Origin of the sequence: Streptomyces sp. NPDC015139 (assembly GCF_043079785.1) — a bacterium.
Lineage (GTDB): Bacteria > Actinomycetota > Actinomycetes > Streptomycetales > Streptomycetaceae > Streptomyces > Streptomyces albidocamelliae.
The window spans coordinates 672,646-730,316 of record NZ_JBIBUW010000002.1 but is presented as its reverse complement, the minus strand read 5'-3'; the positions used below and the strand labels follow the sequence as shown (position 1 = coordinate 730,316).

Annotated in this window: 44 protein-coding genes and 2 tRNA genes (1 of these 46 running past the window's edge); 28 read left to right on the top strand and 18 right to left on the bottom strand. The window is 70.2% G+C overall.

The window, feature by feature from the left end; all coding sequences use genetic code 11:
- Together femX and ACF08B_RS07810 are read left to right on the top strand one after the other, a co-directional pair.
- A protein-coding gene (gene femX, locus ACF08B_RS07815; protein WP_073887307.1) for a peptidoglycan bridge formation glycyltransferase FemX crosses the window boundary here: on the top strand, window positions 1-202 show its 3' end. 920 nt of this gene lie to the left of the window's left edge; the window shows 202 of its 1,122 coding nt (coding positions 921-1,122); its start codon lies off the left edge, out of view; it ends in the stop codon at window positions 200-202.
- Window positions 203-285: 83 nt separating this feature from the next.
- Window positions 286-1,317, top strand: a complete 1,032-nt coding sequence (locus ACF08B_RS07810) for an alanine racemase (RefSeq protein ID WP_392316550.1) — start codon at window positions 286-288, stop codon at window positions 1,315-1,317.
- Between the two features lie 102 nt (window positions 1,318-1,419).
- Here ACF08B_RS07810 and ACF08B_RS07805 read toward each other — a convergent pair whose 3' ends face one another.
- Complete coding sequence (locus ACF08B_RS07805; protein ID WP_392316549.1) at window positions 1,420-2,952, bottom strand: glycosyltransferase family 87 protein; 1,533 nt, start codon at window positions 2,950-2,952, stop codon at window positions 1,420-1,422.
- Window positions 2,953-3,081: 129 nt separating this feature from the next.
- Window positions 3,082-5,778 (bottom strand): transglycosylase domain-containing protein, encoded by a 2,697-nt coding sequence (locus tag ACF08B_RS07800; RefSeq protein WP_392316548.1) that lies wholly within the window; start codon window positions 5,776-5,778, stop codon window positions 3,082-3,084.
- Window positions 5,779-6,172: 394 nt separating this feature from the next.
- Here ACF08B_RS07800 and ACF08B_RS07795 point away from each other — a divergent pair, with 394 nt between their 5' ends.
- The 3 genes from ACF08B_RS07795 to ACF08B_RS07785 all read left to right on the top strand — a co-directional run bounded on the left by ACF08B_RS07795 (window position 6,173) and on the right by ACF08B_RS07785 (window position 9,350).
- A complete protein-coding gene (locus ACF08B_RS07795) occupies window positions 6,173-6,856 on the top strand; it encodes a PadR family transcriptional regulator (RefSeq protein WP_093696896.1) in 684 nt (227 codons plus the stop codon).
- Between the two features lie 43 nt (window positions 6,857-6,899).
- The gene (locus ACF08B_RS07790; RefSeq protein WP_093476288.1) at window positions 6,900-7,982 is read left to right on the top strand and encodes an inositol-3-phosphate synthase; all 1,083 of its coding nucleotides are present in this window, start codon (window positions 6,900-6,902) and stop codon (window positions 7,980-7,982) included.
- 93 nt (window positions 7,983-8,075) lie between these two features.
- Window positions 8,076-9,350: an MFS transporter gene (locus ACF08B_RS07785; protein ID WP_392316547.1), complete on the top strand. Its 1,275-nt coding sequence runs from the start codon at window positions 8,076-8,078 to the stop codon at window positions 9,348-9,350.
- 96 nt (window positions 9,351-9,446) lie between these two features.
- Here the strand turns inward: ACF08B_RS07785 and ACF08B_RS07780 are convergent, their stop codons facing one another.
- Window positions 9,447-10,889: a CCA tRNA nucleotidyltransferase gene (locus tag ACF08B_RS07780; RefSeq protein WP_392316546.1), complete on the bottom strand. Its 1,443-nt coding sequence runs from the start codon at window positions 10,887-10,889 to the stop codon at window positions 9,447-9,449.
- 257 nt (window positions 10,890-11,146) lie between these two features.
- Between ACF08B_RS07780 and ACF08B_RS07775 the strand changes: the two genes are divergently transcribed.
- From ACF08B_RS07775 to trxA, 7 genes are all read left to right on the top strand, one after another.
- Window positions 11,147-13,519: a DUF6049 family protein gene (locus ACF08B_RS07775; RefSeq protein WP_392316545.1), complete on the top strand. Its 2,373-nt coding sequence runs from the start codon at window positions 11,147-11,149 to the stop codon at window positions 13,517-13,519.
- A gap of 45 nt (window positions 13,520-13,564) precedes the next feature.
- Window positions 13,565-15,928 (top strand): murein biosynthesis integral membrane protein MurJ, encoded by a 2,364-nt coding sequence (gene murJ, locus ACF08B_RS07770; RefSeq protein WP_392316544.1) that lies wholly within the window; start codon window positions 13,565-13,567, stop codon window positions 15,926-15,928.
- A 118-nt stretch (window positions 15,929-16,046) separates the two neighbouring features.
- Entirely contained in the window at window positions 16,047-17,750 is a 1,704-nt protein-coding gene (locus ACF08B_RS07765; protein ID WP_392316543.1) for a protein kinase family protein, read from the top strand.
- A 21-nt stretch (window positions 17,751-17,771) separates the two neighbouring features.
- The gene (gene sigM, locus ACF08B_RS07760; RefSeq protein WP_392316542.1) at window positions 17,772-18,497 is read left to right on the top strand and encodes an RNA polymerase sigma factor SigM; all 726 of its coding nucleotides are present in this window, start codon (window positions 17,772-17,774) and stop codon (window positions 18,495-18,497) included.
- A complete protein-coding gene (locus ACF08B_RS07755) occupies window positions 18,494-19,426 on the top strand; it encodes a hypothetical protein (protein WP_392316541.1) in 933 nt (310 codons plus the stop codon). The genes sigM and ACF08B_RS07755 overlap by 4 nt, the downstream gene beginning before the upstream one ends.
- A gap of 151 nt (window positions 19,427-19,577) precedes the next feature.
- Complete coding sequence (gene trxB, locus ACF08B_RS07750) at window positions 19,578-20,549, top strand: thioredoxin-disulfide reductase (RefSeq protein ID WP_392316540.1); 972 nt, start codon at window positions 19,578-19,580, stop codon at window positions 20,547-20,549.
- 48 nt (window positions 20,550-20,597) lie between these two features.
- Entirely contained in the window at window positions 20,598-20,930 is a 333-nt protein-coding gene (gene trxA, locus ACF08B_RS07745) for a thioredoxin (protein WP_073887332.1), read from the top strand.
- A 133-nt stretch (window positions 20,931-21,063) separates the two neighbouring features.
- Here trxA and ACF08B_RS07740 read toward each other — a convergent pair whose 3' ends face one another.
- From ACF08B_RS07740 to rpmH, 9 genes are all read right to left on the bottom strand, one after another.
- The gene (locus ACF08B_RS07740) at window positions 21,064-21,681 is read right to left on the bottom strand and encodes a GNAT family N-acetyltransferase (protein ID WP_392316539.1); all 618 of its coding nucleotides are present in this window, start codon (window positions 21,679-21,681) and stop codon (window positions 21,064-21,066) included.
- Window positions 21,682-22,006: 325 nt separating this feature from the next.
- Window positions 22,007-23,107, bottom strand: a complete 1,101-nt coding sequence (locus tag ACF08B_RS07735; RefSeq protein WP_392316538.1) for a ParB/RepB/Spo0J family partition protein — start codon at window positions 23,105-23,107, stop codon at window positions 22,007-22,009.
- Window positions 23,104-24,177 (bottom strand): ParA family protein, encoded by a 1,074-nt coding sequence (locus ACF08B_RS07730; RefSeq protein ID WP_392316698.1) that lies wholly within the window; start codon window positions 24,175-24,177, stop codon window positions 23,104-23,106. The genes ACF08B_RS07735 and ACF08B_RS07730 overlap by 4 nt, the downstream gene beginning before the upstream one ends.
- Window positions 24,178-24,543: 366 nt before the next feature.
- A complete protein-coding gene (gene rsmG / locus ACF08B_RS07725; RefSeq protein ID WP_093476271.1) occupies window positions 24,544-25,260 on the bottom strand; it encodes a 16S rRNA (guanine(527)-N(7))-methyltransferase RsmG in 717 nt (238 codons plus the stop codon).
- A 118-nt stretch (window positions 25,261-25,378) separates the two neighbouring features.
- Window positions 25,379-25,891 (bottom strand): protein jag, encoded by a 513-nt coding sequence (locus ACF08B_RS07720; protein WP_392316537.1) that lies wholly within the window; start codon window positions 25,889-25,891, stop codon window positions 25,379-25,381.
- A 15-nt stretch (window positions 25,892-25,906) separates the two neighbouring features.
- Entirely contained in the window at window positions 25,907-27,175 is a 1,269-nt protein-coding gene (yidC, locus tag ACF08B_RS07715) for a membrane protein insertase YidC (protein ID WP_392316536.1), read from the bottom strand.
- Window positions 27,176-27,178: 3 nt separating this feature from the next.
- A complete protein-coding gene (gene yidD / locus ACF08B_RS07710; protein ID WP_392316535.1) occupies window positions 27,179-27,544 on the bottom strand; it encodes a membrane protein insertion efficiency factor YidD in 366 nt (121 codons plus the stop codon).
- Window positions 27,541-27,912 (bottom strand): ribonuclease P protein component, encoded by a 372-nt coding sequence (rnpA, locus tag ACF08B_RS07705; protein ID WP_073887343.1) that lies wholly within the window; start codon window positions 27,910-27,912, stop codon window positions 27,541-27,543. The genes yidD and rnpA overlap by 4 nt, the downstream gene beginning before the upstream one ends.
- A 21-nt stretch (window positions 27,913-27,933) precedes the next feature.
- Entirely contained in the window at window positions 27,934-28,071 is a 138-nt protein-coding gene (rpmH, locus tag ACF08B_RS07700) for a 50S ribosomal protein L34 (protein WP_003956500.1), read from the bottom strand.
- A 397-nt stretch (window positions 28,072-28,468) separates the two neighbouring features.
- On the opposite strand from rpmH, the gene dnaA reads away from it, so the two are divergent.
- From dnaA to ACF08B_RS07645, 11 genes are all read left to right on the top strand, one after another.
- Window positions 28,469-30,493, top strand: a complete 2,025-nt coding sequence (gene dnaA, locus ACF08B_RS07695) for a chromosomal replication initiator protein DnaA (RefSeq protein ID WP_392316534.1) — start codon at window positions 28,469-28,471, stop codon at window positions 30,491-30,493.
- A 1,187-nt stretch (window positions 30,494-31,680) separates the two neighbouring features.
- Window positions 31,681-32,811, top strand: coding sequence for a DNA polymerase III subunit beta (dnaN, locus tag ACF08B_RS07690; protein ID WP_073887369.1), 1,131 nt, complete (start codon window positions 31,681-31,683; stop codon window positions 32,809-32,811).
- Between the two features lie 219 nt (window positions 32,812-33,030).
- The gene (gnd, locus tag ACF08B_RS07685; RefSeq protein WP_392316533.1) at window positions 33,031-33,906 is read left to right on the top strand and encodes a phosphogluconate dehydrogenase (NAD(+)-dependent, decarboxylating); all 876 of its coding nucleotides are present in this window, start codon (window positions 33,031-33,033) and stop codon (window positions 33,904-33,906) included.
- Window positions 33,907-33,998: 92 nt separating this feature from the next.
- Entirely contained in the window at window positions 33,999-35,120 is a 1,122-nt protein-coding gene (gene recF / locus ACF08B_RS07680) for a DNA replication/repair protein RecF (RefSeq protein WP_392316532.1), read from the top strand.
- Window positions 35,117-35,686: a DUF721 domain-containing protein gene (locus ACF08B_RS07675; protein WP_392316531.1), complete on the top strand. Its 570-nt coding sequence runs from the start codon at window positions 35,117-35,119 to the stop codon at window positions 35,684-35,686. The genes recF and ACF08B_RS07675 overlap by 4 nt, the downstream gene beginning before the upstream one ends.
- Window positions 35,687-36,059: 373 nt before the next feature.
- Window positions 36,060-38,129: a DNA topoisomerase (ATP-hydrolyzing) subunit B gene (gene gyrB / locus ACF08B_RS07670; protein WP_392316530.1), complete on the top strand. Its 2,070-nt coding sequence runs from the start codon at window positions 36,060-36,062 to the stop codon at window positions 38,127-38,129.
- Between the two features lie 42 nt (window positions 38,130-38,171).
- Window positions 38,172-40,760 carry a DNA gyrase subunit A gene (gyrA, locus tag ACF08B_RS07665; RefSeq protein WP_392316529.1) on the top strand — a complete coding sequence of 863 codons (2,589 nt, stop codon included), beginning with the start codon at window positions 38,172-38,174 and terminating at the stop codon, window positions 40,758-40,760.
- Between the two features lie 19 nt (window positions 40,761-40,779).
- The gene (locus tag ACF08B_RS07660; protein WP_392166042.1) at window positions 40,780-41,511 is read left to right on the top strand and encodes a DUF3566 domain-containing protein; all 732 of its coding nucleotides are present in this window, start codon (window positions 40,780-40,782) and stop codon (window positions 41,509-41,511) included.
- 112 nt (window positions 41,512-41,623) lie between these two features.
- Window positions 41,624-41,697: transfer RNA gene (locus ACF08B_RS07655), tRNA-Ile, on the top strand.
- Window positions 41,698-42,024: 327 nt separating this feature from the next.
- Window positions 42,025-43,239, top strand: coding sequence for a cytochrome P450 (locus tag ACF08B_RS07650; protein WP_392316528.1), 1,215 nt, complete (start codon window positions 42,025-42,027; stop codon window positions 43,237-43,239).
- A 322-nt stretch (window positions 43,240-43,561) separates the two neighbouring features.
- Entirely contained in the window at window positions 43,562-45,085 is a 1,524-nt protein-coding gene (locus ACF08B_RS07645; RefSeq protein ID WP_392316527.1) for a serine hydrolase, read from the top strand.
- Window positions 45,086-45,239: 154 nt separating this feature from the next.
- Here the strand turns inward: ACF08B_RS07645 and ACF08B_RS07640 are convergent, their stop codons facing one another.
- Together ACF08B_RS07640 and ACF08B_RS07635 are read right to left on the bottom strand one after the other, a co-directional pair.
- Window positions 45,240-49,349 carry an AAA family ATPase gene (locus tag ACF08B_RS07640; protein ID WP_392316526.1) on the bottom strand — a complete coding sequence of 1,370 codons (4,110 nt, stop codon included), beginning with the start codon at window positions 49,347-49,349 and terminating at the stop codon, window positions 45,240-45,242.
- Between the two features lie 456 nt (window positions 49,350-49,805).
- On the bottom strand, window positions 49,806-50,306 hold the full coding sequence (locus ACF08B_RS07635; protein ID WP_392316525.1) for a hypothetical protein: 501 nt from the start codon (window positions 50,304-50,306) through the stop codon (window positions 49,806-49,808).
- Window positions 50,307-50,501: 195 nt separating this feature from the next.
- On the opposite strand from ACF08B_RS07635, the gene ACF08B_RS07630 reads away from it, so the two are divergent.
- Both ACF08B_RS07630 and ACF08B_RS07625 read left to right on the top strand, forming a co-directional pair.
- The gene (locus ACF08B_RS07630; protein ID WP_392316524.1) at window positions 50,502-50,984 is read left to right on the top strand and encodes a hypothetical protein; all 483 of its coding nucleotides are present in this window, start codon (window positions 50,502-50,504) and stop codon (window positions 50,982-50,984) included.
- Window positions 50,985-51,129: 145 nt separating this feature from the next.
- Entirely contained in the window at window positions 51,130-51,318 is a 189-nt protein-coding gene (locus ACF08B_RS07625) for a ferredoxin (protein WP_392316523.1), read from the top strand.
- 36 nt (window positions 51,319-51,354) lie between these two features.
- On the opposite strand, the gene ACF08B_RS07620 is transcribed toward ACF08B_RS07625, so the two are convergent.
- A complete protein-coding gene (locus ACF08B_RS07620; RefSeq protein WP_392316522.1) occupies window positions 51,355-52,134 on the bottom strand; it encodes a glycosyltransferase family 2 protein in 780 nt (259 codons plus the stop codon).
- Window positions 52,135-52,441: 307 nt separating this feature from the next.
- Window positions 52,442-52,777 carry a DUF6344 domain-containing protein gene (locus tag ACF08B_RS07615; RefSeq protein ID WP_392316521.1) on the bottom strand — a complete coding sequence of 112 codons (336 nt, stop codon included), beginning with the start codon at window positions 52,775-52,777 and terminating at the stop codon, window positions 52,442-52,444.
- Window positions 52,778-53,125: 348 nt separating this feature from the next.
- On the opposite strand from ACF08B_RS07615, the gene ACF08B_RS07610 reads away from it, so the two are divergent.
- Window positions 53,126-53,254 (top strand): DLW-39 family protein, encoded by a 129-nt coding sequence (locus tag ACF08B_RS07610; RefSeq protein WP_003999697.1) that lies wholly within the window; start codon window positions 53,126-53,128, stop codon window positions 53,252-53,254.
- 335 nt (window positions 53,255-53,589) lie between these two features.
- Window positions 53,590-54,951, top strand: coding sequence for a hypothetical protein (locus tag ACF08B_RS07605; RefSeq protein WP_392316520.1), 1,362 nt, complete (start codon window positions 53,590-53,592; stop codon window positions 54,949-54,951).
- Here the strand turns inward: ACF08B_RS07605 and ACF08B_RS07600 are convergent.
- Together ACF08B_RS07600 and ACF08B_RS07595 are read right to left on the bottom strand one after the other, a co-directional pair.
- Window positions 54,915-56,519, bottom strand: a complete 1,605-nt coding sequence (locus ACF08B_RS07600) for a protein kinase (RefSeq protein WP_392316519.1) — start codon at window positions 56,517-56,519, stop codon at window positions 54,915-54,917. The genes ACF08B_RS07605 and ACF08B_RS07600 overlap by 37 nt on opposite strands.
- A gap of 146 nt (window positions 56,520-56,665) precedes the next feature.
- Window positions 56,666-57,214 carry a helix-turn-helix transcriptional regulator gene (locus tag ACF08B_RS07595; protein ID WP_093476239.1) on the bottom strand — a complete coding sequence of 183 codons (549 nt, stop codon included), beginning with the start codon at window positions 57,212-57,214 and terminating at the stop codon, window positions 56,666-56,668.
- 183 nt (window positions 57,215-57,397) lie between these two features.
- On the opposite strand from ACF08B_RS07595, the gene ACF08B_RS07590 reads away from it, so the two are divergent.
- Window positions 57,398-57,470: transfer RNA gene (locus ACF08B_RS07590), tRNA-Ala, on the top strand.
- Window positions 57,471-57,671 lie beyond the last annotated feature (201 nt).

The following is a 57,671-nucleotide window of genomic DNA, read 5'->3' as shown; positions in this document are numbered from 1 at the left end:
GCGCGACGCCTACGCGCTCGGCGGCACCGTCTACGACCTGCGCGGCATCTCCGACTCACTGGACGAGACGGACCACCTGTTCGGCCTGATCCAGTTCAAGGTCGGCACGGGCGGACAGGCCGCCGAATACCTCGGCGAGTGGGACTTCCCGCTGAACAAGCTGCTCCACAAGGCGCTCGACATCTACATGTCGCGCCGCTGAGCCGCGGTCGTTTGGTTCCATAGGCAGCACAGCTTCCACACCTCTGACACACGGCAGCCACGAGAAAGGTTCCGGGTCCGGCCATGGCGCTCACGCTCTACGTCGACACCGCGCGCTGGCGGGCGCACCACAAGCACGTGCAGGAGCAGTTCCCGGGGCTCGTCCCGGTCTGCAAGGGCAACGGCTACGGCTTCGGACACGAGCGCCTGGCGGAGGAGGCCACGCGACTCGGCGCGGACCTGCTCGCCGTCGGCACGACGTACGAGGCCGCGCGCATCAAGGACTTCTTCGGCGGGGACCTGCTGGTGCTGACGCCGTACCGACGCGGCGAGGAGCCCGTGCCGCTGCCCGACCGGGTGGTGCGCTCGGTGTCGTCGATCGACGGCGTGTACGGCCTCGTGGGCGCGCGTGTCGTCATCGAGGTGATGTCCTCGATGAAGCGCCACGGCATCAGCGAGCAGGACCTGCCACAGCTGCACCAGGCCATAGAGAACGTCCGGCTGGAGGGCTTCGCCATCCACCTGCCGCTGGACCGCACCGACGGCTCGGACGCCGTCGAGGAGGTCATCGGCTGGATGGACCGGCTGCGCGCGGCCCGGCTGCCGCTGCACACGATGTTCGTCAGCCACCTCAAGGCCGACGAACTCGCCCGGCTCCAGCAGCAGTTCCCGCAGACGCAGTTCCGCGCCCGCATCGGCACCCGCCTGTGGCTGGGGGACCACGAGGCCACCGAGTACCACGGTGCCGTCCTGGACGTCACGCGTGTGGCCAAGGGTGACCGCTTCGGCTACCGGCAGCAGAAGGCGGCCTCGGACGGCTTCCTGGTGGTCGTGGCGGGCGGTACGTCTCACGGGGTGGGCCTGGAGGCCCCGAAGGCTCTGCACGGTGTCATGCCGCGCGCCAAGGGCGTCGCCCGGGCCGGCCTCGCCACGGTCAACCGGAACCTTTCTCCGTTCGTCTGGGGCGGCAAGCAGCGCTGGTTCGCCGAGCCGCCGCACATGCAGGTCTCCATCCTGTTCGTCCCGTCGGACGCCCCGGAGCCGAAGGTCGGTGACGAACTCGTGGCCCATCTGCGGCACACCACCACGCAGTTCGACCGGATCGTGGACCGCTAGCCCCGGTCCGATCGGGGCGGAGACCTCCTCCCGGATTAGCAGGAAGGCCGTACACGCCTCGCGTGTACGGCCTTCTTCATAAACCCTGCCAGGGGAGTTCGCTCAGAGCGAACGCTCCTCGTGGGGCACGTGCTCGGGCCGCCCCCAGTCCACCGGGGGACCGTCGGAGTGCGCCGCGTGACGAGGCGGGTGGGCCGCCGCACCGAGCACGAAGACATCCTCCGCACCGTCGAGCACCCCGCCCGAGGGGTCGTCGTCGCCCGACCTGCGGACCACATCCCGCTCCGGCATGAGGATGTCCCGTACGACGACGGCGCACAGGTAGAGCGTGCCCAGCAGGTGCAGCACGATCGTCCAGTGGTAGCCGTGCGTCGGCAGGCCCTTGTGGGCGTCTCCGCTGGTCGTGTACGCGAGGTAGAGCCAGATGCCCAGGAAGTAGGCCACCTCGCACGCCTGCCAGATCAGGAAGTCCCGCCACTTCGGCCGGGCGAGGACCGCCAGCGGCACCAGCCACAGCACGTACTGCGGTGAGTAGACCTTGTTGGTGAGCACGAAGGCCGCGATCATCAGAAAGGCCAGCTGGGCGAAGCGCGGCCGCCGCGGCGCGGTGAACGTCAACGCGCTGATCCCGAGGAAACAGAGCACCACCAGCACCGAGGCCACGGTGTTCACGAAGTCGGTGGTGGGCGGGTGGCTGGAGTTCTGCGCCCAGATCAGCCAGAAGGAACCGAAGTCGACGCCTCGGTCGTGGCTGAACCGGTAGAACTTCGACCAGCCGTCGAACGCGAACAGCATCACCGGCAGGTTCACCACAAGCCAGGCGACCAGCGCGCCGCCCACGGCCTGGAAGAACTCCCGCCACTTGCCCGCCCGCCAGCACAGCACCAGCAGCGGGGCGAGCAGGAACAGGGGGTACAGCTTGGCGGCCGTGGCGAGCCCCAGGAGGACGCCGAAGGCGGCGGGCCGGCTCCGGGACCACATGAGCATCGCCGCGGCCGTCAGCGCCACGGCCAGCAGGTCCCAGTTGATGGTCGCGGTGAGAGCGAAGGCGGGTGCCAGAGCCACCAGCAGGCCGTCCCAGGGGCGGCGACGCTGGGTCCGCGCCACGCACACCGCGATGACGGCCGCACACACCATGAGCAGGCCGGCGTTGACGAACCAGTACCACTGCTCCTGGTGCTGAATGCTGCCGCTGTGCGGGGTCAGCCAGGAGGCCACCTCCATGAACACTCCGGTCAGCACCGGGTATTCGAGGTAGTCCATGTCCCCCGAGAGCCTGTCGAAATACGGCACGAGGTGGTCGGCGAACCCGCGGCCCTGGTAGAGGTGCGGGATGTCCGAGTAACAGGCATGGGTGTACTGGCTGCTCGCGCCGAAGAACCAGGCCCCGTCGTAGCAGGGCGCCTTCTGGACCAGGCCGAGGGCGAACATGCCGATCGCCACGAGCGCGACGACCCGTACCGGGGTCCACCAGGAGGTCCCGAGCAGGGCACGCCGCCCGAGGGGACCGCCGATCAGCTCACTGCCGGCCGCGGCGACCTCGTCCTCCCTGGTCGGCTGCACCGGTTCTGCCGTGGTGCGCCGCACGGGCTCGGGCTCGTGCGTGCTCGCGGGCGTCATCTCTGCACTGGGCATGGGGCACATCCTGCCGTACCTGTCCATGAAAACGCCGTGGGCCGCCGCACCTCGTCGGTGCGGCGGCCCATGTTTCACGTGAAACACCCAGGACGGACGGTATGGCCGCCAACCGGGCAGAAAGCGGCGCTAGCCGTCCTGGCCTCCGAAGAAGCCACCGTTGCCATTGCCCCGGGTGCCGCCGCTAGTGGTGGTCTCCGTGATCGTCGGTGTCGGTGTCGAGCCCCCGTCGGTGCCACCGTCCGTACCACCGTTGCCGGCGCCACCGTTGTTGTTGCCACCGTTGTTGCAGCCGAAGAAGCCGCAGGTGTCGCTGGCCGAGGGCGTCGGCGAGGGCGAGCTCTGGGTCGGCGTCGGAGTCGGTGTCGGACTCGTCTCCTCGGTCTGGGTGACCGACGGAGTCGGGGTGGGGCTCGGCTCGGCGTTGATCACCTTGCCGATGGGCACAGGCGTCGGGAACGGCTTCACCGACTCGTTCTTCAGCGCCTGCGCCATGTAGTCGTGCCAGATCTCGGCCGGGAACGAGGCGCCGTGGATCTTCTCCTGGCCACCGGTTCCGTACATCTCCAGGAACGTGCGCTTCTTGTTGTTCGCGTTGTCGTCCAGGCGGAACATGCTGATCGCGGTGGACAGCTGCGGGGTGTACCCCACGAACCAGGCGGACTTGTTGCCGTCCGTGGTACCGGTCTTGCCGGCCACAGGGCGGCCCGGGAGCCTGGCGCTGGTACCGGTGCCCTTGTCGACCACCGTCTTCAGGACGTCGGTGACGTTGTCCGCCACCGCCGAGGTGAAGGCCTCCTTGGTCTCCGCCCGGTGCTTGTAGACCTGCCCGTCCTTGTCCTCGACCTTGGAGACCGAGTACGGGGAGTTCTGCTCGCCGCTCGCGGCGAACGTGGCATAGGCGCCCGCCATGCGGATCGCGCTGGGGTCGGACGTACCGATCGAGAACGACGGATAGTTCGCGCTGGCGAGACTGCCCTCCAGAACGCCCGCGTCCAGTGCCGTCTCCTTGACCTTGTCCAGGCCGACGTCCATGCCGAGCTGGACGTAGGCGGAGTTCACCGAGAGCCGCATCGCCTCACGAAGGTCGATCTTGTACGTCGGAGGGTTGACGGACTCGTTGCCGTCGTTGGTCTGGAGCCACTCCTTGCCGTCCTTGTCCGTCCAGACCGACCCGTCGTAGTTCTTGATCTTCAGCTTGTTCTTGCCGCTGTACAGGCTCTTGGGGGAGGCCTGCGTACGCTCGTCCTGCGCCTGGTCCGCACTGAGGTCCGGGTTCCGGACGCCCCACTTCATCGCCGCCGCCAGCACGAACGGCTTGAACGTCGAGCCGACCTGGGCGCCGGTGGAGTCGGCGTTGTTGGTGAAGTGCTTGGTCGCGTCCTCACCACCGTAGATGGCCTTGATGGCACCCGACGCCGGGTCCACCGAGGCTCCGCCGAACTGGACGTGGGTATCGGTCTCCGGACGCTGCTTCGGCTTGATGTTGTTCTTCTGGACCTTCTTGACCGCGGACTCCAGTTCCTTGACCTTCGTCTTGTCGAAGGTCGTGTAGATCCGGTAGCCGCCCTTCTGCAGCTTTTCCTCGGTGACCTTGGTCTTCTCGCTGTTGTTGATCAGATAGGACTTCGCGAGGTCGACCAGATAGCCGATCTGCCCGCCGAGCCGGCTGTTCGACCGCGGGTTCTGCCACTTCGGGAGAGTCCGGTACTTGGCCCGGTCGGTGGCGCTCAGGTGGCCGTACTCGACCATCTTGTCGAGGGTGTCCTGCATCTGCGACAGGGCACGCTTCTTGTTCGCCTCGGGGGTGGCGCCGGTCGGGTCCAGCGAGGTGGCGCCTGCCGGGTCGTAATAGGTGGCGCCCTTGAGCATCGCCGCCAGGAAGGCGCACTCGCCCGGGTTCAGTGAGTCGGCGTCCTTGTTGAAGTAGGCACGGGAGGCCGCCTCGAGGCCATAGGCGCCACGGCCGAAGTAGGCCGAGTTCAGGTAACCGGCCATGATCTGCGGCTTCGGAACCTCGGCGCCCACCTTGATCGAGACGAAGATCTCCTTGAACTTGCGGGAGAGCGTCTGCGACTGGTCGTCCAGCATGGCGTTCTTCACGTACTGCTGGGTGATCGTCGAGCCACCCTGTGTCTGACCGCCCTTGGCCATGTTGAAGACCGCGCGCGCGATGCCCTTGGGGTCGATGCCGCTGTCGGTCTCGAAGGTCTTGTTCTCCTGCGAGATGACGGCGTAGCGCATCTCCTTGGGGATGTCCGCGTAGTTGATGATCTGGCGGTTGATCTCACCGCCGGTCGCGACCATCACCGAACCGTCGGACCAGTAGTAGACGTTGTTCTGCGCCTTGGCGGTCTTCGCCACGATGGGGATGTCCACCATCGCGTACCCGATGCCCGCCACGGCCACGAGGCTTCCCATGAAGCCGATGAACAGGCCGGTCACAAGCTTCCAGGACGGCATCCAGCGCTGCCAGCCGAACTTGTCGGACCTGGGATAGTCGATGAAGCGCTTCTTACCGGGAGGCGGAGTCGCGCGGCCTCTGCCGCGCCCGGGTCCGGTCGGACCTCCCGGACCGCCACGGCGGCCGCCCGGGCCCGCGTTCTCGGGCGCTCGGCGGCGGCTGCCCTTCTGCGCCGCTCGGCGGGCCTCTGCACGTCCGCCGTAGGAGCGCTCCTCACCTCCCGAGCCATAGGAGTCGGCAGGAGACCCGGTGGCGCCTCGCGGTGCCGCACGGCGGCCGGAGGACGCATCGGGCTGGCCGCGTCGGGCCGCGGCACGTCCGCCTCCCTGCGGCTGCGGCGGTTTGCGACGGTGCTCGCTCATCGAACGATTACTCCTCGGGCAGGCGCACCCCTGCGCGCCTGGAACGGCGGCTGATTTCCGGTCCCCCCGAAATACGGATGTGGTCGGTTCTGCATTCACCCGTACTGCACCGGGAACAAGGACGCTCCCCAAACGTCACTTGGTTCCCGGCGGTGTGCATGCCGCACAGACTACGCACCGCCAAAACCTGCCGAGTCTGGAAGTTCACCCCAAATCAGGCAACTCACCTCCTACGAATCGGTGATGTGATCCCGTTCACCACCCTCCCTCTTGTCGCACAGGCAAGGCCGTTCTATCGTCGAGATGTATCGAGTCGATACATCAGCGCGAGATAAAGACGCTGAGAGGCACTGCGAGACCTGCGGGACCACCTGCGGGGCGAGAGGAGGCGACGATGAGCCGGCGCTCCGGCATCCTCGAGTTCGCCGTGCTCGGCCTGCTCCGCGAGTCCCCCATGCACGGCTACGAGCTGCGCAAGCGACTCAATACTTCACTGGGTGTGTTCCGTGCGTTCAGCTACGGAACCCTGTACCCCTGCCTCAAGACACTGGTCACCAACGGCTGGTTGATCGAGGAACCCGGCAGCACCCACGAGGACGCCCTCACCGCCCCCCTCACCGGACGACGCGCCAAGATCGTCTACCGGTTGACGGCCGAGGGCAAGGAGCACTTCGAGGAACTGCTCTCGCAGACCGGCCCCGACGCCTACGAGGACGAGCACTTCGCGGCACGGTTCGCCTTCTTCGGGCAGACCTCGCGCGATGTGCGCATGCGCGTGCTGGAAGGCCGGCGCAGCCGCCTGGAGGAGCGCCTGGAGAAGATGCGCACCTCCCTGGCGCGCACGCGGGAGCGCCTCGACGACTACACACTCGAGCTCCAGCGCCACGGAATGGAGTCCGTGGAGCGCGAAGTGCGCTGGCTGAACGAGCTCATCGAGAGCGAGCGGGCCGGACGGGACCTGAAGGGTTCCGCGTCCGGGGGGCCCGCTCAGCAGGACACCACCACTGGATCGACGGGCGGCCTGCCCCGCGCCGGGGAAACCCCCCGGACGGATACGCCCGACGACACCGCCACGTGAGACCCACTCAGGGCCTCACTCGTACACACAGGGAGCAACCGGAATGGGTTCGGTTCGCGTAGCCATCGTCGGCGTGGGCAACTGCGCCGCGTCGCTGGTGCAGGGCGTCGAGTACTACAAGGACGCCGACCCGGCGTCGAAGGTCCCCGGCCTGATGCACGTGCAGTTCGGTGACTACCACGTGCGCGACGTCGAGTTCGTCGCCGCCTTCGACGTCGACGCCAAGAAGGTCGGCCTCGACCTCGCGGACGCGATCGGTGCCTCGGAGAACAACACCATCAAGATCTGTGACGTGCCCAACAGCGGTGTCACGGTCCAGCGCGGTCACACCTTCGACGGTCTCGGCAAGTACTACCGGGCCACCATCGAGGAGTCCGACGCCGAGCCGGTCGACGTCGTCCAGATCCTGAAGGACAAGCAGGTCGACGTCCTGGTCTGCTACCTGCCCGTCGGTTCCGAGGACGCGGCGAAGTTCTACGCCCAGTGCGCCATCGACGCCAAGGTCGCCTTCGTCAACGCGCTCCCGGTCTTCATCGCCGGCACCAAGGAGTGGGCGGACAAGTTCACCGAGGCCGGTGTCCCGATCGTCGGTGACGACATCAAGTCGCAGGTCGGCGCCACCATCACGCACCGCGTCATGGCGAAGCTGTTCGAGGACCGCGGTGTCATCCTCGACCGCACGATGCAGCTGAACGTCGGCGGCAACATGGACTTCAAGAACATGCTCGAGCGCGAGCGCCTGGAGTCCAAGAAGATCTCCAAGACGCAGGCCGTGACCTCGCAGATCCCCGACCGGGACCTCGGCGAGAAGAACGTGCACATCGGCCCGTCCGACTACGTGGCCTGGCTGGACGACCGCAAGTGGGCCTACGTCCGCCTCGAGGGCCGCGCCTTCGGTGACGTCCCGCTGAACCTCGAGTACAAGCTCGAGGTCTGGGACTCCCCGAACTCCGCGGGTGTCATCATCGACGCGCTGCGTGCCGCGAAGATCGCCAAGGACCGCGGCATCGGCGGCCCGATCCTCTCCGCGTCCTCGTACTTCATGAAGTCCCCGCCGGTCCAGTACTTCGACGACGAGGCCCGCACGAACGTCGAGAAGTTCATCAGCGGCGAGGTCGAGCGCTAAGACAGCCGCTCGCACGAGAACGCTCCTGCCAGGGCTGCGGAGGGTCCCCGGGTTGTCGACCCGGGGACCCTCCGCATGTGTGAGGTGTGATCCATGCCCGTCGTCCGTGACCTGCGCGTCCTGTTGCGTCTGCGGAACTTCCGGCGCCTGCTGTACGTCCGCCTGCTGTCCCAGGGCGCCGACGGGGTCTACCAGGTCGCGCTCGCCGCCTACGTCGTCTTCTCCCCGGAGAAGCAGACCTCGGCCACCGCGATCGCCTCGGCGATGGCGGTCCTGCTGCTCCCCTATTCACTGGTCGGCCCGTTCGCGGGAGTCCTGCTGGACCGCTGGCGCCGCCGGCAGGTCTTCCTGTACGGCAATGTGCTGCGCGCACTGCTGGCCGGTGTCACCGCCGTCCTGATGATCAGTGACGTCCCGGACTGGCTCTTCTACGTGTCCGCGCTCTGCGTGACGGCCGTCAACCGCTTCGTCCTCGCCGGGCTGTCCGCCGCGCTGCCCCGCGTGGCCGACACCGAGCGTCTGGTGCTGGCCAACTCCCTGTCCCCGACAGCCGGGACCCTCGCGGCGACCGCCGGTGGTGGTCTCGCCTTCGCCGTGCGACTGGGGGCATCGGGCTCCGACGCCGCGGTGGTACTGCTCGGCGCCTTCCTCTACCTCTGCGCGGGCCTCGCGTCCCTGAGCATGGCCCCCACCCTCCTCGGCCCGGACCGGCGGCCGGCACGGTCACGTCTGGGCACCGCGCTCGCCGACGACGCACGCGATCTGATGGCGGCCGTGCGACACCTGGGCGAGCCCCGGCGCAGGGAGGCGGCCTGGTCGCTGGCCGCGATGACATCGATGCGCTTCTGCTACGGCGCGCTCCTGGTCCTGCTCCTCATGCTGTGCCGCTATTCCCTCTCCACCAGCACGGACGACGGCCTTCGTCTGCTGGGACTGATGCTGGCCCTGTCCGGCGCCGGCTTCTTCGCCGCGGCCGCGCTGACCCCGTGGACGGCGGGACGTCTCGGCCCCGGCCGGTGGATCGTGGTGTGCTCCGGTACGGCCGCGGTGCTGGTACCGGCCCTGGGCCTGTCGTTCACCACCGGGCCGCTGCTGGTCGCGGCCTTCCTGCTGGGCCTGACCACCCAGGGCGCCAAGATCGCCACGGACACGATCGTCCAGGCGTCCGTCGATGACGGCTTCCGCGGCCGGGTCTTCTCCGTGTACGACGTCCTGTTCAATGTGGCGTTCGTCGGCGCGGCGGGCGTGGCGGCTCTGATGCTGCCGCCGAGCGGCCGCTCGGCCGTCCTGGTAGTGCTCGTCGCCCTGATCTACGGGGCGGTCGCCCTGGCGCTGGGCCGCTTCGAGCGACGGTGGGACCAAGAGTGAGAAGGAAAACAGGGGCGATGTTTCACGTGAAACATCGCCCCTCGCCTTCGCCGGGGCCGGTGAATGTTTCACGTGAAACACTGCCCGGCCCCCGGCTCAGCTCTGCGCGGCCCACCACTCCTTGAGAGCGGCCACCGCGGCATCGTGCTCCATGGGCCCGTTCTCCAGGCGGAGCTCCAGCATGTGCTTGTACGCCTGGCCAATGACCGGTCCGGGGCCCACGCCCAGGATCTCCATGATCTGGTTGCCGTCGAGGTCCGGACGGATCGAGTCCAGCTCCTCCCGCTCCTGAAGCTGGGCGATCCGCTCCTCCAGGCCGTCATAGGCCCGGGACAGCGTGGCGGCCTTGCGCTTGTTGCGGGTGGTGCAGTCGGATCGGGTCAGCTTGTGCAGGCGGTCCAGCAGCGGGCCCCCGTCGCGGACGTACCGGCGGACCGCCGAGTCCGTCCACTCACCGGTGCCGTAGCCGTGGAAGCGCAGATGCAGTTCGACCAGCCGTGAGACGTCCTTCACCAGCTCGTTGGAGTATTTCAGGGCGGTCATGCGCTTCTTGGTCATCTTGGCGCCGACCACCTCGTGGTGGTGGAACGAGACCCGGCCGTCCTTCTCGAAGCGGCGCGTACGCGGCTTGCCGATGTCGTGCAGCAGGGCGGCCAGCCGGAGCGTGAGGTCGGGGCCGTCGGTCTCCAGCGCCATCGCCTGCTCCAGGACGATGAGCGTGTGGTCGTAGACGTCCTTGTGCCGGTGGTGCTCGTCACTCTCCAGGCGCAGTGCCGGAAGCTCGGGCAGCACATGGTCGGCGAGCCCGGTGTCGACGAGCAGGGACAGGCCCTTGCGCGGGTTGTCGGAGAGGATCAGCTTGTTGAGCTCGTCACGGACCCGCTCCGCGGAGACGATCTCGATCCGTCCGGACATCTCCGTCATGGCGGTGACGACCTCGGGGGCCACCTCGAAGTCCAGCTGGGCGGCGAAGCGGGCCGCCCGCATCATCCGCAGGGGATCGTCCGAGAACGACGCCTCGGGCGTGCCCGGCGTGCGCAGCACCCGTGCCGCCAGGTCCTCCAGGCCGCCGTGAGGATCGACGAACTCCTTCTCGGGCAGCGCCACGGCCATCGCGTTGACCGTGAAGTCACGCCGGACCAGGTCCTCCTCGATGGAGTCGCCGTACGCCACCTCCGGCTTGCGGGAGGTGCGGTCGTAGGCCTCCGAGCGGTAGGTGGTGATCTCGATCTGGTAGCCGCCCTTGTGTGCGCCGACGGTGCCGAAGGCGATTCCCACGTCCCAGACGGCGTCGGCCCAGGGCCGGACGATCTTCAGTACGTCCTCGGGGCGGGCGTCGGTGGTGAAGTCCAGATCGTTCCCCAGCCGGCCCAGCAATGCGTCGCGCACCGATCCGCCCACCAGGGCCAGGGAGAACCCGGCCTCGTGGAATCGGCGGGCGAGATCATCAGCGACAGGGGCCACCCGCAGCAGCTCGGCGACCGCGCGCTGCTGCGCCTGGCTCAGGGCGGAGGGAGTGTCTTCGTTGGCGTTCGGCACAACAGAAGAGGGTACGTGCCTCGCGCCTCCGGAGGCTCCCGCATTAGGCGGCCGTAGCAGGTCCTGCCATACCCCCGCAATCGCAGCTCTTACCGCGTACGGATGTGGTCCCCTCGATACTGGATATAGAGGACGGGGTGCCGTCTGCCATGCGATCTTGTCTGGCAGACCGCGGCACTTCCCCTCAGCGCGCCTCGTTACCATGCGTGGACGCACATTCCGACGACCACTGACGATGACGAGGGACGGACGAGCGCGTGGCCGAGGCGGCTCACTTCCAGGGGACCAGTGCCTCACCTGCCCGTCGGTGGCTGAGGCGCACCGGCGCGCTGCTCGCGGGTGCGCCATTGCTCGCCGGTCTGCTCCAGCTGCCCGCCGCGGCGCCCGCCCAGGCCGCCGCCTCGGACACGGTCGCCGTCTCGCTGGATTCACTCAGCCCCAATACCCCCGGTGACGGGGACACGCTGACCGTCTCCGGCACGGTGACCAACAAGGGCAAGCAGACCGTCACCGGCGCCCACGTGGGTCTGCGGGTGGGCCCGATGCTCAACACCCGCTCGGCCGTCGACGGGGTCGCCCGGCACGCCGACGATCTGCAGGGCGGTACCGGCACCGAGGTCGGCGACAAGTACGAGGAGAAGTTCGCCAAGCTGGCCCCGGGCGTCGCCGAGCACTTCAGCATCTCCGTGCCCGTCGACAAGCTGGACCTCGGCCAGGACGGCGTCTACGAGTTCGGTGTCGCCCTGTCCGGCCAGACCTCCGCCCAGCCCTGGGACCAGACTCTCGGCATCCAGCGGACGTTCCTGCCGTGGCAGCCCTCCGAGGCCGACACCAAGACGAAGACCACGTTCCTGTGGCCACTGCTGTCCACCGTCCACATGACGGCCAAGACGGGCGCGGGCGAGCAGCAGACGCCGGTGTTCCGTGACGACGACCTGGCCGAGGAACTCGCGCCGGGCGGTCGGCTGGCGCAGATGGTGGAGCTGGGCAAGGACCTGGACGTCACCTGGGTGATCGACCCGGACCTGCTGGCCTCCGTGGACGCGATGGCGCTGGGCAACTACCGGATCCAGGGCGACGGTGACAGCACCACGCCCGGTTCCCGCGAGCATCAGGCGCTCGCCAAGCAGTGGCTGGCGAACCTGCAGAAGGCTGTGGCGGGCAAGGAGGTCGTCGCGCTCCCCTTCGGCGACCCCGACCTGGCGTCCCTCGCGCACAACGGCACCAGCGTCACCGGCTCCCTTAGCTACCTCAAGGGCGCCACCGACGTCGCCGCCACCACGGTCAAGACCGTGCTTCACGTCACACCGAGCACCGACTTCGCCTGGCCCGTGAACGGGGCCGTGGACCCGTCGATCATGAAGGTCGCCACGTCCGCCGGAGCCGACCGGGTGATCGCCCGTAGCGACAGCCTCCAGGAGACGGCCGGGTTGCCGTACACCCCCTCCGCCGCCCGCCCGGTCGGCGGAGGCACCACGGCGGTGGTGGCCGACGGCCGACTGTCCACCGCCTTCGAGCGCGATCTGACGGACGCCGGCTCGTCCACGCTCGCCGTGCAGCGGTTCCTCGCCCAGACCCTCGAGCTGAACGCCCAGACCGGCGAGCAGCGCAGCATCGTCGTCGCACCGCAGCGCACACCCACCGCGAGCCAGGCTCAGGCGATGGCGACCGCCCTGAAGGCTCTCCGGGACAGCACCTGGTCCGAGTCCCAGGACCTCACGGCGGCCGCCAAGGACAAGCCCGACGCCGAAGCCACCACGCGCATCCCGTCGACGTCCGCCTACCCCTCCTCGCTGCGCCGGCAGGAGCTGCCGCGGACGGCCTTCCAGCAGATCGCGCTGACCCAGGACAAGCTCGACAACTTCCAGGTGATCCTCGCCGACCGGTCCCGTGTGGTCACCCCGTTCGGGCGGGCCATAAACCGTGAGATGTCCACGTCGTGGCGCGGCCGCGGCGAGGAGGCGGACACCTACCGGGGCGGCGTGGAGGCATGGCTCGACGAGCTCGCCGACCAGGTGAAGCTGATCGACAAGTCGGAGACCAAGCTCTCCGGCCGCAGCGCCACCATCCCGGTCACCGTCCAGAACAACCTGGTCCAGCCCGTCGGACATCTGGTCCTGCGCCTGACCTCGACCATGCCGACCCGTCTGAAGATCCACGGCAAGGCCTACTACGAGCAGCCCGTGGAGGTCTCCGGCGGGCACAGCCAGTCCGTGAAGTTCGCCACGGCGGCAGGCGCCAACGGCCGCGTCACGGTGATCGCCCAGCTGTACACGGAGGACGGCCAGGAGTACGGCGACGCGGTCAGCTTCGACGTGAAGGTCACCGAGGTCACCCCCACGGTGATGCTGGTCATCGGCGGCGGCGTGCTGCTGCTCGTCCTCGCCGGTTTCCGGATGTACACCCAGCGCAAGCGCGCGGCCGCCCGCCAGGCCGAGGAGGACGGCCCCGAAGGGACGGCCGAGGCCACCGACGAGCCCGGGAACCCCGGAGCACCCGGCGACCGTCTCCCCGAGGAGTCCGACTCCGCCACCGGGGCAGGCGACCCGGAGCAGCCGAGTGACCCTGCGCCGGACACCGCACCGGAAAGCACCGACCCGTCCGGGACGGGTGAGAGAGTGGACCGTTGAGCGATGTCGTGGCCGGTGGGCCCGGGACGATGAGGTGGGGTAAGCATGAACGCGCCGTACGACGGTGAACGCGGCCAGGGCGCGGCCGGCTCGGGCTACCCCGAGACGCCGCCAGAGCCCGGCCAGGTACCGCCGCAGCACGCGGGGGACATGTACCTCCAGGACGCCTACGACCAGGACCCCTACCGGGCGCACGACCTGACCGCGCAGGACCCGGTCGCCGAGGCGCTCTACGACCGCGCCGCGCACCCGCCGCCGCCCCCGGGCAGCTACGAGCAGCAGCAGCCGCTCTACGCCCCGCCCGCCCAGACGCCGTACGCCCCCGACCCCCGTGTGTGGGCTCAGACGCCGGCGCCCGAGCCGGAGGGCGCGAACACCATGCCCTTCGGCGACGACCCGCGCACGACGCAGTTCGTGGGCGTGGACGACCTGGTGTCGCACTCCGGCGAGGAGTACCACGAGCCGGACGCCTTCGCGCATCTCTTCAAGGACCAGCAGCAGGGCGGCGGACACCCGCCCATGGACCAGCCGGGCGTCCCGGGACCTGCCCAGGCGCCGGGCTACGGCCAAGGGGGAGCGGGACCGTACCCCTCGCCGTACGGCCAGGGCCAGCAGCCGGGCGGTCCGTACGCCGGGGCCGCGTACCCCGCGGCTCCTTTCGCCGGGAATCCGCCGCAGCCGCCGGTGCCCGCGCCGACCACGGCCCCGGATCCGGCCGGCGCGGTCATGGCCGAGGCGCCGGCGGCTCCCGCGGCCCCGGCCGCTCCCGCCAAGAAGGGCGGCAAGGCCGCCGGGCTGCTGAAGTCCAGTGCCGTGATGGCGGCGGGCACGATGGTCTCCCGCCTCACCGGCTTCGTCCGCTCCGCACTCATCGCCGCGGCCCTGGGCCTCGGCTTTCTCGCCGACTCCTTCCAGGTGGCCTACCAGCTGCCGACGATGATCTACATCCTCACCGTGGGCGGCGGTCTGAACTCCGTCTTCGTGCCGCAGCTCGTGCGGTCCATGAAGGAGGACGAAGACGGCGGCGAGGCATTCGCCAACCGTCTGCTGACCCTCGTCATGGTGGCACTGGCCGCGCTCACCGGCCTCGCGATGTTCGCCGCGCCGCTCCTCGTGCGGGCGCTGTCGCAACCCATCGCCGACAACCCGGCCGCCAACGACGTGGCGGTCACCTTCACCCGCTACTTCCTGCCCTCGATCTTCTTCATGGGCATCCATGTGGTGATGGGTCAGATCCTCAACGCGCGCGGGAAGTTCGGCGCGATGATGTGGACGCCGGTCCTCAACAACATCGTCATCATCATCTCGCTGGGCGCGTTCATCTGGGTCTACGGCAGCGCCGCCAACTCCCACATGGACGTCACCAGCATCCCGCCGGAGGGGCAGCGCCTGCTCGGTGTCGGCGTGCTGCTCGGTCTGGTCGTGCAGGCGCTGGCGATGATCCCCTACCTGCGCGAGACCGGCTTCCGGATCCGGCTGCGGTTCGACTGGAAGGGCCACGGCCTGGGCAAGGCCGCGATGCTCGCCAAGTGGACGATCCTGTTCGTCCTCGCCAACCAGGCGGGCGCCATGGTCGTCACCCAGCTGTCCACGGCCGCCGGCAAGGACTCCGGCGTCAAGGGCACCGGCTTCGCGGCCTACGCCAACGCCCAGCTGATCTGGGGGCTGCCGCAGGCCATCATCACGGTGTCCCTGATGGCCGCCCTGCTGCCGCGCATCTCCCGCTCGGCGGCCGAGGACGACGCCGGTGCGGTGCGCGACGACATCTCCCAGGGTCTGCGCACCACCGCGGTCGCCATCGTGCCCATCGCCTTCGGCTTCCTCGCGCTCGGCATCCCGATGTGCACGCTGATCTTCGGCTCGGCGGGGACGAGCTCGGCCGTCAACATGGGATACATGCTGATGGCCTTCGCCCTCGGCCTGATCCCCTATTCGGTCCAGTACGTCGTCCTGCGCGCCTTCTACGCCTACGAAGACACCCGCACGCCCTTCTACAACACCGTGATCGTGGCGGCGGTCAACGCGGGCGCCTCCGCGCTCTGCTACTTCCTGCTGCCGGCCCGCTGGGCGGTCGCCGGAATGGCCGCCGCGTACGGCCTGGCCTACGCGATCGGTGTGGGCATCGCCTGGCGGCGGCTGCGCAAGCGGCTCGGCGGCGACCTGGACGGGGCCCGGGTGCTGCGCACGTACGCGCGGCTGGCCATCGCCTCGGTGCCCGCGGCCCTGCTCAGCGGCGCGGCCTGCTACGGCATCGGGAACACCCTGGGTCACGGCGTGGTGGGTTCCTTCGCCGCCCTGATCGTGGGCGGCGCCGTGCTGCTCGGCGTCTTCTTCGTCGCCGCCCGGCGTATGCGCATCGAGGAGCTCAACTCGCTCGTGGGTATGGTTCGCGGGCGTCTGGGGCGCTGAGGCGGGGGTAGGCGCACAACCATCGTCCGCCGCTGTGTGTCGTGCATAGCGGCGGACTGTGGGCACAATTGGTTTCGGCGTCGGACAGCGTGCAACGGATGGGGAGGCAGGGACGACGGTGGCGGAACGGAGCACGGCTGCCGTCGACGTGGCAGACAACAGCGGTGAGCAACCGCTGACCGCCAAGGCGGAGCAGTCCACGGCCGACGGGGTGGCCAAGAACCCGGAGCGGGACAAGGACAGCGACGAGGCGCAGGGGAGCGGCGGAATCGAGGGTCCCGGGCAGAAGACGTCCCCGCCCGAACTGCACAGCGGTCACAAGCTCGCCAGACGGTACCGGCTGGAGGAGTGCGTCACCCGACTGGACGGATTCAGCAGTTGGCGTGCGGTCGACGAGAAACTCCGTCGTGCCGTCGGCGTCCACATCCTTCCCGCGGATCATGTGCGGGCCCGTTCGGTCCTCGCCGCGGCCCGTTCCTCGGCGCTGCTGGGTGATCCCCGCTTCGTCCAGGTCCTCGACGCGGTCGAGGAGAATGACCTCGTCTATGTCGTGCACGAGTGGCTGCCCGACGCCACCGAGCTGACCCCGCTCCTGGCGGCCGGCCCGCTGGAGCCGCACGACGCCTACCAGATGGTCAGTCAGATCGCCTCGGCGATGGCTGCCGCCCACCGTGAGGGCCTGGCCCATCTGCGGCTCAACCCGAACGCCGTCCTGCGTACCTCCAGCGGCCAGTGGCGCATCCGCGGCCTCGCGGTGAACGCCGCGCTGCGCGGCATCAGCACCGACACCCCGCAGCGGGCCGACACCGAGGCGATCGGCGCCCTGCTGTACGCGGGGCTGACCCAGCGCTGGCCGTACGAGAACGACGCCTACGGCATGTCCGGCCTCCCCAAGGACATCGGGCTCATCGCACCCGACCAGGTGCGCGCCGGCGTCCACCGCGGCCTGTCCGAGCTGGCCATGCGTGCTCTGGTGAACGACGGTGCCACCGCCTCGCGTCACGAGGCCGCGTGCACCACACCTGAGGAGCTGGTCAAGGCGATCGGCGAGATGCCCCGCATCCGCCCGCCGGAGCCGGCGTTCACGGCACCGCCGGAGTACCAGCGCACGACCTACCAGCAGGGCACCTACGGCCGCCCGGCGCCGCACCCCGGGGCCACCCAGCCCCTCACGACCCCGCCGCCTCCCCTGCAGAGCCGTACCGGCAAGGCGCTGAAGTGGGCGGTCTCCGCCCTCCTCATCGCCGCCCTCGGCCTGGGCAGCTGGCAGTTGGCGGACGCCCTGATGGACCACAGCGACAAGCCGACCGACACGAACAACACCCAGACCGAGGACGGCGGGGACAAGGGCGCGAAGAAGCCGACGTCCGGCAAGCCGATCGCCATCGAGAGCGCTCGGGACTTCGACCCGTTCGGCAAGGACCAGTCCGAGAAGCCGGGTGACATAGGAAAGGTCTACGACGGCAGCACGGCCACCTACTGGCAGACGGACTTCTACCTGAGCCCGGCGTTCGGCAATCTGAAGTCGGGCGTGGGCGTCATCCTCGACCTCGGCAAGGTCCAGCAGGTCGGAAAGGTGACCGTCAGCTTCGTGGGCGACACCTCGGTCGAACTTCGCAGCGCGAGTGCGGACGCCGGCTCCGAGCCGACCTCGTTCAACGACTACTCCAAGGTCGCCGAGGGTTCGGGATCGACCGTGCAACTCAAGCCCGGCAAGTCTCTCAAGTCCCGGTACCTGCTCGTGTGGCTGACCAAGCTGCCCATGCAGGCCGACGACGGCAAATGGCGCGGCAGAGTGGCCGATATCAAGGTCACCAGCTAGGTTCCCCCCAGGGAGGGGCCCATGGCTGTAGGTGCCGGGTACGGCGGCGTGCGGGACGAGGAGTTGCTCGCTCGTCATGTCGAGGGCGATCACGATGCCTTCGGGGAGATTGTGCGGCGGCATCGGGATCGGCTCTGGGCCGTTGCCCTGAGGACGCTGGGGGACCGCGAGGAGGCCGCTGACGCGGTCCAGGACGCCCTCGTGTCCGCCTACCGGGCCGCTCACACCTTCCGGGGGCAGTCGGCCGTCACGACGTGGCTGCACCGGATCACGGTCAACGCCTGCCTGGACCGGGCCCGTAAGGCCGCCACCCGGAAGACCGCTCCCGTCGACGACACCGAGCGGCTGGAGCAGCTGCTGGAGCCGCACGAGTCGGCCTCGGCGCCGGCGGAGCGGAACGACGTACAGCGTCAGCTGGTGGAGGCGCTCGGCACCCTCCCCTATGAGCAGCGGGCCGCCCTGGTGCTCGTGGACATGCAGGGCTACCCCGTGGCGGAGGCCGCCCGGATCCTCGATGTGCCGACGGGCACCGTGAAGAGCCGCTGCGCCCGGGGCAGAGCCAAGCTGCTCCCCCTGCTCACCCATCTACGGCCCGAGGGCGCCGGGGGCGGAAAAGAATCCGGCCCGGGGCGGAACCGGGCGACGGGGGCATCCGTCCCACCGGCAGCGGGGGATCGGAACGGAAGCCCCGGGGATGCGGGAACGAGCGATTCAGCCGTAGTGAAGGGCGGAGGTGGGCGAGCGTGAATTCCTCGACAGACACGGCCGGGCACCCGGACGTCGCGGAGATCTCCGACCTCACCGAAGGTCTTCTTCCACCGGACCGTAGCTCGGACATACGCCGGCACCTGGAGTCGTGCGAGCTGTGTGCGGACGTCCACACCTCGCTGGAGGAGATCAGGGGACTGCTGGGCTCCGTGGCCGGGGCCGAGCGCATGCCGGATGATGTCGCCGGGCGCATCGATGCCGCCCTCGCCGCCGAGGCACTGCTCAGCGCTACCACTCCGGACACGGTCGACGCCCCGCTCTTCGGAGCCACCCAGGCCGGTCACGGGGAGGACGAGGGGCATGTTTCACGTGAAACAACGGCCACGTCGGGTCGCCCGGCAGGGCACCCCCAAGCGGCGACCGGTCCGGGCCGCAGGGGCCGTGAGCGAGGCCGACGGCGCAGGCGCGTAGTCCTGGGTGCCGTCCTCACCGCTGCCGTGCTGGGGGCCGGCTCACTGGTCCTCCAGTCCTTCCAGGACCACCCCTCCGACACCACAGCCCACGGACACCCGACCGCTTCCGCCGGGCCGTTCTCCGGCAACAGCGTTCAGAGCCAGGTCGCCGATCTGCTCGCCGGGAAGAAGACGCGGCAAGGGACCGGCAGCCAGAGCCCCGACGGCGGCATCGGGACCAAGCAGAACACCCCGGGGTCGACCGAGAGTGCCAACACCCTGATCCAGACCGACGCCGCCGTCCCCGACTGTGTCCGGCAGGCGCTCCCGCAGAGTGGCGCCGTTCTGGGCGCCAAAACGGGAACGTACAACGGGAAGGCCGCCTACCTGGTCGTCGCCCGTGACGCCAAGGACAGCGCGCGTGTCATGGCCTATGTCGTCGACGCGGCCTGCGCCGGTCAACAGCCCTCCTCCGTCGGCGAGGTTCTCCTCAAGCAGTCCTTCCCCCGGTCCTGAACTGGCGGAGCGTTTCGTCAGTCTCTCGGTGCGTGCGTGTGCCCGGACACACCGGGAATGCGGGCCCCGTAGGATCCGTTGGGTGGTGTGAGAGTCCCGAAAGGGGCTCCCACCGGTCGACTGACGCAGACCAGAGACGAGGAATCAAGCCGTGAGCGACGTCCGTAACGTGATCATCATCGGCTCCGGGCCCGCCGGCTACACGGCGGCGCTCTACACCGCGCGCGCGTCGCTGAAGCCCCTGGTGTTCGAGGGTGCCGTCACCGCAGGTGGTGCGCTGATGAACACCACCGAGGTCGAGAACTTCCCGGGCTTCCGCGAGGGCATCATGGGCCCCGACCTCATGGACAACATGCGCGCCCAGGCCGAGCGGTTCGGCGCCGAGCTGATTCCGGACGACATCGTCTCCGTCGACCTGACGGGCGAGATCAAGACTGTCACCGACACCGCCGGGACGGTTCACCAGGCGAAGGCCGTCATCGTCACCACCGGCTCGCAGCACCGCAAGCTCGGGCTGCCCAACGAGGACGCCCTCTCCGGTCGCGGTGTCTCCTGGTGTGCCACGTGCGACGGCTTCTTCTTCAAGGACCAGGACATCGCCGTGATCGGCGGTGGCGACACCGCGATGGAGGAGGCCACCTTCCTCTCGCGGTTCGCCAAGTCCGTGACGATCGTCCACCGCCGGGACACGCTGCGCGCCTCCAAGGCCATGCAGGAGCGCGCCTTCGCCGACCCGAAGATCAAGTTCGTGTGGGACAGCGAGATCGCCGAGGTCCAGGGCGACCAGAAGCTCTCCGGTCTGAAGCTGCGCAACGTCAAGACCGGCGAGCTGTCCGACCTGCCGGTGACCGGCCTGTTCATCGCGATCGGCCACGACCCGCGCACGGAGCTCTTCAAGGGGCAGCTGGACCTGGATGAGGAGGGCTACCTGAAGGTCGCCTCCCCCTCCACCCGTACCAACCTGACCGGCGTCTTCGGCGCCGGTGACGTGGTCGACCACACCTATCGCCAGGCGATCACCGCGGCCGGCACCGGCTGCTCCGCCGCTCTGGACGCCGAGCGCTTCCTCGCCGCCCTCGCGGACGAGGACAAGGCGGAGCCCGAGAAGACCGCCGCAGTCTGACTTTCCTCTTCCCCCGCCCCACCGCACGAACAAGCTAAGGAGCCCGCCGTGGCCGGCACCCTGAAGAACGTGACCGACGATTCCTTCGAGCAGGACGTCCTCAAGAACGAGAAGCCCGTCCTGGTGGACTTCTGGGCCGCCTGGTGCGGTCCGTGCCGCCAGATCGCCCCGTCCCTCGAGGCGATCGCGGCCGAGTACGGCGACAAGATCGAGATCGTCAAGCTCAACATCGATGAGAACCCGGGTACGGCCGCCAAGTACGGCGTCATGTCCATCCCGACCCTGAACGTCTACCAGGGTGGCGAGGTCGCCAAGACCATCGTCGGCGCCAAGCCCAAGGCCGCGATCGTTCGCGACCTGGAAGAGTTCATCACCAAGTAGGGCGATGATCGGAGCGCTGCCGTCGCCGGCCGGTGGCAGATGTTTCACGTGAAACACGAATGGGCCAACCCCTGAGGGGTTGGCCCATTCGCATGTACGCGCTGCGCAGCCGTCAGCCGCCCCCGTAGCCCGGCTACAGCGGCCTCAGCGCCGGCTCCTTCTGAACCGCGCCCAAGAGCCGGTCGAGGGCCATCTCCACGTCTTCCTTCCAGGAGAGGGTCGACCGCAGCTCCAGCCTCAACCGAGGATGCGTCGGATGCTGGCGGACGGTCTTGAAGCCCACGGCCAGAAGGTGATCGGCCGGCAGCATGCAGGCCGGCTCCTTCCAGCGCGAGTCCCCGAAAGCCTCGATGGCCTTGAAGCCCCGACGCAGAAGATCTTTGGCGACCGTCTGCACCAGCACACGGCCGAGCCCCTGGCCCTGATAGCCGGGCATGATGAAGGCCGTCATCAGCTGGACGGCGTCCGGCGAGAGCGGGCTCGTGGGGAAGGCCGAGGAGCGCGGGACATAGGCCGGCGGAGCGTAGAGCACAAAACCCACCGGCACGTCATCGACATAGGCCACGCGGCCGCATGATCCCCACTCCAGCAGCACCGCGGAGATCCAGGCCTCCTTCTCCGATGCGGAAGTGCCCGCCTTCAGCGCCGCCTCGCCGCTGACAGGGTCCAGCTCCCAGAAGACGCACGAGCGACAGCGCTGGGGAAGGTCCTGAAGGTTGTCCAGCGTGAGCGGCACGAGCCGACGCCCCATGAAGGCTGTTCCTCACTTTCCTCGCCCGCCGCATCGAGAGCGGCTGTCAGAGCGCTCCGTTCCCGGAGCAGGCTGCCGACGAACCCGCCGACCGCTCCCAGGCTCAGACCCGCGCTCACCAGTCCGGTGCGGTTCATCGATCGCATGGCCCCCGACTCCCCACTCAGAGGTGCAGTTGCTGTCCGGTGGATGCGCCATACCCGTTCGCATCGTATCCACGATGCGATTCGCTCGATACCGCCTCAAAGCAAAGAGCGGGCCGTGTTCCGGTACACACCGGACACGGCCCGCTCCCTTGCTCTGCCAGGCGGCATCGCCTGAGGAATCAGTCCTCTGTCTCCTCGGGCGCGTCCTCTCGGAGGCTCCTCTGGAGGGCCAGCCTCTCGCCGGGGGCGAGCGTGCTCAGGATCCGCTCAAGATCGTCCGGGGAGGCGAACTCCACGGTGATCTTGCCCTTCTTCTGGCCCAGCTCCACCTTTACCCGCGTCTCGAACCGGTCGGAGAGCCGGGTGGCCAGCTCGTTCAGCGCCGGGGAAGGGACGGAGCCGGCCCGCGGGCCCTTGGCACGCGTGGCTCGCTGGGGCCGCGAGCCCATCAGCGTCACGATCTCTTCCACGGACCGCACCGACAGACCCTCGGCCACGATGCGGTTCGCCAGCCGGTCCTGCTCCTCCGAGTCCTCGACCGACAGCAGTGCCCGGGCGTGGCCGGCCGAGAGCACGCCGGCGGCCACCCGCCGCTGGACGGTCGGCGAGAGCTTGAGCAGACGCAGGGTGTTGGAGACCTGAGGACGGGACCGTCCGATCCGATCGGCCAGCTGGTCGTGCGTGCAGTTGAAGTCCTTCAGCAGCTGATCGTAGGCAGCGGCCTCTTCGATCGGGTTCAGCTGCGCGCGGTGCAGGTTCTCCAGCAGCGCGTCCAGGAGGAGCTTCTCGTCGTCCGTGGCCCGGACGATGGCCGGGATGGCCTCCAGGCCGGCCTCACGGCAGGCCCTCCAGCGCCGCTCGCCCATGATCAGCTCATAGCGGGCGGGGCCGAGCTGCCGTACGACGACAGGCTGAAGGAGACCGACCTCCTGGATGGAGGTCACCAGTTCCTGCAGAGCGTCCTCGTCGAAGACCTCACGCGGCTGCCGCGGGTTCGGCGTGATGGCGTCGAGCGGGATCTCGGCGAAGTGGGCACCCACCGGAGGCTCGGGTGTCTCCGCCAGCGGGCTCGCCGGGAACTCCTCGGCCTCCTGGACGACGGGCGGCAGCGTGGCCACCTTCGCCGCGGCCACACCGCGGTCGGTCGTCAGTAGCGGCACGGCAGCGGGAGAGGAGGACGCTCCGCCTCCCATGGCGGCCGGGGGCGGCGTCTTCTCGGTCGGGGCAGCGGGGATCAGCGCGCCGAGTCCACGGCCCAGCCCCCTCCGTCGATCGCTCACTGGATCCCCTCCACCATGCTCGGGTCGTTCTGGGCGCCGATGTGGGCCTGGCTGGCGTCGTAGCTGACGCCCACGCCCCTCAGCGCAATTTCTCGGGCCGCCTCAAGATAGGACAGCGCACCACTCGATCCAGGATCGTAGGTCAGCACCGTCTGCCCGTAGCTCGGTGCCTCGGAGATCCGGACCGAGCGGGGAATGCTCGTCCGCAGCACCTCGTCACCGAAGTGGGTACGCACCTCGTCCGCGACCTGCGAGGCGAGTCGCGTCCGGCCGTCGTACATGGTGAGCAGGATGGTCGACACGTGCAAGGTGGGGTTGAGGTGCCCTCGCACCAGGTCGACATTGCGCAGCAGCTGGCCGAGGCCCTCCAGCGCGTAGTACTCGCACTGGATCGGGATGAGGACTTCCTGCCCCGCGACCAACGCGTTGACCGTCAGCAGCCCCAGTGAGGGCGGGCAGTCGATCAAGATGTAGTCCAACGGCTGCTCGTACGCCTGGATCGCGCGCTCCAGCCGGCTTTCCCGGGCCACCAGCGACACCAACTCGATCTCCGCACCCGCGAGATCGATGGTGGCGGGGGCGCAGAAGAGGCCTTCCACATCCGGGACCGGCTGGACGACCTCGGCGAGCGGCCTGCTGTCCACCAAGACGTCGTAGATCGAGGGAACTTCGGCGTGATGATCGATCCCGAGGGCCGTGGACGCGTTGCCCTGCGGATCGAGGTCGATCACCAGGACACGGCCGCCATGCAGAGCCAGCGAAGCAGCAAGATTGACGGTCGTCGTCGTCTTGCCCACGCCGCCCTTCTGGTTGGCGACCACGATGACTCGGGTCTGCTCCGGTCGCGGCAGGCCTTCGCCTGCGCGGCCAAGAGCCTCTACCGCCAGTTGGGCAGCACGACCGATGGGAGTGTCGTCCATCGGGGGCGGTGTTTCACGTGAAACATCCGCTCCCATCGACTCGGTACGGGGACCGGGGACCGGATCGGTCATCGGTCCCGCGATGTTGGCGTCGGACCGCAAGGATTCACTCTCCTCGACTTCAGGCTCGCAATGAACAGAGCCTCCCATGTCTTCGGGGTCATGAACCAGTGAGGCCTGGTCTTCTGTGGAGAAATCCACCTCTGTGGACAGCTCCGCCCCCCGTGAGGGGGAGGGAGCGCCCGCAGCGGGGGTGTCATCTCCTAGAGAACCGAGAGGCTTGCGGTCACGCGGTTCGGCCGCAGCCCGACCGCGGCTGATGATGCCGTGCAACAGTGAGCGACGTTTCACGTGAAACACGATGCACAGCGGCCGCGACCGGACCCTCGCGACACTCCGTCCTGCGTAGGTTCGGCAGCTTGTGTGGAGTACGTCTCGTTCCCGGGACGCATCAACACGGCTCATTAGTACGCCCGGTACGTGATGGTCGTCACGTTCGAGGCACAACGGCCGTACTCAGCGGCGCCTGCGCGCCCGGCCCGCCCTGGCCGCCTTCGCCCGCTTCGCCGCGAACCGCACACCACCGGGGCTCTCCCCGACCTCGACGCGCACGACGGTGGACAGCGGATCCACCACTCCCTCGCCCACGTGCAGGATGGAGGTCTCCACCGCGCCGAGCTTGCTGAGTGCCGTGGCCGCGGCCTTCAGCTCCTCCTCGGCGGTGTCGCCCTTCAGCGCGAGCATCTCGCCGTACGGGCGCAGCAGCGGGATGCCCCAAGCGGCCAGGCGATCCAGCGGGGCGACGGCCCGGGCGGTCACCACGTGGACCGGTGGCAGCTTGCCGAGGACCTCCTCGGCGCGGCCGCGGACCACGGTGACATGGTCCAGGCCCAGCAGCTCGACGACCTCGGTGAGGAAGTTCGTGCGCCGCAGCAGGGGCTCCAGCAGGGTGATGTTCAGGTCGTCCCGGACCAGGGCCAGCGGAATGCCCGGCAGCCCGGCGCCGGATCCGACGTCGCAGACCGTCACTCCCTCGGGAACCGCCTCGGAGAGCACCGCGCAGTTGAGCAGGTGCCGCTCCCAGAGGCGGGGCACCTCCCGCGGGCCGATCAGGCCGCGCTGCACGCCCGCCTCGGCGAGCAGTTCCGCGTAGCGGACCGCGTCGGCGAAGCGCTCACCAAACACTTCCCGCGCCTCTTCGGGCACGGGGGGAAGCTCCGCTGCCTCCGTCACGGGGACCGTCCTTCCGTACAGCGCCGGCGCTTCACACACCGGCCACCAGAACTACCAGGCTGACAAAGTTCGGCCCCGTCTGCTCAACAGACGGGGCCGGTGGAACGTGAGGTACCGATCAGGCGGGAAGCACGACGACGAAGCGCTGCGGCTCCTCGCCCTCCGACTCGCTGCGCAGCCCAGCGGCCTTGACCGCGTCGTGCACGACCTTGCGCTCGAACGGGGTCATCGGCTGGAGCTTCACCGGCTCGCCGGTGTTCTTCACATCGGCGGCGGCCTTGGCGCCGAGCTCGGACAGCTCGGTGCGCTTCTTGGCCCGGTAGCCCGCGACGTCCAGCATGAGCCGGCTGCGGTCGCCGGTCTCCCGGTGCACGGCCAGGCGCGTCAGCTCCTGCAGGGCCTCCAGCACCTCACCGTCCCGGCCGACCAGCTTCTGCAGATCGCGGCTGCCGCTGTCGCTGATGATCGACACGGAGGCGCGATCGGCCTCGACGTCCATGTCGATGTCGCCGTCGAGGTCGGCGATGTCCAGCAGACCCTCCAGGTAGTCCGCCGCGATCTCACCCTCCTGCTCCAGGCGGGTGAGGGTGTCTGCTCCCTCGGCAGCGGCGGAGGTGGTGCCTTCCGTCACGGGATGGGCTCCTTCTTACTTCTTGGACGGGGACTTGGGCCGCTGCGGGCCACCCTTGCGCTGGCCGGACTGGGCCTTGCTGCGGGTGCCGGAGCCGGACTTCTGCGGCTGCTGGGCAGCGGCGGGCTTGGCGTCCTGAGGCGTGTCGGACTTCTCCAGCGAGAGGGGGTCGTCGGCCTGCTTGGGCGTACCGGACTGGCGCTGGGACTTGGACTGGCGCTTGGGCTGCTGGCGCCGCGCGGCGGTGGCCGTCGTGGTGGCCGTGCCGTCCTCGGTCTCCATCGCGGCCTGGGCCGAGCTCTTCTCCACGCTGCCGTCGGACTGGGCGGCGAGGCCGGCCTTGGTCAGCGAGTTGATGAACTTGCGCTCGGCCTCGTTGCGGTCGCGGCCCTTGGCGACGATCGCCTTGACGATGGTCTTCTCGCTGCGACGGCTGACCTTGCCGTGGTGCGTGACGTGCTTGGTCAGACGCTCCAGGTAGGCGGCCTGAGCCTTGGAACCCGGGGTCGGGTTGTTGTGGATGACGTACATCTGCTGGCCCATGGTCCACACGTTGGTGGTCAGCCAGTAGACGAGGACACCGACCGGGAAGTTGATACCGAAGACGGCGAACATGATGGGGAAGACGTACATCAGCATCTTCTGCTGCTGCATGAACGGCGTCTTCACCGTCGTGTCGACGTTCTTCGTCATCAGCTGGCGCTGCGTGTAGAACTGCGACGCCGACATCATGACGATCATGATCACGGTCACGACGCGCACGTCGGTGACCGAGGCGCCGAGGGCGTGGATCGTCTCGGCGCTGTCCTTGAACTTCGCCGCGAGCGGGGCGCCGAAGATGTGCGCCTTACGGGCGCTCTCCAGCAGCGACTCGTTGATGACGCCGATGGTCTGGCCCGACGCGATGCCGTTGAGCACGTGGTACAGGGCGAAGAAGAACGGCGACTGCGCCAGGATGGGAAGGCACGAGGAGAGCGGGTTGGTACCCGACTCCTTGTACAGCTTCATCATCTCTTCGGACTGACGCTGCTTGTCGTTCTTGTAGCGCTCCTGGATCTTCTTCATCTCGGGCTGGAGCGTCTGCATGGCCCGGGTCGCCTTGATCTGCTTCACGAAGAGCGGGATCAGGCAGATGCGGATCAGGATCACCAGGGACACGATCGACAGGCCCCAGGCCCACCCGGTGTCGGGGCCGAAGATGGCGCCGTACACCGTGTGGAACTGGACGATGACCCATGAGACAGGTGTCGTGATGAAGCTGAACAGGCTGGCAATCGTGTCCACTAATCATGCTCCTTGGGCATGGGACGAGGTCTCTGCGGCCGGGCCCGGAGAAAGCTCGGGGGAGAGCTTCTCTTCGGTGGCCGGTTCGGCGGCGGAGGGCCCGCCCGTGCGTGCGCGCCAAGCGTTGCGCAGCATTTCGTGCCACCGGGGACGCTTGCGCGGGGGGACATGGTCCACACCGCCGAGCGACCACGGATTGCACCGGAGGATGCGCCAGGCGGTGAGTGCCGTTCCCTTGATCGCACCGTGCCGGTCGATGGCCGTAAAGCCGTAGTGGGAGCACGACGGGTAGTACTTGCACACCGGCCCGAGCAGCGGACTGATCGTCCACTGGTACAGCTTGATCAGAGCCAGTAGTGGGTACTTCATCGCGCGCCCCCTCCCAGTAGCCGCTCGACGGCGGCGTCCAGGTCTCGGGCCAGCTGTGCGTGGTCTGCGTCACCCGCTCCGGGCAGCGCTCGTACGACTACCAGGCTACCGGGGGCAAACAGGGCGACTCGGTCACGCATCAGATGGCGCAGTCTGCGCTTCACTTTGTTGCGCACGACCGCTCCACCCACGGCCTTGCTCACGACGAAACCCGCACGCGTCGGGGGAGCGCTCTCCCCAGGCGCGTGCGGGTCCGTGGCACCGCTTCGAAGGTGGACGACGAGGGTCGGGCGACCAGCCCGGCGACCTCGTCGTACCGCGGTCGCGAAATCCTCGCGCCGCCTCAGCCGGTTCTCGGTGGGCAGCACGACGTCATGACCTGATCGGAATCAGGCGGACAGGCGGGCGCGACCCTTGCTACGGCGGGACGCGAGAATCGCGCGGCCGGCACGGGTACGCATACGCAGCCGGAAGCCGTGGGTCTTCGCGCGACGACGGTTGTTCGGCTGGAAGGTGCGCTTGCTCACTCGGGGGCTCCAGAAAAAATCGGTAGTGGCGGGGTGCCGTCCTGGCTGTCACCGTGCGCCCACGAGTAGCTCGCGTCACGCCCGAGTGCACCGCTTCCCGATCACCTTGTAGTGATCTGTGCCCATCGGAGGCAGGCGGCAGCAGCCATCGACAACTCGACCTGGTTACGGTACGCGCGGCTACGCCATCCGGTCAAACCAGGGGTCACCGGGAGACACTGTCCACAGGCTGGGGACAACAACTTGAACCCTACCCGCCGCGCTGACTACCGTGGCTGAACTCCGATTCGTTCCCTTATCCCCGCCCGAGCGGTATTGCCCCCGCCCGTCCACCCGGATTCCATCCCGACCCGTCCGCGAACCACACGTTCGTGGGACCTGTGAGAGAGCGTGCCCTGTGGCTGACGTACCTGCCGATCTTGCCGCAGTGTGGCCACGAGTACTCGAGCAGCTCCTGGGCGAGGGCCGGGGCCAGGGTGTCGAGGTGAAGGACGAGCACTGGATCCGCCGCTGCCAGCCGCTGGCGCTGGTCGCGGACACCGCTCTGCTCGCCGTACCGAACGAATTCGCGAAGAACGTACTGGAGGGCCGTCTCGCACCGATCGTCAGCGAGACCCTGAGCCGTGAGTGCGGGCGTCCCATCCGTATCGCGATCACCGTGGACGACTCCGCGGGCGAGCCGCCGGCTCCCGCGGCGCCCCCCGTGCAGCAGGCGCCGAAGCCGCGCTACGAGGAGCCGGAGCTGCCGTCCGGACCGTACGAGGGCTACGGCCGCCACCGCGCCGGCGACAAGATGCCGGGCGGCGAGCCGCCGTCCCGCGGCGACCGCGACCAGCTTCCGACGGCCCGGCCCGCCTACCCTTCCGAGTACCAGCGCCCCGAACCCGGCGCCTGGCCGCGTCCCGGGCAGGACGAGTACGGCTGGCAGCAGCCGCGGCTCGGTTTCCCCGAGCGCGACCCGTACGCCTCGCCGTCCTCCCAGGACTCCTACGGCTCCGGCCGCGACTCCTACGGCTCCAGGGCCGACTCCTACGGCTCGCCGTCCCAGGACTACCGCCCGAAGGGCACGGACCGCCCGTCGTACGAGCAGCCGCAGTCGCGCGGCGACTACGACAAGCCCCGTGAGTACGACAGTCCTCGCGGCGACTACGACAACCCGCGCGCGGAGTACGAGCCTTCACGTCCGGACTACGACTCGGGGCGCCCCGAGTACGAGCCGCCCCGGGCCGAGTACGACCAGCGCGACCCCGTCCGCCGGGAGCTGCCCGACCAGCAGTCGGGCGGCGGCCCCGCGCACCGCGGGGGCCACGGCCGGACGGACGGGCCCGCGACCGGTGCTCCCGGCCCGCTGGCGGCGCAGCCCGCGCCGGCGAGCGGCCCGGGTGAGCCGACCGCGCGGCTGAACCCGAAGTACCTGTTCGACACTTTCGTCATCGGCGCGTCCAACCGGTTCGCGCACGCGGCGGCGGTCGCGGTGGCCGAGGCGCCCGCGAAGGCCTACAACCCCCTGTTCATCTACGGGGAGTCGGGGCTCGGCAAGACGCACCTGCTGCACGCCATCGGGCACTACGCGCGCAGCCTGTACCCGGGCACACGGGTGCGCTACGTCAGCTCGGAGGAGTTCACCAACGAGTTCATCAACTCCATCCGCGACGGCAAGGGCGACAGCTTCCGCAAGCGCTACCGCGAGATGGACATCCTGCTCGTCGACGACATCCAGTTCCTCGCGGACAAGGAGTCGACGCAGGAGGAGTTCTTCCACACCTTCAACACGCTCCACAACGCCAACAAGCAGATCGTGCTGTCCTCCGACCGGCCGCCCAAGCAACTGGTCACGCTGGAGGACCGGCTGCGGAACCGTTTCGAGTGGGGCCTGATCACCGATGTGCAGCCGCCCGAGCTGGAGACGCGCATCGCGATCCTCCGGAAGAAGGCGGTGCAGGAACAGCTGAACGCCCCGCCGGAGGTGCTGGAGTTCATCGCCTCCCGGATCTCGCGGAACATCCGTGAGCTGGAGGGCGCGCTGATCCGGGTGACGGCGTTCGCGTCGCTCAACCGGCAGCCGGTGGACCTGGGCCTGACCGAGATCGTGCTCAAGGACCTCATCCCCGGCGGCGAGGACAGCGCGCCGGAGATCACGGCCCCGGCCATCATGGCGGCCACCGCCGACTACTTCGGGCTGACGGTGGAGGACCTGTGCGGCACCTCGCGCGGGCGCGCGCTGGTCACCGCCCGGCAGATCGCCATGTACCTGTGCCGTGAGCTGACCGATCTGTCGCTGCCGAAGATCGGCGCGCAGTTCGGCGGCCGCGACCACACGACCGTCATGCACGCAGATCGCAAGATCCGCGCGCTGATGGCCGAGCGGCGCTCGATCTACAACCAGGTCACCGAGCTGACCAACCGCATCAAGAACGGCTGACCCCCGGCCGGGCGCCGGCCCGCACCGGCCGGCGACGACACCGACGACAGCGAAGGGCGCCCCGGGACACACGTCCCGGGGCGCCCTTCGGCATGAGCCGGGCGTCCACCATGGCCGTCCCGAGTCGCCGCGGCCCGGTGGGAGCCCGCGGCCCCGGGCCGTGCGTGCCCGCCTCCCACCCTGCGCCGCACAGCCGCACAGATGCCCAGCCGCAGAGCCGCAGAGCCGGCCGACGCGGCGAGGGCCGGCCCTCCCGCGCCCGGGCGTGCCCCTCAGTGCCCTCCCCTGTCCGCGCGGCGCCGGGCCGCCCGCCAGGAGCTGCGCGACGACCACCCACCGTCACGACTCGGCCGTCCTCGACCAGTGCCCGGCGGCCAGGGAAGGGCGGTCCGCGGGCCGTGGGGCGTCCCTGAACCGCAACCCGGTGTTCGATTAACTGCCTGGTTACGGCCACTCTCCACAGATTCGGTGACTTTCTTCCGTCCACATACTGGGGACTGCGGAGTTGTCCCGAACTGCGTCCACAGGGAGCCGGTCCACCGGGCGTCCGCCCAGCTCAGGTGCCTGTGGATTCGTGGACGAACGATCTCCACAGACTGTGGACGAAGCGGAGATCCACAGGCTGTGTACGAAGTTGTCCACGGACAACCCACAGGCTGGGGGCGGTTGTCCCCAGCGACGGCCGGCTTCTCCACATGGCTGTCCACTGTTCGGCAACCCGACGCCCCCTCTCACCGCGTCGAGTGAAAGGCGTCACACGAAGGTGCCGGGTTGGGGTGTGGGAAACGTGGGTAAACCTGGGGACGCAGCTGGGGAGAACTGCCCTCGATCTGTGGGCGGTGTGTGCAGAACTTCTTGTTCTCCACAGACACCCCGGGTTGTCCACCGGCTCCACCCACAGGGGCAGTGGACAAAATTTGGGCCCTGAGCTGGGAAAACGGGGTTATCCACGGTATCCACAGGCCCTACTACTACTCCCGACTAGAGATAGCTGGGAAACCGTTTCGAAGCGGGGCCTGTGCACAACTCGCCGTCTCGAGCCCGGCTGCCCCCCCGGAGCGACTTGACCCCGACAGGCACCTACTGTCAGTGCGGTGCGTCAGACTGGTCCCCGGTGTCCTTCCCTTCGCAGTGGGCGGTGACACCGAGTCGGAGGACTCAGTAGCAACAGCAGGAGGCGGCTTACGGTGAAGATCCGGGTGGAACGCGACGTACTCGCGGAGGCAGTGGCGTGGGCAGCACGCAGCCTCCCGGCCCGTCCGCCGGCGCCTGTCCTCGCCGGCCTGCTGCTGAAGGCCGAGGACGGCCAGCTGAGCCTGTCGAGCTTCGACTACGAGGTCTCCGCGAAGGTGAGCGTCGAGGCCGAGGTCGAGGAGGACGGCACGGTCCTGGTCTCCGGCCGTCTGCTCGCCGACATCTCCCGCGCCCTCCCCAACCGCCCGGTGGAGATCTCCACAGACGGTGTACGGGCGACCGTGGTCTGCGGCTCCTCGCGCTTCACCCTCCACACCCTGCCTGTGGAGGAGTACCCGGCGCTGCCGCAGATGCCGAACGCGACGGGCACCGTCCCGGGCGAGGTCTTCGCCGCCGCCGTGTCCCAGGTGGCCATCGCGGCCGGCCGTGACGACACCCTCCCGGTGCTGACCGGTGTGCGCATCGAGATCGAGGGCGACACGGTCACCCTGGCCTCCACCGACCGCTACCGCTTCGCGGTCCGCGAGTTCCTGTGGAAGCCGGAGAACCCGGACGTCTCCGCGGTCGCCCTGGTGCCCGCCAAGACGCTCCAGGACACCGCCAAGGCCCTGACCAGCGGCGACAGCGTCATCCTGGCGCTGTCCGGCTCGGGCGCGGGCGAGGGCCTGATCGGTTTCGAGGGCGCGGGCCGCCGTACGACGACGCGGCTGCTCGAGGGCGACCTGCCGAAGTACCGCACGCTGTTCCCGACCGAGTTCAACTCCGTCGCCGTGATCGAGACCGCCCCCTTCGTGGAGGCCGTCAAGCGCGTGGCCCTGGTCGCCGAGCGCAACACCCCGGTGCGGCTGAGCTTCGAGCAGGGCGTGCTGATCCTGGAGGCCGGCTCCAGCGACGACGCACAGGCTGTGGAGAGGGTCGACGCCCAGCTGGAGGGCGACGACATCTCGATCGCCTTCAACCCGACGTTCCTGCTGGACGGTCTGAGCGCGATCGACTCCCCGGTGGCCCAGCTGTCGTTCACGACGTCGACCAAGCCCGCGCTGCTCAGCGGGAAGCCGGCGCTCGACGCCGAGGCCGACGACGCGTACAAGTACCTGATCATGCCGGTGCGGCTCAGCGGCTGATCGTCCGTCCACAGCTGTGCACAGCGCCGGGCGCCCCCTGTGGGTGACCGGCGCTGCGGCCGGGCCGAGGCGGGTTGTTCACCGACTGTGGAAAAGCCCCAGGTCAGGTGGTCCTCGCATGAGCGCGTACGCCCACAACTGTGCGTGACCGTCCGGGTTTAGGCTCGGCTCGGCACGCAGGTGCCTGTACGCCACACAGCGACCTAAGGAACACAACTGATGGAGCTCGGTCTCGTCGGCCTCGGCAAGATGGGCGGCAACATGCGCGAGCGGATCCGCCGCGCGGGCCACACCGTCGTCGGATACGACCACAACGCGGATCTCGCCGATGTCCACAGCCTGGAAGAGCTTGTGGGCAAGCTCAGCGGCCCGCGCGTGGTCTGGGTGATGGTCCCGGCCGGCGAGCCGACCCAGGCGACGGTCGACCGGCTGGCCGAGCTGCTGGAGCCCGGCGACGTGGTCGTGGACGGCGGCAACTCCCGCTGGACGGACGACGAGAAGCACGCCGAGGAGCTGGCCGCCAAGGGCATAGGTTTCGTCGACTGCGGCGTCTCCGGCGGCGTCTGGGGCCTGGAGAACGGGTACGCGCTCATGTACGGCGGCGACGCCGAGCACGTCGCCAAGGTGCAGCCGGTCTTCGACGCGCTCAAGCCCGAGGGGGACTTCGGCGCGGTGCACGCCGGCAAGGTCGGCGCGGGCCACTTCGCGAAGATGGTCCACAACGGCATCGAGTACGCGATGATGCAGGCCTACGCCGAGGGCTGGGAGCTGCTGGAGAAGGTCGACTCCGTGGAGAACGTCCGCGAGGTCTTCCGCTCCTGGCAGGAGGGCACGGTGATCCGCTCCTGGCTGCTCGACCTCGCGGTGAACGCCCTCGACGAGGACGAGCACCTGAACGGCCTGCGCGGTTATGCACAGGACTCGGGTGAGGGACGCTGGACCGTGGAGGCCGCGATCGACAACGCGGTGCCGCTGCCGGCGATCACCGCGTCGCTGTTCGCGCGGTTCGCCTCGCGTCAGGAGGACTCGCCGCAGATGAAGATGATCGCCGCGCTGCGCAACCAGTTCGGCGGCCACGCCGTAGAGAAGAAGTAGTCCACAGGGACACCCGGGGATCCACAGGTCCGCGTCCGCGAGCCCGGGATCCACAGTTCGACAGCGCACCGAGGAAGGCCGGCGGAACGACCATGCACGTCACGCATCTTTCGCTGGCCGACTTCCGCTCGTACGTCCGGGCCGAGGTCCCGCTCGACCCGGGCGTCACCGCGTTCGTCGGGCCCAACGGACAGGGCAAGACCAACCTGGTCGAGGCCGTCGGCTATCTGGCGACCCTGGGCAGCCACCGGGTCGCCTCCGACGCGCCGCTGGTCCGCATGGGCGCCGAGCGGGCGGTCGTCCGGGCGCAGGTCCGGCAGGGTGAGCGGCAGCAGCTGGTCGAGCTGGAACTGAACCCCGGCCGGGCCAATCGCGCCCGGATCAACCGGTCTTCGCAGGTCAGACCGAGGGACGTGCTGGGCATCGTACGGACCGTGCTGTTCGCCCCCGAGGACCTCGCGCTGGTCAAGGGGGACCCCGGGGAGCGGCGGCGGTTCCTCGACGAGCTGATCACCGCGCGCTCCCCCCGGATGGCGGGGGTGCGCTCCGACTACGAGCGGGTGCTCAAGCAGCGCAACACGCTCCTGAAGTCCGCGGCCCTGGCCCGCCGGCACGGCGGTCGCTCCATGGACCTGTCCACCCTCGACGTGTGGGACCAGCACCTCGCGCGCGCGGGTGCCGAGCTGCTCGCCCGGCGTCTGGACCTGATCGCCGCGCTGCAGCCGCTGGCCGACAAGGCGTACGAGCAGCTGGCGCCCGGCGGCGGACCGGTCGCGCTGGAGTACAAGCCGTCCGCGCCCGGTGACGCGCACACGCGCGAGGACCTGTACGCGCAGCTGACGGCCGCGCTCGAGGAGGCGCGGAAGCAGGAGATCGAGCGGGGTGTCACCCTCGTGGGCCCGCATCGCGACGATCTGCTCCTCAAGCTCGGGCAGCTGCCCGCCAAGGGGTACGCCTCGCACGGCGAGTCCTGGTCCTACGCCCTCGCACTGCGCCTCGCCTCGTACGACCTGCTGCGTGCCGAGGGCAACGAGCCGGTGCTGATCCTCGACGACGTCTTCGCCGAGCTGGACGTCCGCCGGCGCGAGCGGCTGGCCGAACTGGTCGCGCCCGGCGAGCAGGTGCTGGTCACCGCCGCGGTGGACGACGACGTTCCGCACGTGCTGGCCGGGGCGCGCTACGCGGTGGCCGACGGGACGGTGGAACGCGTATGAGCACCGGCGAACCCGGGCCCCCCGTGGGCGAGGACCGCTCCGGTGGGAAGCAGCCGGGCGGCACCGAGCCCTCCGGCGTCGACCTCGCGCGCGTGGCGTTGCGCGCCGCGAAGGAGCAGGCACGCGCGCGTGGGGACGCGGCGCGGCAGAAGAAGCAGGCGCGGCGCGGCGGCGGCCTGCGCTCCGGGGCGCGTGCCGACGGCCGGGACCCGATGGCGCTGGGCGCGGCGATCAACCGGCTGCTGACCGAGCGCGGCTGGGAGACGCCCGCGGCGGTCGGCGGGGTGATGGGCCGCTGGCCGCAGATCGTCGGCGCGGACCTGGCGAACCACTGTGTGCCGCAGCGCTACGACGAGGACGAGCGCGTGCTGACGGTGCAGTGCGACTCGACGGCGTGGGCGACCCAGCTGCGGGTGCTCGCCCCCACGCTGGTGGCCCGGCTCAACGAGGATCTCGGGCACGGCACGGTGCGGATGATCAAGGTGCTCAATCCGGGCGGCCCGGCCCGCCGCTACGGCCCGCTGAGGGCTCCGGGAAGCACCGGACCGGGCGATACGTACGGGTGACGTACCTCACGTCCCGCGGTCGCGCGGGCATGTCGTCGTACCTGCGCACACCGGTGTGGATCACCACCCGTTCGCGCCACGACGGCCATCTGACCCGCCAGTAGCCAAGGGTTGACGGCTCGAAGCGCTGAATGCCGCTGTGAGCCCCTTGGAGCCCCCATCCGCATATCGGGACCCGGTGGAGACCGGTTGAGGGCGGCACATGGGGACTCAGGTACCGGCAAACCCCCATCGATGTCAGCGCTACCGGTAGACTGGAAGACAATCCCGCCCCAACGTGGGGACCGCCCGGGAAAAGCTGAGCAACGCTGATCAAGGCTTACCAACGCAACATGCCGCAGCCGCTCCGGCAACCTGCCGACGAGCCCGGCTCGTGCTGTGCCAGAAAGGGCGCTTCGTGGCCGATTCCGGCAACCCCAACGAGAACATCCCGTCCACCGACGCCGGCGTGAACGGCGAGGCCCCGGCCTCCGCCTCCTACGACGCCAGCGCCATCACCGTGCTCGAAGGGCTGGACGCGGTCCGCAAGCGGCCCGGCATGTACATCGGCTCCACGGGCGAGCGCGGCCTGCACCACCTGGTGTACGAGGTCGTCGACAACTCGGTCGACGAGGCGCTGGCCGGTTACGCGGACACCATCGACGTGACGATCCTCGCCGACGGCGGGGTGCGCGTCGTCGACAACGGCCGCGGCATCCCCGTGGGCATCGTGCCCTCGGAGGGCAAGCCGGCCGTCGAGGTCGTGCTGACCGTGCTGCACGCGGGCGGCAAGTTCGGCGGCGGCGGGTACGCGGTCTCCGGCGGTCTGCACGGTGTGGGCGTGTCCGTCGTGAACGCCCTGTCGTCCAAGGTGTCCGTCGAGGTCAGGACGGACGGCCACCGCTGGACCCAGGACTACAAGATGGGCGTCCCCACGGCGCCGCTGGCCAAGCACGAGGCGATCGAGCGGACGGGCACCTCGGTCACCTTCTGGGCCGACGCGGAGATCTTCGAGACCACCGAGTACTCCTTCGAGACGCTGTCACGGCGTTTCCAGGAGATGGCGTTCCTCAACAAGGGTCTGACGATCAAGCTCACCGACGAGCGCGAGTCGGCGAAGGCCACCGCCGGGGCGGACGAGGCGGGTGCGGACGAGAAGGACGAGGTCAAGACCGTCACGTACCACTACGAGGGCGGCATCGTCGACTTCGTGAAGTACCTCAACTCCCGCAAGGGGGAGGCGGTCCACCCCACCGTCATCGACCTGGAGGCGGAGGACAAGGACAAGAGCCTGTCCCTCGAGGTCGCGATGCAGTGGAACAGCGGCTACAGCGAGGGCGTGTACTCCTTCGCGAACATCATCCACACGCACGAGGGCGGTACCCACGAAGAGGGTTTCCGTGCCGCGCTGACGTCGCTGATCAACAAGTACGCGCGCGACAAGAAGCTGCTGCGCGAGAAGGACGACAACCTCACGGGTGACGACATCCGCGAGGGTCTGACCGCGATCATCTCGGTCAAGCTGAGCGAGCCGCAGTTCGAGGGCCAGACGAAGACCAAGCTGGGCAACACGGAGGCCAAGACATTCGTGCAGCGCGCGGTCTACGAGCACCTCAACGACTGGTTGGACCGCAACCCGGTCGAGGCGGCCGACATCATCCGCAAGGGCATCCAGGCGGCCACCGCGCGCGTGGCGGCCCGCAAGGCCCGCGACCTGACCCGTCGCAAGGGCCTGCTGGAGTCGGCGTCCCTGCCCGGCAAGCTGTCCGACTGCCAGTCGAACGACCCCACCAAGTGCGAGATCTTCATCGTCGAGGGTGACTCCGCCGGCGGCTCGGCCAAGTCCGGCCGCAACCCGCAGTACCAGGCGATCCTCCCGATCCGCGGCAAGATCCTCAACGTCGAGAAGGCCCGGATCGACAAGATCCTGCAGAACCAGGAGATCCAGGCGCTGATCTCCGCCTTCGGCACCGGCGTGCACGAGGACTTCGACATCGAGAAGCTCCGCTATCACAAGATCATCCTGATGGCGGACGCCGACGTCGACGGACAGCACATCAGCACCCTGCTGCTGACCTTCCTGTTCCGCTTCATGCGGCCGCTGGTCGAGGCCGGACACGTGTACCTCTCCCGCCCGCCGCTCTACAAGATCAAGTGGGGCCGGGACGACACGGAGTACGCGTACTCGGACCGCGAGCGCGACGCGCTGATCGAGATGGGGCGGCAGCGCGGCAAGCGCGTCCGCGAGGACTCGATCCAGCGCTTCAAGGGTCTCGGCGAGATGAACGCCGAGGAGCTGCGGGTGACCACCATGGACCAGGAGCACCGCGTCCTCGGCCAGGTCACGCTCGACGACGCCGCCCAGGCCGACGACCTGTTCTCGGTCCTGATGGGCGAGGACGTCGAGGCCCGACGCGCGTTCATCCAGCGCAACGCCAAGGACGTCCGCTTCCTCGACATCTGAGTCGGTCTCAGCTGACCGCACCAGGAAGGATCTTCACCAGCAATGGCCGACGAGAACACCCCTGTCACCCCTGAAGAGGGCGGCGAACTCGTGATGCGTGTCGAGCCCGTCGGGCTCGAGACGGAGATGCAGCGCTCGTACCTGGACTACGCGATGTCCGTCATCGTGTCCCGTGCGCTGCCCGACGTCCGCGACGGTCTCAAGCCCGTCCACCGCCGCGTGCTGTACGCGATGTACGACGGCGGCTACCGCCCCGAGCGCGGCTTCTACAAGTGCGCCCGCGTCGTCGGCGACGTCATGGGCAACTACCACCCGCACGGCGACTCCTCGATCTACGACGCCCTGGTGCGCCTCGCCCAGCCGTGGTCGATGCGGATGCCGCTGGTCGACTCCAACGGAAACTTCGGCTCCCCGGGCAACGACCCGGCGGCGGCGATGCGGTACACCGAGTGCAAGCTCGCGCCGCTGTCGATGGAGATGGTCCGCGACATCGACGAGGAGACCGTCGACTTCACGGACAACTACGACGGCCGCTCCCAGGAGCCGACCGTCCTGCCGGCCCGCTTCCCGAACCTGCTGATCAACGGTTCGGCCGGTATCGCGGTCGGTATGGCGACCAACATCCCGCCGCACAACCTGCGCGAGGTCGCGGCCGGTGCCCAGTGGTACCTGGAGAACCCCGAGGCCTCGCACGAGGAGCTGCTGGACGCGCTCATGGAGCGCATCAAGGGCCCGGACTTCCCGACCGGCGCGCTCGTCGTGGGCCGCAAGGGCATCGAGGAGGCCTACCGCACGGGCCGTGGTTCGATCACGATGCGCGCGGTGGTCGAGGTCGAGGAGATCCAGGGCCGCCAGTGCCTGGTCGTCACCGAGCTGCCGTACCAGGTGAACCCCGACAACCTGGCGCAGAAGATCGCCGACCTGGTGAAGGACGGCAAGATCGGCGGCATCGCCGACGTCCGCGACGAGACGTCGTCCCGCACCGGTCAGCGCCTGGTGATCGTCCTCAAGCGGGACGCGGTCGCCAAGGTCGTCCTGAACAACCTGTACAAGCACACCGACCTGCAGACCAACTTCGGCGCCAACATGCTGGCGCTGGTCGACGGCGTGCCGCGCACCCTGTCGCTGGACGCGTTCATCCGGCACTGGGTGACGCACCAGATCGAGGTCATCGTGCGCCGGACCCGGTTCCGGCTGCGCAAGGCCGAGGAGCGCGCGCACATCCTGCGTGGTCTGCTGAAGGCCCTGGACGCCATCGACGAGGTCATCGCGCTGATCCGGCGCAGCGAGACCGTCGAGGTCGCGCGCAACGGCCTGATGGGCCTGCTGGAGATCGACGAGATCCAGGCGAACGCGATCCTCGAGATGCAGCTGCGCCGCCTGGCCGCCCTGGAGCGGCAGAAGATCGTCCAGGAGCACGACGAGCTCCAGGCGAAGATCAGCGAGTACAACCAGATCCTGGCCTCCCCGGTGCGCCAGCGCGGGATCGTCAGCGAGGAGCTGGCCGCGATCGTCGAGAAGTACGGCGACGACCGCAAGACCAAGCTCATCCCGTACGAGGGCGACATGTCCATCGAGGACCTGATCGCCGAGGAGGACATCGTCGTCACCGTCTCGCGCGGCGGTTACGTCAAGCGGACGAAGACGGACGACTACCGGGCACAGAAGCGCGGTGGCAAGGGCGTGCGCGGCACGAAGCTGAAGGAAGACGACATCGTCGACCACTTCTTCGTCTCCACCACGCACCACTGGCTGCTGTTCTTCACGAACAAGGGCCGGGTGTACCGGGCGAAGGCGTACGAGCTGCCCGAGGCCGGCCGCGAGGCGCGCGGCCAGCACGTGGCCAACCTGCTCGCCTTCCAGCCCGACGAGGCGATCGCCGAGATCCTCGCGATCCGCGACTACGAGGCGGCGCCCTACCTGGTCCTGGCCACCAAGTCCGGCCTGGTCAAGAAGACGCCTCTGAAGGATTACGATTCGCCCCGTTCCGGCGGTGTCATCGCGATCAATCTGCGGGAGCGCGAGGACGGAACCGATGACGAACTGATCGGTGCCGAACTCGTCTCGGCCGACGACGATCTGCTTCTGATCAGCAGGAAGGCCCAGTCGATCAGGTTCACCGCCTCGGACGACACCCTGCGTCCGATGGGCCGTGCCACCTCGGGCGTCAAGGGGATGAGTTTCCGCGAGGGCGACGAGCTTCTCTCGATGAATGTCGTTCGACCCGGTACGTTCGTGTTCACTGCCACGGACGGCGGGTACGCGAAGCGGACCGCCGTCGACGAGTACCGCGTCCAGGGTCGCGGCGGCCTCGGTATCAAGGCCGCCAAGATCGTGGAGGACCGCGGCTCGCTCGTCGGCGCGCTGGTGGTCGAGGAGCTTGATGAAATCCTCGCCATCACCCTGTCCGGCGGTGTGATTCGTACGCGAGTCAACGAGGTCAGGGAGACGGGCCGTGACACCATGGGCGTCCAACTGATCAACCTGGGCAAGCGCGATGCCGTGGTCGGTATCGCACGTAACGCCGAGGCGGGGCGCGAGGCGGAGGAGGTCGACGGCGACGTCGACGAGACCGCCGAGGATGCCGCGACCACCGGCACGGACGAGGGTGAGGCGCCCTCGGCCGAGTAGGCACGAGGAGTGAGTCATCGTGAGCGGAGCCACGGGCGCCGGATCGGCCGGTACCTCCACGGGTACGGAGACGGACGGCGACGGCCGTGGCTCCGCCGCGCGCGCGGCGGATCCGCACACGACCCAGCTGCGCAAGATCGACGCGGGCACGGCCGACTCGACCTCACCCGACACGCATGGATCCCAGGGGGGAACTGTGACGGACACGCGCGGCCCGCAGACCCAGCCCGGCCCGGCCGAGGGCCAGCAGGCGTCCCCGCTGCCCGGAGAGCGGCGTCCCGAGCAGCCCGCCGGGCCGTACCACCCGCCCCAGGCCTACCCGGCGCAGGCCCCGGCCGGCGCCGTGCGCCGGCCGCGCACCGGCGCCAAGACGGCGCCGCGCACCCGCAAGGCCCGGCTGCGCGTCGCCAAGGCCGATCCGTGGTCGGTGATGAAGGTCAGCTTCCTGCTCTCCATCGCGCTCGGCATCTGCACGATCGTCGCCTCGGCGGTGCTGTGGATGGTCATGGACGCGATGGGCGTCTTCTCGACGGTCGGCGGCACGATCTCGGAGGCGACCGGATCCAACGAGGCGAACGGCTTCGACCTCCAGGCGTTCCTGTCGCTCCCCCACGTCCTGATGTTCGCGACGATCATCTCGGTCATCGACGTGGTGCTGGCCACGGCGCTCGCGACGCTCGGCGCGTTCATCTACAACCTGTCCGCGGGCTTCGTGGGCGGCATCGAGCTGACCCTGGCCGAGGACGAGTGACCGCCTGCGGAATCCCGGCCTGACGGTCCCCCGACAACCGATTTTGGGACTGACGTGGTCGTGCGCTAATCTTCAGGAGTCAGCGCGCGGGACACACACCGCAGAGCGCGGCGGGGCTATAGCTCAGTTGGTTAGAGCGCATCCCTGATAAGGATGAGGCCACAGGTTCAAATCCTGTTAGCCCCACATGCGAAAAGACCCCCAGTCGGTAGCGGCTGGGGGTCTTTGACATCCACGGCCGACATCAGCCGATGAGCGGATCGTCCAGAAGCTCGGCCGGCATGCCCACTGCTTCCCGCTCACCCTGCCCCATACGTGCCCGACGGGGCCGGGGTTTCCGCCTTGCAGGGCCCTCCCGCGGAGTTGATCCTGGAAGCGAGGCGTCCCACCAGTTCGGCGTCGACATCGACTCGGTGGGTGTGCCCACGTTGGGCGATCGGTTGATCATCGCCCGGGGGACGCTCACCGATGAGCGAATCCGGATCCCCGGAACGTCGGCTCCCGGGAGTCACCATGAACCTCGGCACCATCTCCGCCCAGATCATCGACCCGGCGAATCGCGCCGATCCGTACCCGCTTTACGCCGCATTGCGCGAGTCGCCGGTCACGCGGCAGGACGACGGCTCCTACCTGGTCAGCACGTACCGCGAGGTACACAGCCTGGCCACGAACCCGCTGCTCAGCAACGACCTGCGCAACCGCGCTCCAGGCGCCGGCGGCCCCGCCGCGACCGATGAGGACCCGAATCTGCCGCTCAGCTTCCTCCACCTCGACCCGCCCGAACACGACCGGATGCGCAATCTGGCGATGCGGCCGTTCGGTCCCCCGCACAGCCCCAGGTTCATCTACGGCATGCACGAAGGCCTGGCCAGGGTGGTCGCCGAGCTGCTCGACGCATTCGAGGGCAAGAACGAGGTCGACATCGTCGACGACTTCGCCTACCCCCTCCCGGTCACCGCCATCTGCAAGATCCTCGGCGTACCCCGCGAGGACGAGTCACGCTTCCACGGCTGGGCCGACACCATCGCGTCCGGCCTCGATCCCAGCATCGGGCCGGAGAAGATAGGCGAGGCACGCCAGGAGCTGGGCGCCTACCTGTCCGACCTGATCGAAACCGAGCGCAGCCGTCCCGGCAGTGGGATCCTCGGTCCCCTCGCTCGCGAATCCGGACCGGACGGCGGCATGTCGCACCCGGAAGTGGTGACCACCGCGATATTGCTCCTGATCGCCGGACACGAGACCACCGTCAACCTGATCAGCAACGCGACCCTCACGCTGCTGCGTCACCCCGACGTCCTCAAGCGGTTCCGGGACGAGCCGGCCCTGGCCGTTCCGCTCGTCGAAGAGGTGCTGCGCTACGAGCCACCGGTCCAGTTCGTGCCCTTCACCACCGTCCTGGCCGACATCGACATCGCCGACACCACCATTCCCAAGGGCGCGCCGGTCTGGCTGATGCTGGCCTCGGCAAACCGGGACCCGCGGCGTTTCCATGACCCCGACCGCTTCGATCCCGACCGCGAGGACAACCAGCACCTCGGGTTCTACATCGGTATCCACTACTGCTTCGGAGCCCCACTGGCCCGGCTGGAGGCGCAGATCGCCCTGACCCAGCTCTTCCGCCGGATCAAGAACCCCCGGCTGCTGGCGGACCCCCCGCCCTACCGACTCAACCCCGTCCTGCGAGGCCCCCGCCACCTCCCCGTGGCGATCGACGGCCTCACTCCGTAGAGGGGACGTGGCACAGGGCCTCCGTCAGATGGCGAAGAGACCCCCGGTCCTCCTGGACCGGGGGTCTCTTGCGTCTGCACGCGCCCGTCCGCCCGGCGTCCCTCACCCGCGCGCCGCCGCCCGAGTGCCGCGGCCCGCCGCCGCGGCGAGTATGGAACGGACGGCTGGCGTGCCCCCGAGGCCCCTCTACGGGCCTCGAGTACGAGGGGAGCGGAGCATGGCCATTCACAGTCGGGGGAGACGGCCCCGCCGACGGGCCCGTACGGGTGCGGCCATGGGATGCCTGGGGATGCTCGGGGCGGTCCTGTCGGGGTGTGCCGGCATGAGCGCCGCCACCGGCAGTGCGCCTGCCACGTCGCTCGCGCCCACGCCGCCGAAGCAGCCGCCGCCGCAGCTGACGCAGGCACAGGTGGACGCGGCCGTCGGCCGGATCGACGGGCTGGTGGAGGACGCGATGCGCCGGACCGGGGTGCCGGGGATCGCCGTGGGCGTCGTCTACCGGGGCGAGGTCGTGTACGCCAAGGGCTTCGGCGTCCGTGAGGTCGGCAGGAGCGCCAAGGTCGGCACCGGGACCGTCTTCCAGCTGGCGTCGGTGTCCAAGCCGCTGTCGTCCACCGTCGTCGCCGGCGTCGTGGGACACAAGACCGTCGGCTGGGACGACCCCGTGGTCCGCCATGATCCGGGCTTCGCGCTGAAGGACCCGTACGTGAGCGCGCACGTGACGGTCGCGGATCTGTTCTCGCACCGCAGCGGACTGCCCGACCACGCCGGTGACCTGCTGGAGGACCTGGGCTACCAGCGCGACTACATCCTCGGGCACCTGCGGCTGGAGCCGCTGTCCCCGTTCCGGGCGAGTTACGCCTACACCAACTACGGCTTCACCGAGGCGGGGGAGGCGGTCGCCGACGCGGCGAAGACGGACTGGCCGCGGCTGGCGGCCGACACGCTGTTCGAGCCGCTCGGGATGAACCACTCCAGCTACCGGCGCGCCGACTACGACAAGGCCGCCGACAAGGCCTCGGCCCACGTCCAGGTCGACGGCCGCTGGAAACCCTCCACCACCGAGAACGCCGACAGCCAGGCACCCGCGGGCGGCGCGAGTTCGACCGTCGACGACCTCACCAAGTGGATGCGCCTGCAGCTGGACAACGGCAAGCTCGGCGGGAGGCAACTGATCGACCCCGCGGCCCTGGACCAGACCCGCGTCCCCCACGCCGTCTCCATGGCCCCGCTCGCACCGGCGGGCGAACCGGGCCTGTACGGGCTCGGCTGGAACGTCGGCTACGACGACGGCGGAGCGCTGCGCCTGAACCATTCCGGCGCCTTCGACCTGGGGGCCGCCACCGAGGTGACCCTGCTGCCCGGCGAACGGCTCGGCATCGTGGTGCTGACCAACGGACAGCCCATCGGCGTGCCCGAGTCGGTGTCCGCCGCGTTCCTCGACATCGCCCGCCACGGCAGGCAGACGGTCGACTGGGCGGCCTTCTACAAGAAACTGGTCGAAGCCGCCGCCTACACGGGCGCCTCCCCCACGAACTACGCCGAGCCGCCCGCCGACGCGGCACCGGCCAAGGCCGCCACCACCTACACGGGCACCTACGGCAACCCGTACTTCGGGCCGGTCACCGTCACCGGCGACGGCGGCGGCCGGCTGAGCATGACACTGGGCCCGCAGAAGATGTCGTTCCCCCTGACGCACTACTCGGGCGACACCTTCAGCTACCGGACCCGGGGCGAGAACGCCGCCGGGCTGTCCGGCGTCACCTTCCACACGGACTCCGGCCACGCCACGAGCGTCACCATCGAGCACCTGAACGCGAACGGTCTTGGCACCTTCCGCCGCTGAGAGACCCGCACGGGCGGTCTTCGCGCCTCAGGACATGAAAAAAGACCCGACCGCTGGCGACGGGGGATGCACCAGCGATCGGGCCATGGCCAAGGGTAACAAGGTTGGGCCGTCCGTGGGGGCAAGTCGGCGGGGAATCAGCGAGGTTGGCCGATCATCGTCCGCACGGGGGGTCGTAGGAGAGACGGGGAAGGTACTCGTGCCACTTCTCCGGGGTCAGAACGCCCCTGGTGACCGCGCAGATGTGCCGGATCGCCGCGTCCGCGTCCAGGCTCCACAGGCGGACCGTGTCGGCACCGCTGGAGACGCCGAGGACATGGCTGTTCGGGCTGAAGGACAGGAAGTTGCCCGTCTTGGCGTTGGGGCTCATCGACTGGCCGATGGGGGTCGCCGCGAACGGGCGGGAGACGTTCCACAGCCGGACGGTGTTGTCGTTGCCGCCGCTGGCCAGGGTGCGGCCGCGCGAGCCGAACGTCAGGGACGTCACCGCCTCGGTGTGGCCGGTCAGCGGTGCGCCCAGCGCGCTCGCGGCGGCCGGGTCGGTGACGTTCCACAGCCGGACCGTGTCGTCGTCGCTGCCGCTGGCCAGGGTGTGCCCGTCCGGGCTGAAGGCGAGGGCGTTGACGGGCCCGGTGTGCTTGTCGAGCGGAACGCCGGTCCGGGCCGGCCGGGACGGGTCGGTGACGTCCCACAGCCGGATCGTGCTGTCCGCGCTGCCGCCGGCCAGGGTGTGCCCGTCCGGGCTGAAGGCGAGGGCGTTGACGTAGCCGCGGTGGCCGGTGAGCGGTTCGCCCAGCGGGACGGGGTGCGCGGGGTCGCCGACGTTCCACAGCCGGATGGTGCGGTCGTCGTAGGCGGTGGCCAGCGTGCGCCCGTCGGGGCTGTACGCCAGCGCGTGCGGGCCCATGAAGCGGGTGCGCAGCCTCAGGGGCGGCCCGGCGGGGACCGGGCGCGAGGGGTCGGAGACGTTCCACAGGTGGACGGTCTTCTTGTCCGTGAGCACGGCGAGGGTGCGGCCGTCGGGGGAGAACACCAGGGACCGCTGGTCGCCGTCGGCCCGCATGAACGGCTTGCCCAGCGGCACCGGCCGGCCCGGACGGGACACGTTCCACAGGCGCAGCCTGCCGTCCCGCGCGGCCGTGGCCAGTACCCGGCCGTCCGGCCGGAACGCGCCGCTCCGGCCGACCATGTCGGTGGCCGTCACCGACCACAGACGCACCTTGCCGTCCCCGCTGCCGGTGGCGAGGGTGCGGCCGTCGGGGCTGAACCCCAGGGCGTACATCTCCCCGCTGCTCCCCGCGAGCGACTCCCCGACCTGCGACGGGGACGCCGGATCGGCGACGTTCCACAGGCTCGCGGTGGAGTCCGCGCTCGCGGCGGCCAGCCTGCCGCCGTCCGGGCTGAACGCCACCGACCAGACGGGACCGGTGTGGCCGGTCAGGGGTGAGCCGAGCGCGGCCGGACGGCGGGGGTCGGTCATGTCCCACAGCCGGACCGTGTCGTCCGCGCTGCCGCTGGCCAGCGTGCGCCCGTCGGGGCTGAACGCGACCGAGTGGACGATGTCCTGATGGCCTTCGAGCGCCGCGCGGATCCGCTCCGGCCGGTGCGGGTCGGCGGTGTTCCACAGCAGGATCCGGGCGTCGTCGCCGCCCGCCGCGAGCGTCCGCCCGTCCGGGCTGAATGCCACGGAGCGCACCGCCGCGGTGTGCCCGCGCAGCACGCCGAGGGCCTTCGGCCGGTGCGGGTCGGCCACGTCCCACAGACGCACGGTGTGGTCCTCGCCGGCCGAGGCCAGGGTGCGTCCGTCGGGGCTGAAGGCGGCCAGGTAGATCGTGCCGGTGTGACCGGTCAGGGGCCTGCCGAGCGCCACCGGGTGGGCGGGGTCGGCCACGTCCCACAGCCGGACGGTGCCGTCGTCGCCGGCACTGGCGAGGGTGTGCCCGTCCGGGCTGAAGACGGCGCTGCTCACCCAGCTGGTGTGGCCGGTGAGCGGGGCGCCGAGGGGTTTCGGCCGGTGCGGGTCGGCCACGTTCCACAGCCGGACCGTGCGGTCGTAGCTGGCCGTGGCCAGCGTCCTGCCGTCGGGGCTGAAGGAGGTGAGGTACACGGCGCCCGTGTGACCGGACAGCGGGGTGGCCAGGGGCGCGTTCACGATCGATATCAGCCGGCTGTAGGTGCCCTCGTCGTCCCGGCGCAGCTCATGGGCGACGAGATCGAGCTGCGCGGCCAGGGACGGATCCGAGCGCTGCACCCGGTCGGCCTCGGCGAGGACCTGCGCGAACACGGCGTCGTCGCGCTGCTGCCAGGCGATCACCGCCGAACCGCCGGCGAGCAGTGCCAGGACGACCAGAGTCGCCACCGCCGCCCGGCGCAGCCACACCGAGCGCCTGCGCAGCCTGACCGAGGCGGCGAGGAACTCCATCGCGCCGCGGGTCAGATAGGTGTCCCCGGCCGACCGCGCCCAACTGCCGGCCTGCTCCAGCCGGGAGCCCCGGTAGAGCAGCGCGCTGTCCCGGGCGGACTCCTCCCAGGCCCGGCCGTCCTCCTCCAGCCGCTGCCGCAGCAGGTGGTCGTTGCGGTCGTCGTCTATCCAGTGCCGCAGCCGCGGCCAGGCGTGCAGGAGCGCCTCGTGGGTGATCTCCACGGTCTCCGCGTCCAGCGTCACCAGCCGGGCGCGGACCAGCGCCTCCAGGGACTCCTCCGTCTTGCCGGGGTCCGTCGACTCCTCCGCGAGCTGCCGCCGGGTGCCCCGCCGCCGGGTGGCCTGGGTGTCCTCGCCCAGCCGGACCAGCCGCAGCAGCAGCCCCCGGGCGGCCGTCCGGGCGGCGGGGTCGAGGCCGGTCCAGGCGCGCTCGGCGGTCGCGGCCACCGCTCCCTGGATGCCTCCGGCGGCGCGGTAGCCGGCGAGGGTCAGCCGGCCTGCCTTCCGGCGCTGCCAGGTGGCGAGCAGGGCGTGGGACAGCAGCGGGAGCACGCCCGCGTCGTGCGTCCCGCGCGGGCCGTCGGCGCTCACCTCGCGCACGATCAGCTCGGCGAGTCCCGGTTCCAGTTCCAGACCGACCGCCTTGGCCGGGCCGTTCACGGCCTCCCGCAGCTCGCCGCTGGTCAGCGGCCCGAGCACCATGTGGCGGTGCTGGAGCGCGTCGGCGAGTTCGCGGTAGGCGAGGCACTGCTCGTAGAAGTCGGCGCGGATACCGAGGACGACCAGTGCGGGGGCGGGGCCGGGGGAGCCGGCGGGCGGGGTGCAGGCGGCGGCCAGGAGCTGGATGAAGGTGCGCCGGTCCGTCTCGTCCGCGCAGAGGGTGAACGCCTCCTCGAACTGGTCCACGATGACGACCGGCCGGGTGTCCGGCGCGGCCTCGCGGCGCGCCCACGCCGAGACGGCCTCGCGTGCCGCGCGGGCGAGGCGCGGGGCGTCGGAGCCGGGTGCCGCGGGGTTCTCCGTGGCCTCCTGTTCGGCCTTGCGCGCGTCGGCGGCCACGGGGGCGAGGTCCGGGATGCGCCGGACCAGTTCGCCCAGGGGGTGGGGGCCGGGGACGAGCTGCAGCACGGGCCCGCAGGGGGCGGCGGCCGCGTCGGCGGAGTGGTCCTCGGGCAGGGCACCGGCCGGCGCGGACACGAGGTCGCCGGCCGCGTCGGCCGAGGGGGTGTCGAGGGCGCCGTCATGCAGGGCGGGGACCAGGCCGGCGTTCAGCAGGGACGACTTCCCGGCCCCCGAGGCGCCCACCAGCATCACCAGCCCGCCCGTCCGCCGCGCGGCGCGCAACTGGGCCACCAGGGAGTTCGTGCTGCGCTCGCGGCCGAAGAACCACCGTGCGTCCTCCCGCCGGTACGGGGCCAGCCCCCGGTAGGGGCAGACGCCACCGGCGACGGGCGGGGCCTCGGGCGCCGGCCGCGGGTTCTCCTCGGCGGGCGGCGCGGGCCGGTCGCCCACCGGGTCGGCCAGTGCGCGCTCCCACAGGCGCTGCCACTGCGCGAGGTCGTACAGGCCGCCGGACACGGGGGCGGGCCGCTGCCGGCGCGCCTCCGGGATCAGGATGTGCAGGACGGCGGCGAGGGCGGGGAACTGGGCCGGCACGTTCCGGGCCCGCCGCCAGTCACTGATCCGTTGCGCGGACACCCGCACCGGACGGCCGCGCTCGTCGACCCGCTGGAGCCGTACGACCGCCTCGGCGACGCTCTTGAGGGGAGGGTTCCCAGCCTCCTTGTACAGCAGCGCGAGGCGCTCCGCGAAGGCCGTTCGTGCCCCTGAGTCGGAACTCAAGGTCCCACCCCTCTGCTCTCCCCCCAGGTTCGGACGTCCGGACCGGAAAACTCACCTTATACGGCTGACCTGCGGAGAAGACCGGGGCCGGACACCGGAACCTCCTCGCGGGGCGCGACAGATGGCAGGATCCGAACCCGGTGACGGACCCGTCACGAACCGTCCGGACAGGCCACCGGCTCGGTGCTCGGAGGGACAGCCCATGGCAGCGAACGTTCTCGGTCAACTTCCCCCGCGTCGACACCGGTGTGTTGCGCCGGACGCGGCGATCGGCGACGACGCTCTCGGCTGAACCCACGAGCACCGCGGGGAACGGCTGCCTTCTTCGGCCCGCGCCACCATGCCGACATGGCACGGGCCGGCACTCCCTGCACCGTTCGGCACCGGTCCCCACGAGGGGAGGGACCGGTGCCGGGCGGGCAGGGTCCTGTTCCCGTCGCGGTGCCCCGGGAACGCTCAGACGGTCACCGCGTCCGCCTCGGACCATCCCGCCCCACGGGCCGCCGCGACCGCGCGCCGTTCCGCCTCCTCGGCGGCGGCGTTCAGGGACGCGTTCCGTCCCGGTGCGGTGCCGCCGGCCGCCGCCGCTGCCGCCCCGGACGCCGCGAGGGCCGCGCGCAGGGCCGCGTCGGCGGCCTCGGAGGACTCCCGGGCCGCGGCCACCTGGGCGGCCAGGGCCGCGGTGGCGGCGGTGTTGCGGGCGCAGCGGGCGTCCGCCGCCGGGTCCGGAGCACTCGCGTCGAGTGCGGCGAGCGACCGGGCGGACAGCCGCAGCGCGTTGGCGGCCCTGCCGACGGGGTCCTTCGGCACGATCTCGGCCGCGTCGGGAGCGACCCCGGCGTACCGGCAGGCGGCCACCGCACGCTCGTAGGCGCTGTGCGCGCGGGCGCCGTGCACGGTGCGCAGGGACTCCTCCGGTGCTCCGGATCCGGTCGACGTCTCGTTCCGTCCGCTCATCCTCGGCCTCCTTCGTCCGGCTGCGGGCCGGGCGCGGGCAGGGTGCCACGGCGGCCGCGAAGAGACCAGAAGCACGCGGGCACGGGGTGGTCGCGGGGTGCCGGATCAGGCCGCACGCGGGTGGGGTCCACCTGGAAATCTGACGGTACGTCAGCTACGGTCGCCCTCTCGGCCGTTCTCGAAGGGGTGAGTGCCATGGAGAAGCGTCCCCGGTGCCCGCGACCGCCCGGCGTTCCGCGCTGGGTCGCGATGTTCCACCAGCCCTCCCGCAACTCCTGGACGGTGGCCGCCGAGTCCCCCCACCGGGAACCCGTGCTGTACGCCGTCGGGGACATGACGCAGACCGTGCGAGCCCGCGGGGAGGAGGCGACGATCGCCCTGTGGGGCCCGAAGGACGACGCCTGGCATCTCCACGACGCGCCGGCCGCCGCCCAGTCACCCGTCCCCGCCGCCGCCTCGCCCGTGGCAGCCGCGGACGGACTCGCCGGACCGGCCGTGCTGACCGAGCGCATGACGGACCGGCGGCACCAGGTGCTGATGGCCGCTCTGGGCAAGGCGGGCCTGTACGACCTGGGTCCCGAGGACGGTGAGGCGGTCCGCGTGCTGGCCGACCGGCTCGACGAGCCCACGGTCCGCCGGGTGGCGCACTGGCTGTCGGTGGCGGGCGGCCGGCAGTAGCGCGCGGCCGCGCACCACGCCGGTCCGCACAACCGCCCGCCGGGCCGGTTCGGCGCACGTTCCGCCGGGCAGTGACGTCCTTGAAGCCACCGAGCCGCCCCCGGACGGCCCGCAGCGGCCGGGGGCGCCGACGTCTGGAGGACGCATGAAGGTCTCCGTCGACCGCAGCCTGTGCTACGGCTCCGCCGAGTGCGCGCACCGGGCGCCGGAGGTGTTCGCCTTCGAGGACGGCTACGGCGTCGTACGTGCCGGCCGTGCGGAGATCGCCGAGGATCCGCGGGTCAGGGAGGCGGCCGAGAAGTGTCCCTCGCAGGCGATCGGGCTCACGCAGTGACGGGGCGGCGGCGGTGAGGGACGGTGCCGGTACGGCTCAGCGGCCCGCCGGACGGTCCGGTCGGGCCCATCCGTACTCCGCCAGCACGCGGGCCCTGGCCTCCGCGACGGCCATGCGGGCCGCGCGCTCGGCCGGGTCGACATGGGCCGCCTGGCCCGTGGCCTGACCCTCCCACTTGCGGTACAGCAGGCCCACCCGGTCCGAGAACCAGCCCCGGCTGACCGCGTTCAGCGCCAGCAGCAGCCCCGTGTCCTCCGAGGCCGGCAGGGCCATCCAGCCGCCGAGCGCCAGGAGCAGGTCCCGCCGGACGCAGAGCGTCGCCGGGTGGACCGGTGCCCGGAAGTCGTTGCGCTTCCAGTGGTCGAGCACGGCACCGCGTTCGACCGGGCCCTCGTCGGGGTCGCCGGGGAAGCCGGCCGTGGTGCCGTCGGGCAGCAGGTCGAGCACGCGGGAGGTCGTCCAGCCGACGGTGCCGTGCGCCTCCAGCACGGCCAGGTCGCGGGCCAGCGCGCCCGGGGTGAGCCGGTCGTCCGCGTCGAGGACCTTCACGTACGGGCCCTCCGCGTGTGCCAGGGCGATCGTGCGGGCGACACCGGGACCGCCGGGACGGCCCTGGCGGAAGGTCACCCGCTCGTCGTCCGGGACGTAGGGGCGCACCTCGTCCGTCCTGCCGTCCTCCTGGATCACCCACGTCCACTCCCAGCCGTCGGGGAGCCACTGGTCGCGCAGTGAGGCGTAGGCCTCCGGCAGGAACCGGGCGGACGGACCGTGGACAGCGGTGACAACGGTGACGCGCCGGCTCACGGCAGCACTCACCACCTCTCGTTGGGGCGTGGGGCGTTGCCGTACGAGGATGACGCACGGGGAAACAGCGCAAGACCCCCGGCCTAGCCCGGCCGGGGGTCGATCCGTATCGACTGCTGCGTACGCAAGTCGCCTTCATGTCGAGACGTTGCGGTTCTGTGTGCCGTTCCTGCCGTGTTTCTCAGGGCTCGCCGCGGCTACGCGCCGTGCTTCCCGCGCTTCGCGTGCCTCGCGTGCGCCGCGGGGTGCGGGTGCTGCGTGTGCTTCGCCTGCTGGGCGTTCTTCCGAGCTGTCCGGTGGAGCGGCGGATTTGGGGGGATCAGCAGTCGAGTGCTGCCGGGTCCTGCTCGGCCGGGTTCTCCGTCTGCATCTCGTCGGTGCCGGGCCGGTGCCGGCAGCTCGGGGACTTTCCGTGGGCCTCGGCCCCGATCCGCTGCTTCATCGTGGGGGGCAGGGCGCTGGCATGGGACCAGACCCATTGGTACGTGGCCGGAATCGTGGGGGCCGTGCGGTGCGTCGCGCCGGTGCGGGGGCTCTCCGTCTTGGGGCCGGTCGTCGCGGCGGCGGCCGGGGCGACGATTCCGAGCGCCGTGAACAGCGCGACGAAGGCGGTGACGATGACGGTCCACAGCTTCATGACCTTGTTCTGGGTCATGGCCCCTCACTTTCGGGTCGGGCGATTTGCGTACTTTCCTCATGATGTGTATGTGGACCGCGAAGTGGTGGACCTCCGCCCGTGGCGCGGCGATGTTCCGATGAACACCACTCGGATGGACGTAAGAGGGCTCAAAGAGTCAGAAATGGCATCGATAGCGACCGAAGAGGGACCAAAGTCACGGAGTGTGCGGGTCTGATCACCCTCAGATCCGATCGGCCCGGGGCCCGGCTACAGCGCTGCCGGAAGCGGGAGTTGAGGCCCGGCGCAGGTCACCGATCGATATCGGTCGGTGTGTATAGTCGGGCGCCAGAGGTCCCCTACGTCAAGGAAAGACGAGGTCGCGCGGTGAAGAAGCTGCTCCTGGTCGCACTGGCCGCCATCGGCGGGCTCCTCGTGTACCGCCAGATCCAGGCGGATCGCGCCGAGCAGGACCTGTGGACGGAGGCGACTGACTCCGTGCCCACGGGTTCGTGAGTCCCGACACCCACATCTGAACCAGACCCCGGCCGCCTTCGCGGTCGGGGTTTTGCGTTGCCCCCGACGTCTCGTGTTGCGGTCCCGCGAGGGGTGGGGTACGCGTTGCGGGCGGCCGTCCCGGGGCCCCGGCGGACGTCGCCGTGCGGGCCGGGTTTTTCGGACGGCCGAACGCATTGCCCGGATGGCGCAGGGGTGCCGGGGGCAGGATGGGCTTCGGCCGGTCGTCCGGGCCGGTCCGACGCGTTCCCTTCCGGTCCAACCCGGTCCCATCCGATCCGGTCCGATCAAGTCAGGTTCGGCCCGGCCGTGTGGAGCGGTCCGGGAACGCGGTGGTGAGCGACAGGGGGCGGCACGTGCGACGGCGGCGAGGACGTACGGCGTGGTGGCGGCGCGGCAGGCCGGCGATTCCGCGCACGGTCGTCGTCGTGCTGGGGGTGTACGGCCTGGTCATCGTGCCGGGCGTGCCCGCCGCCACGGCAGCGGGGCCGGACGGGTACGCCTTCTCCCCCGGTGCCCGAACCGTCGCGGGCGCCAAGGGCACCGCCGATGCCGAGGCGCTGGAACCCGGCCGTACCTACCGGAGCTCCCTCCCGAGGAACGGCAAGTTCTACTACCGCCTCCGTCTCACCGCCACCGGCACGGCGTACGTCCCCGTCACCGCCGTACCGCCCGCACACACCACCGTCGCCGCCACCGACGGCATCCGAGTGTCCATGCGCGACGCCGGCGGCGTGCCCTGCTCCTACGCCTCCGCGCACTTCGGTGCCGGCCTCAGCCCACGCCCGGTCACCGCGTTGGTGCAGCGGGAGACCGGCAAGGCGCTGTGCCGGGGCGCGGGGACGTACTACCTGCTCGTCGAACGCGTCGACGCCGACGGGCCCGGCGCGACGGCCTCGGCCCAGCGCTGGGACCTGGAGATCGCGCCCGTCACGGAGCCCGGACCGAAGCGGGCGGGTTCCACCACCGCGCCGCGGACCTGGGACTCCGCCACCCCCGAACCGCTCGGCGGCGAGGCCGGGGACCGGGCGGGTGGCGCCGGATTCGCGACCGCCGTGCCGGTGGGGCAGGGGGTCTGGCACACCACGCTCGTGCCCGGCGAGACCCTGTTCTACAAGGTGCCGCTCGACTGGGGCCGCCGGCTGCACGCCTCCGCCGAACTGAGCGACTCACCCGGGCACGGCTATGTCGGCGGCGCGCTGGACCTCTCCCTGTACAACCCGGTGCGCGGCTCCGTCGACGACGCCTCCCTCGGCTACACCGGCACCCGGAAATCCGTCGCCCTGGCCCCCGTCCCGCCGGTCGAGTACGCCAACCGTTACGCCGTCCCCGCCGGGGTCACCTCCGTCCGCTTCGCCGGTGACTACTACCTGGCCCTGAACCTCAGCGAGCAGATGACCGGGCTCTACGGGGACGGGCCGTTCGACGTGACGCTGCGGGTGCGGGTGGACGGCCGGGCGCACGCCGGGCCGGACTACGCGGGCGAGCCCGTGCCGGAGGACGTCTTCACCGTCACGGCACAGGACCGGGAGCAGGCCGTGGCCGGGAGCCCCGGGGGCGGGGGCGATCCGGCGATGAGACTGGTCGCGGCCGGCGGTATCGGTCTGGGCACCGTGCTGCTGCTGGTGCTCGGCGGATGGACGCTGGCGGGCCGGCGGGCTCAGACGCGGGTCAGCGCCCAGAAGCCGACCGCGTAGCAGGCCAGCGCCAGCAGCAGCATCGGGATCGCGACACCGGCCGGGGGACCGGTTCGGCGGCCGTGCGCCCCGCGTGCGCGACGGCCCCGCACGGGCGGAGCGGGATGCGGCGGCCCGGAGACCGGCGCCTCGGGGGTGGGAACCTGCGGGCTTCGAGCGGTGTACGAGGCGGTGGAGGTGTCGACACGCTGTTCCGGCGCAGCGGACCCGTGCGATGCGGCGTGCCATGCGGAGGGCTGGTCGTAGGGCTGGGCGTACCACTGCGGGGAGGGGGTGAGGGGATGCGTCGGGGGCGTCGGATCATGGGCGGGTCGCCGGGGGACCCGGAGCGAGTGCCGCGGGACCGGGGGCGAGTGCTGCGGGATCCGCGGCTGGTGCTCCGGACCGGGCTCGCCAGGGTTGTCAGCCGTCTCGGGTGCGGGGCGGGGCAAGAGGCCGGGGTGCGACGGGTCCTGCGGCGGGGGGAGCCGGAAGCTGCCCGTCTCCGACATGGAGCCGGTGTGCGTGCCGGGAGAGGAGTCGTGGTCCGCCGTCATGGAGCCGGCGGCAGACCCGCTTCCGTCTTCGCGCGCGCCCTCGCCGGGGCCCCCGAGACCGGAGTGCGGGTCCTCGGCGTTCGCCCGACTCCCCGCGTCCTCGGTCGTTCCGGCACCCGGAGCCGGTCCGGTCCGCACACCCGAGGCCCGCTTGAAGGGACCGTCGGGTCCGAATCCCGGCGGCAGCGGGCCGAGTTGGTCGAAGATCTCGATCAGCTCGTCGTCGGGCCCGGGGTCCGGCAGGAGTTCCGCGGCGGAGGCGAGCGCCTTGCGGGCACCCGTGGCCGTGCGGAACCGGGCTTCCGGGTCGGGCTGGAGCAGCGTGGCGACCACCTGCCACAAGGGCTCGGGCATGCCCTTGGGCGCACCGGGCGTGCCGTGCTCCACGAAGTACTGGATGAGCGCCTTCGCGTCGGGCTTCGCGCCTTCGAGGAGATACAGCGCGACCAGGCCCACCGCGAACAGGTCGGCGGGGAAGTCGGGTTCGGAGCCGAGAAGCTGCTCGGGAGCGAGATAGCCGGGCGTGCCGACGACGAGGTTGGTCTCGGTCAGCCGGGGCTCGCCGAGCCGCATGGCGATGCCGAAGTCGGACAGCCGCAGCCGCGGCCGGCCCGTGCCGGTGGCTTCCAGCAGCAGGTTGGCGGGCTTGATGTCCCGGTGGACGACGCCTTCCGCGTGGACGGCGGCGAGACCGGACAGGAGCTGGTCGGTCAGGGTGCACACGAACGCGGGAGGGAGGGGGCCGTAGTCGCCGACGAGGTGGACCAGGGAGCCGCCGGCCACCAGGTCCATGGTGAACAGGACCTGGTCGTCGTCCGCGGCCCAGCTGGCCGGAGCGAGGACATGGGGATGGTCGATCCGCAGGGCCTGCTCCCGGACGAAGCGCAGCAGGGAGTGCGCGTCGCGCTGTTGGAGCACCTTGGCGGCCACGTAGCGCCGTCGGCGGTGGTCCCAGGCACGCCATACGGCGCCCACGCCACCGCGTCCGATCGGATCGGCCAGCTCGTACCGGCCGGCGAAGACCTCACCCATGACAGTCCGCCGCTCCTCCCCCTGGCCCGTCGTTCCCCTGCGATGCGCCTCGCGCCGGGATGAGTGACCCGCCCCGCGCCCGTTCCCCCGTCGAACCTCGCCCTCGGCCCGGCCCCGGACCCCCTCCGGGAGGCCGGGCCCCGGGGTCAGTTCTGGTGGGACTGGTAGTGCGCGACCGCGTCGGAGGTGCGGCCGGCACCGTAGACCCGGAGGAACTCCGCCAGCTCGGGGTGCGAGGGGGAGAGCGCGTCGGCGGCGTCGATTATGTCGCCCGCGGCGGACACCGAGCGCAGGAGGGACTGGATCTCGCGGACCACCCGCTTGACCGTGGGCGCCCCCGAGCCGCTGGTGGTCTGCGTGGTGTTGCTGAGCACGGAGCCCCCCTGGGACTTCTTGATCTCGTCCATGCGCTCGGTCGCCTCGGCGGCGCTGACGCTGCCGTCCGCGGCCTGGGCCGCCAGTTCCTGCAACAGCTGCACCCGCTGGACCACGGCAGGGTTGCCGATCTTCGCGCGCTGGCCGCTCATCAGCTGCGAGAGCATCGGAGCGGACAGTCCCAGGACCGCCGCGAGCCGGGCCTGGTTGAGCCCGAGATCCTCGATGAGCTTACGGAAGAGCGCCCCCAGCGGCTCCCCGTACCAGTTCCGCTGCAGCTCCCGCGCTCTCGCGGTGGCTTCCTGCTGTGCGGCGTCCATTGCGTCTCCCCATCGCTTCCCCTGAAAAACCGCGGTTCGCTGTAGCGAACCACGTCGAGCATCTTACGGAGAGTGGTCATCCACGGGGACCCCCAATCTTTTTGCGGGATACGGGGGGTGACCCGGTACTCTGGTCACCGGCAACCGCCGGACCGGGATTCCTCCGGCCGGTCGCTGCTTCCCGGGGCCTTAGCTCAGTTGGTAGAGCGCCGTCTTTGCATGGCGGATGTCAGGGGTTCGACTCCCCTAGGCTCCACCCGGTGAATGCCCTCCGACCTGCGCAAGTGGGTGCTGGAGGGCATTTTTCACATGGTCGCGCGGGCGCGGTTTCACGTGAAACGGGCCGTGGGGGGGGGGGGGGGGGGGGGGCGCCGCCCCCCCCCCCCCCCCGGCGGGGGGGGGCGCGCCCCCCCCCCCCCCGCCCGCGCCGGCCCCCCCCCCGGCCGCCCCCCCCCAG

Bases quoted from the DNA above. Each gene is read 5' to 3' on its own strand.
- ACF08B_RS07785 (WP_392316547.1), top strand. From the start codon at position 8,076: ATGCCCGTCGTCCGTGACCTGCGCGTCCTGTTGCGTCTGCGGAACTTC.
- ACF08B_RS07800 (WP_392316548.1), bottom strand. From the start codon at position 5,778: ATGAGCGAGCACCGTCGCAAACCGCCGCAGCCGCAGGGAGGCGGACGT.
- sigM (WP_392316542.1), top strand. From the start codon at position 17,772: ATGGCTGTAGGTGCCGGGTACGGCGGCGTGCGGGACGAGGAGTTGCTC.
- recF (WP_392316532.1), top strand. From the start codon at position 33,999: ATGCACGTCACGCATCTTTCGCTGGCCGACTTCCGCTCGTACGTCCGG.
- murJ (WP_392316544.1), top strand. From the start codon at position 13,565: ATGAACGCGCCGTACGACGGTGAACGCGGCCAGGGCGCGGCCGGCTCG.
- ACF08B_RS07805 (WP_392316549.1), bottom strand. From the start codon at position 2,952: ATGCCCAGTGCAGAGATGACGCCCGCGAGCACGCACGAGCCCGAGCCC.
- ACF08B_RS07645 (WP_392316527.1), top strand. From the start codon at position 43,562: ATGAGCGCCGCCACCGGCAGTGCGCCTGCCACGTCGCTCGCGCCCACG.
- ACF08B_RS07675 (WP_392316531.1), top strand. From the start codon at position 35,117: ATGAGCACCGGCGAACCCGGGCCCCCCGTGGGCGAGGACCGCTCCGGT.
- gyrA (WP_392316529.1), top strand. From the start codon at position 38,172: ATGGCCGACGAGAACACCCCTGTCACCCCTGAAGAGGGCGGCGAACTC.
- ACF08B_RS07810 (WP_392316550.1), top strand. From the start codon at position 286: ATGGCGCTCACGCTCTACGTCGACACCGCGCGCTGGCGGGCGCACCAC.
- ACF08B_RS07635 (WP_392316525.1), bottom strand. From the start codon at position 50,306: ATGAGCGGACGGAACGAGACGTCGACCGGATCCGGAGCACCGGAGGAG.
- ACF08B_RS07790 (WP_093476288.1), top strand. From the start codon at position 6,900: ATGGGTTCGGTTCGCGTAGCCATCGTCGGCGTGGGCAACTGCGCCGCG.
- ACF08B_RS07595 (WP_093476239.1), bottom strand. From the start codon at position 57,214: ATGGACGCCGCACAGCAGGAAGCCACCGCGAGAGCGCGGGAGCTGCAG.
- ACF08B_RS07630 (WP_392316524.1), top strand. From the start codon at position 50,502: ATGGAGAAGCGTCCCCGGTGCCCGCGACCGCCCGGCGTTCCGCGCTGG.
- ACF08B_RS07730 (WP_392316698.1), bottom strand. From the start codon at position 24,177: ATGGGAGGCTCTGTTCATTGCGAGCCTGAAGTCGAGGAGAGTGAATCC.
- ACF08B_RS07625 (WP_392316523.1), top strand. From the start codon at position 51,130: ATGAAGGTCTCCGTCGACCGCAGCCTGTGCTACGGCTCCGCCGAGTGC.
- ACF08B_RS07650 (WP_392316528.1), top strand. From the start codon at position 42,025: ATGAACCTCGGCACCATCTCCGCCCAGATCATCGACCCGGCGAATCGC.
- yidD (WP_392316535.1), bottom strand. From the start codon at position 27,544: ATGAAGTACCCACTACTGGCTCTGATCAAGCTGTACCAGTGGACGATC.
- ACF08B_RS07600 (WP_392316519.1), bottom strand. From the start codon at position 56,519: ATGGGTGAGGTCTTCGCCGGCCGGTACGAGCTGGCCGATCCGATCGGA.
- ACF08B_RS07795 (WP_093696896.1), top strand. From the start codon at position 6,173: ATGAGCCGGCGCTCCGGCATCCTCGAGTTCGCCGTGCTCGGCCTGCTC.
- ACF08B_RS07740 (WP_392316539.1), bottom strand. From the start codon at position 21,681: ATGGGGCGTCGGCTCGTGCCGCTCACGCTGGACAACCTTCAGGACCTT.
- gnd (WP_392316533.1), top strand. From the start codon at position 33,031: ATGGAGCTCGGTCTCGTCGGCCTCGGCAAGATGGGCGGCAACATGCGC.
- ACF08B_RS07615 (WP_392316521.1), bottom strand. From the start codon at position 52,777: ATGACCCAGAACAAGGTCATGAAGCTGTGGACCGTCATCGTCACCGCC.